General features: G+C 71.5%; 34 protein-coding genes, 2 rRNA genes and 4 pseudogenes (2 of these 40 cut by a window edge). 20 read left to right on the top strand and 20 right to left on the bottom strand.

From position 1 onward, the window contains the following. From CP984_RS25180 to CP984_RS25165, 4 genes are all read left to right on the top strand, one after another. A protein-coding gene (locus CP984_RS25180) for an ABC transporter substrate-binding protein (protein ID WP_078575620.1) crosses the window boundary here: on the top strand, positions 1–1,239 show its 3' portion. 198 nt of this gene lie to the left of the window's left edge; only the last 1,239 of its 1,437 coding nucleotides appear in the window; the start codon falls outside the window, past its left edge; its stop codon occupies positions 1,237–1,239. 100 nt (positions 1,240–1,339) lie between these two features. After that, positions 1,340–2,692 carry a carbohydrate ABC transporter permease gene (locus CP984_RS25175; RefSeq protein ID WP_030183308.1) on the top strand — a complete coding sequence of 451 codons (1,353 nt, stop codon included), beginning with the start codon at positions 1,340–1,342 and terminating at the stop codon, positions 2,690–2,692. Further along, entirely contained in the window at positions 2,689–3,570 is an 882-nt protein-coding gene (locus CP984_RS25170) for a carbohydrate ABC transporter permease (RefSeq protein WP_003987361.1), read from the top strand. Before CP984_RS25175 ends, CP984_RS25170 begins: the two co-directional genes overlap by 4 nt. A 150-nt stretch (positions 3,571–3,720) precedes the next feature. Continuing rightward, complete coding sequence (locus CP984_RS25165) at positions 3,721–4,689, top strand: class I SAM-dependent methyltransferase (protein WP_030183309.1); 969 nt, start codon at positions 3,721–3,723, stop codon at positions 4,687–4,689. A gap of 9 nt (positions 4,690–4,698) precedes the next feature. Here the strand turns inward: CP984_RS25165 and CP984_RS25160 are convergent, their stop codons facing one another. Further along, a complete protein-coding gene (locus CP984_RS25160; RefSeq protein WP_043979435.1) occupies positions 4,699–6,999 on the bottom strand; it encodes a bifunctional glycosyltransferase/CDP-glycerol:glycerophosphate glycerophosphotransferase in 2,301 nt (766 codons plus the stop codon). 318 nt (positions 7,000–7,317) lie between these two features. Between CP984_RS25160 and CP984_RS25155 the strand changes: the two genes are divergently transcribed. Further along, positions 7,318–8,964 carry a glycosyltransferase family 2 protein gene (locus CP984_RS25155; protein ID WP_078575621.1) on the top strand — a complete coding sequence of 549 codons (1,647 nt, stop codon included), beginning with the start codon at positions 7,318–7,320 and terminating at the stop codon, positions 8,962–8,964. Between the two features lie 165 nt (positions 8,965–9,129). After that, positions 9,130–10,112 (top strand): annotated as a pseudogene (galE, locus tag CP984_RS25150) (UDP-glucose 4-epimerase GalE). Positions 10,113–10,162: 50 nt separating this feature from the next. Here galE and CP984_RS25145 read toward each other — a convergent pair. From CP984_RS25145 to CP984_RS25135, 3 genes are all read right to left on the bottom strand, one after another. Continuing rightward, positions 10,163–11,251: a glycosyltransferase family 2 protein gene (locus CP984_RS25145; RefSeq protein ID WP_003982172.1), complete on the bottom strand. Its 1,089-nt coding sequence runs from the start codon at positions 11,249–11,251 to the stop codon at positions 10,163–10,165. A gap of 62 nt (positions 11,252–11,313) precedes the next feature. Beyond that, complete coding sequence (locus tag CP984_RS25140; RefSeq protein WP_003982173.1) at positions 11,314–12,468, bottom strand: glycosyltransferase; 1,155 nt, start codon at positions 12,466–12,468, stop codon at positions 11,314–11,316. After that, positions 12,465–15,431, bottom strand: coding sequence for a bifunctional glycosyltransferase/CDP-glycerol:glycerophosphate glycerophosphotransferase (locus CP984_RS25135; protein WP_078587057.1), 2,967 nt, complete (start codon positions 15,429–15,431; stop codon positions 12,465–12,467). Before CP984_RS25135 ends, CP984_RS25140 begins: the two co-directional genes overlap by 4 nt. Positions 15,432–15,678: 247 nt before the next feature. Here CP984_RS25135 and CP984_RS25130 point away from each other — a divergent pair, with 247 nt between their 5' ends. The 3 genes and pseudogenes from CP984_RS25130 to CP984_RS25120 all read left to right on the top strand — a co-directional run. Then, positions 15,679–18,543, top strand: a complete 2,865-nt coding sequence (locus CP984_RS25130; protein WP_100246569.1) for a YfhO family protein — start codon at positions 15,679–15,681, stop codon at positions 18,541–18,543. 133 nt (positions 18,544–18,676) lie between these two features. Continuing rightward, complete coding sequence (locus CP984_RS25125; RefSeq protein WP_003982176.1) at positions 18,677–19,648, top strand: glycosyltransferase family 2 protein; 972 nt, start codon at positions 18,677–18,679, stop codon at positions 19,646–19,648. Continuing rightward, positions 19,645–20,025 (top strand): annotated as a pseudogene (locus CP984_RS25120) (GtrA family protein); the annotation flags it as partial. The gene CP984_RS25125 and the pseudogene CP984_RS25120, both read left to right, overlap by 4 nt. Before the next feature lie 167 nt (positions 20,026–20,192). Here the strand turns inward: CP984_RS25120 and CP984_RS25115 are convergent. Together CP984_RS25115 and CP984_RS25110 are read right to left on the bottom strand one after the other, a co-directional pair. After that, positions 20,193–22,307 carry a PIG-L family deacetylase gene (locus tag CP984_RS25115; protein WP_003982178.1) on the bottom strand — a complete coding sequence of 705 codons (2,115 nt, stop codon included), beginning with the start codon at positions 22,305–22,307 and terminating at the stop codon, positions 20,193–20,195. 645 nt (positions 22,308–22,952) lie between these two features. After that, a complete protein-coding gene (locus CP984_RS25110; protein WP_030183330.1) occupies positions 22,953–23,576 on the bottom strand; it encodes a TetR/AcrR family transcriptional regulator in 624 nt (207 codons plus the stop codon). A 319-nt stretch (positions 23,577–23,895) separates the two neighbouring features. Between CP984_RS25110 and CP984_RS25105 the strand changes: the two genes are divergently transcribed. Together CP984_RS25105 and CP984_RS25100 are read left to right on the top strand one after the other, a co-directional pair. After that, positions 23,896–24,831, top strand: coding sequence for an ABC transporter permease (locus CP984_RS25105; protein ID WP_030183334.1), 936 nt, complete (start codon positions 23,896–23,898; stop codon positions 24,829–24,831). Beyond that, positions 24,824–25,663 carry an ABC transporter ATP-binding protein gene (locus CP984_RS25100; protein WP_003982181.1) on the top strand — a complete coding sequence of 280 codons (840 nt, stop codon included), beginning with the start codon at positions 24,824–24,826 and terminating at the stop codon, positions 25,661–25,663. The genes CP984_RS25105 and CP984_RS25100 overlap by 8 nt, the downstream gene beginning before the upstream one ends. Positions 25,664–25,757: 94 nt before the next feature. Here CP984_RS25100 and CP984_RS25095 read toward each other — a convergent pair whose 3' ends face one another. Then, positions 25,758–30,734: an NAD-glutamate dehydrogenase gene (locus tag CP984_RS25095; RefSeq protein WP_003982182.1), complete on the bottom strand. Its 4,977-nt coding sequence runs from the start codon at positions 30,732–30,734 to the stop codon at positions 25,758–25,760. 544 nt (positions 30,735–31,278) lie between these two features. On the opposite strand from CP984_RS25095, the gene CP984_RS25090 reads away from it, so the two are divergent. After that, positions 31,279–31,845 (top strand): DJ-1/PfpI family protein, encoded by a 567-nt coding sequence (locus CP984_RS25090; RefSeq protein WP_003982183.1) that lies wholly within the window; start codon positions 31,279–31,281, stop codon positions 31,843–31,845. Positions 31,846–31,904: 59 nt separating this feature from the next. Here CP984_RS25090 and CP984_RS25085 read toward each other — a convergent pair whose 3' ends face one another. Further along, positions 31,905–32,597: an HAD family hydrolase gene (locus tag CP984_RS25085; protein WP_003982184.1), complete on the bottom strand. Its 693-nt coding sequence runs from the start codon at positions 32,595–32,597 to the stop codon at positions 31,905–31,907. Positions 32,598–32,777: 180 nt separating this feature from the next. Then, positions 32,778–33,284 carry a DUF6912 family protein gene (locus tag CP984_RS25080; RefSeq protein WP_003982185.1) on the bottom strand — a complete coding sequence of 169 codons (507 nt, stop codon included), beginning with the start codon at positions 33,282–33,284 and terminating at the stop codon, positions 32,778–32,780. A 482-nt stretch (positions 33,285–33,766) separates the two neighbouring features. On the opposite strand from CP984_RS25080, the gene CP984_RS42195 reads away from it, so the two are divergent. Beyond that, entirely contained in the window at positions 33,767–34,288 is a 522-nt protein-coding gene (locus CP984_RS42195) for an Rv3235 family protein (RefSeq protein ID WP_003982186.1), read from the top strand. A gap of 91 nt (positions 34,289–34,379) precedes the next feature. Here the strand turns inward: CP984_RS42195 and secA are convergent, their stop codons facing one another. Further along, positions 34,380–37,208: a preprotein translocase subunit SecA gene (gene secA, locus CP984_RS25070; protein ID WP_003982187.1), complete on the bottom strand. Its 2,829-nt coding sequence runs from the start codon at positions 37,206–37,208 to the stop codon at positions 34,380–34,382. 433 nt (positions 37,209–37,641) lie between these two features. Here secA and CP984_RS41440 point away from each other — a divergent pair, with 433 nt between their 5' ends. Then, a complete protein-coding gene (locus CP984_RS41440) occupies positions 37,642–37,815 on the top strand; it encodes a hypothetical protein (protein ID WP_157849544.1) in 174 nt (57 codons plus the stop codon). 84 nt (positions 37,816–37,899) lie between these two features. Next, the gene (locus CP984_RS25065; RefSeq protein WP_043979432.1) at positions 37,900–39,111 is read left to right on the top strand and encodes a winged helix-turn-helix domain-containing protein; all 1,212 of its coding nucleotides are present in this window, start codon (positions 37,900–37,902) and stop codon (positions 39,109–39,111) included. Positions 39,112–39,523: 412 nt separating this feature from the next. On the opposite strand, the gene CP984_RS25060 is transcribed toward CP984_RS25065, so the two are convergent. The 8 genes and pseudogenes from CP984_RS25060 to mtnA all read right to left on the bottom strand — a co-directional run bounded on the left by CP984_RS25060 (position 39,524) and on the right by mtnA (position 49,403). Beyond that, a complete protein-coding gene (locus CP984_RS25060; RefSeq protein WP_003982190.1) occupies positions 39,524–40,279 on the bottom strand; it encodes a response regulator in 756 nt (251 codons plus the stop codon). Positions 40,280–40,515: 236 nt separating this feature from the next. Then, the gene (gene hpf / locus CP984_RS25055) at positions 40,516–41,208 is read right to left on the bottom strand and encodes a ribosome hibernation-promoting factor, HPF/YfiA family (protein WP_003982191.1); all 693 of its coding nucleotides are present in this window, start codon (positions 41,206–41,208) and stop codon (positions 40,516–40,518) included. Between the two features lie 318 nt (positions 41,209–41,526). Continuing rightward, a pseudogene (locus CP984_RS25045) lies at positions 41,527–41,922 on the bottom strand (ComF family protein); the annotation flags it as partial. A gap of 585 nt (positions 41,923–42,507) precedes the next feature. After that, positions 42,508–42,828, bottom strand: a pseudogene (locus CP984_RS43110) (hypothetical protein); the annotation flags it as partial. Positions 42,829–43,249: 421 nt separating this feature from the next. After that, positions 43,250–45,130, bottom strand: coding sequence for an LpqB family beta-propeller domain-containing protein (locus CP984_RS25035; protein WP_078587062.1), 1,881 nt, complete (start codon positions 45,128–45,130; stop codon positions 43,250–43,252). Between the two features lie 85 nt (positions 45,131–45,215). Further along, on the bottom strand, positions 45,216–47,267 hold the full coding sequence (gene mtrB, locus CP984_RS25030; RefSeq protein ID WP_003982194.1) for an MtrAB system histidine kinase MtrB: 2,052 nt from the start codon (positions 47,265–47,267) through the stop codon (positions 45,216–45,218). A 289-nt stretch (positions 47,268–47,556) separates the two neighbouring features. Then, positions 47,557–48,234, bottom strand: coding sequence for a two-component system response regulator MtrA (gene mtrA, locus CP984_RS25025; protein WP_003982195.1), 678 nt, complete (start codon positions 48,232–48,234; stop codon positions 47,557–47,559). Continuing rightward, on the bottom strand, positions 48,231–49,403 hold the full coding sequence (gene mtnA, locus CP984_RS25020; RefSeq protein WP_003982196.1) for an S-methyl-5-thioribose-1-phosphate isomerase: 1,173 nt from the start codon (positions 49,401–49,403) through the stop codon (positions 48,231–48,233). The genes mtrA and mtnA overlap by 4 nt, the downstream gene beginning before the upstream one ends. Positions 49,404–49,573: 170 nt before the next feature. Between mtnA and CP984_RS25015 the strand changes: the two genes are divergently transcribed. The 5 genes from CP984_RS25015 to CP984_RS24995 are packed head-to-tail and all read left to right on the top strand — an operon-like array spanning position 49,574 to position 55,222. Continuing rightward, positions 49,574–51,025: a DUF7544 domain-containing protein gene (locus CP984_RS25015; protein ID WP_003982197.1), complete on the top strand. Its 1,452-nt coding sequence runs from the start codon at positions 49,574–49,576 to the stop codon at positions 51,023–51,025. A gap of 28 nt (positions 51,026–51,053) precedes the next feature. Continuing rightward, positions 51,054–51,734 carry a DUF4129 domain-containing protein gene (locus CP984_RS25010; RefSeq protein ID WP_003982198.1) on the top strand — a complete coding sequence of 227 codons (681 nt, stop codon included), beginning with the start codon at positions 51,054–51,056 and terminating at the stop codon, positions 51,732–51,734. Next, positions 51,731–52,957 (top strand): DUF4350 domain-containing protein, encoded by a 1,227-nt coding sequence (locus tag CP984_RS25005; protein ID WP_003982199.1) that lies wholly within the window; start codon positions 51,731–51,733, stop codon positions 52,955–52,957. Before CP984_RS25010 ends, CP984_RS25005 begins: the two co-directional genes overlap by 4 nt. Continuing rightward, positions 52,938–53,903: an AAA family ATPase gene (locus CP984_RS25000; RefSeq protein ID WP_003982200.1), complete on the top strand. Its 966-nt coding sequence runs from the start codon at positions 52,938–52,940 to the stop codon at positions 53,901–53,903. Before CP984_RS25005 ends, CP984_RS25000 begins: the two co-directional genes overlap by 20 nt. An 8-nt stretch (positions 53,904–53,911) precedes the next feature. After that, positions 53,912–55,222 (top strand): DUF58 domain-containing protein, encoded by a 1,311-nt coding sequence (locus CP984_RS24995; protein ID WP_003982201.1) that lies wholly within the window; start codon positions 53,912–53,914, stop codon positions 55,220–55,222. Between the two features lie 447 nt (positions 55,223–55,669). On the opposite strand, the gene rrf is transcribed toward CP984_RS24995, so the two are convergent. Further along, positions 55,670–55,786: ribosomal RNA gene (rrf, locus tag CP984_RS24990) — 5S ribosomal RNA — on the bottom strand. A 74-nt stretch (positions 55,787–55,860) separates the two neighbouring features. Continuing rightward, positions 55,861–57,671, bottom strand: a 23S ribosomal RNA gene (locus CP984_RS24985); it runs 1,311 nt beyond the window's last position.

Below are 57,671 nucleotides of genomic sequence, written 5' to 3'. Positions count from 1 at the left end.
TCCAGCGGCGCGACCTCCGTCCAGCTCCCCAAGCTGGACGGCCAGAAGTTGCAGGTCGCGGCGGTGTGGACGGGTCCGGAGCGGGCGAGCTTCCTGAAGGTGCTCGACGAGTTCGAAAAGCGCACCGGCGCCACCGTCAGCTACGTTCCCACCGGCGACGACATGGCCGGTTTCATCGGCTCGAAGGTGGCCGGCGGCGGCCCGCCGGACGTCGCGTTCCCGCCGCAGGTCGGCGTGTTGCGGGAGTTCGCCCGCAAGGGCTGGCTCAAGCCCCTGGGGCCCGCCGCCAAGGAGCAGCTCGCCAAGAACTTTTCCCCGGGCTGGCGGGAGCTGGGCTCGTACAAGGGCACCGAGTACGGCGTGTATTACAAGGCCAGCAACAAGTCGCTGGTCTGGTACAACACCAAGGCGTTCGAGAACGCGGGGGTGGCCGAGCCGAAGGACTGGGCCGAGTTCCTCAAGACGGCGCAGACCATCGCGGACTCCGGGGTGGCGCCGGTGTCGGTGGGCGGCGCGGACGGGTGGACGCTGACCGACTGGTTCGAGAACGTCTATCTCTCCCAGGCGGGTCCGGAGAAGTACGACCTGCTGGCCCAGCACAAGATCAAGTGGACCGACCCGTCCGTCACCAAGGCACTGACCGCGCTCGCCCAGCTCTACGGCAAGCCCGGCCTGCTGACCGGCGGCAACAGCGGCGCGCTGCAGACGCAGTTCCCCACCTCGGTCACCCAGGTCTTCAGCGGCGGCGACCAGCCGAAGAGCGCCATGGTCTCCGCCGGGGACTTCGCCGCCACCAACATCCAGCAGACCAAGGCCAAGATCGGCGAGGACGCCAAGGTCTTCCCGTTCCCCGCGGTGGGCTCCCGGTCGCCGGTGGTGACCGGCGGCGACGCGGCGGTGGCCCTGAAGGACACCAAGGGCGCGCAGGCGCTGCTCACCTTCCTCGCGTCCACGGACGCCGCGAAGATCTGGGCGCAGGCCGGCGGGTACATCTCCCCCAACAAGGAGCTGGACAAGGCCGCGTACGTGAACGACACGATGCGCAAGATCGCCGAGGCGCTGCTCAAGGCGGGCGACGACTTCCGCTTCGACATGTCCGACCAGGCGCCGGCGAGCTTCGGCGGCAAGCCGGGACAGGGCGAGTGGAAGGACCTCCAGGACTTCCTGAAGAACCCGAAGGACATCGCGGGCACCCAGAAGAAGCTGGAGCAGGACGCCGCCAAGGCGTACGGCAGCTGACCCGGCGCCCTTCGTACGGCCGCGGGCCCCGCCGGCCCGCGGCCGCGCACCGCACGCGGCGGTGCGCACCGCCGCCCACCGCACCGACCGGGGGACCGACATGAACGCTGCGACCGCGGGCGGGCCGGCCGGCCCCGTCCGCCCGGGCACCGGCACGCTGCGCCGGGTCAAGAGTGTGGCGGGCACCCGCCCGTGGGTCGCCGCCGCCTTCCTGCTGCCCGCCCTGGTCCTGCTCGGGGCGCTGGTGGTCTACCCCATCGGCTTCTCGGTCTACCGGAGCCTGTTCGACGCCTCCGGCAACGGCTTCGTGGGGCTGGACAACTACGGCGAGCTGTTCACCGACGAGCGCATCCGGATCGCCCTGAAGAACAACGTCATCTGGGTCGTGGTGGCGCCCACCGTCGCCACCGCGCTGGGCCTGATCTTCGCAGTGCTCACCGAGCGGGTCCGCTGGGGCACCGCCTTCAAGCTGGTCGTCTTCATGCCGATGGCGATCTCCATGCTGGCCGCGGGCATCATCTTCCGGCTGGTGTACGACCAGGACCCGGAGCGCGGTGTGGCCAACGCCGTATGGGTCTCGATCCACGACACCTTCGCGGAGCCCGCGCCGTATCCGGGCGCCAAGCCGCGGCCCAACGCCGGGCTGACGGCGTCCGGCGGCGCGTACACCACCGGGAAGCCGGTGCGCGCGGGTGATCCGGCGAATCTGCCGCTGGTGGCCGTGCAGCCCGGTGACCTGGGCAAGGCGCGCCCGGCGACCGCCGCGCGCCCGGAGCCGGGCAAGGTCACCGGGACCGCCTGGCTGGACTTCACCCGCGGTGGCGGCGGCCACCCGAACATCATCGACCGCACCGAGAAGGGCCTGCCGGGCCTGACGGTCGAGGCGGTCAAGGACGGCCGGACCGTGGCGAGTACGACCACCGGGCCGGACGGGCGGTTCGCGCTGCCCGCCGCGGCGGACGGCGCGAAGCTGCGGCTGCCGGCCTCGAACTTCGCCGCCGCGTACAACGGCGTGAACTGGCTCGGCCCGGCCCTGGTGACCCCGTCCATCATCGGCTCGTACATCTGGATGTGGGCGGGCTTCGCGATGGTGCTGATCGCGGCGGGCCTGGCGAGCGTGCCGCGGGAGCTGCTGGAGGCGGCGCGGGTGGACGGCGCCAACGAGTGGCAGGTCTTCCGCCGGGTGACGGTGCCGCTGCTGGCGCCCGTCCTGGTCGTCGTCCTGGTCACGCTGATGATCAACGTGCTGAAGATCTTCGACCTCGTCTACATCATCGCGCCGGGGTCCAGTCTCAAGGACGCCAACGTGCTCGCGCTCCAGCTCTTCCAGTCGTCCTTCGGCACGGACGTGGACCAGGGCCTCGGCAGTGCCATCGCGGTGTTCCTGCTGCTGCTCGTGCTGCCGGTGATGTACGTCAATCTCCGGCGCCTACGGAAGGAGCGGAGCCGATGACGACCGCCGAGGGCGTCGTACGGGCCAGGCAGTCGCTGCCCGCGCGGATCGCGGCCCGCACCGGCGGCGGCGTGCTGCGCGTCGCGCTGGTCCTGATCGGGCTGTTCTGGCTGACGCCGACCATCGGGCTGCTGCTGTCCTCGCTGCGCTCGCCGCAGGACATCGCCGAGTCCGGCTGGTGGACGGTGTTCACCGAACCCGCCCAGCTCACCTGGGCGAGTTACAGCGCGCTGCTGGACAACGCCAAGGTGATGGACTCGCTGCTGACCACCGCGCTGATCACCGTCCCGGCGACGGTGCTGGTGGTCGTCATCGGGGCGCTGGCCGGGTACGCGTTCGCCTGGATGGACTTCCCCGGCCGCGACGGTTGGTTCATGGTCGTCGTCGGACTGCTGGTGGTGCCCGTACAGGTCGCGCTGATCCCCGTGGCGAAGCTGTTCGGCGCGATCGGCCTGTTCGAGACGACGCCCGGGGTGATCCTCTTCCACACCGCCTTCGGGCTGCCCTTCGCGGTGTTCCTGCTGCGCAACTTCTTCGCCGAGATTCCGCGCGAACTGCTGGAGGCGGCCCGGCTGGACGGCGCGAACGAGCTGCGGCTGTTCACCCGGGTGGTGCTGCCGCTGGGCGGTCCCGCCATCGCGTCGCTGGGCATCTTCCAGTTCCTGTGGGTGTGGAACGATCTGCTGGTGGCGCTGATCTTCGCGGACAGCGGCAAGCCGCCGATCACGGTCGCGCTCCAGCAGGAGGTACGGCAGTTCGGCAACAACATCGACGTGCTGGCGCCCGGCGCGTTCCTGTCGATGGTGATCCCGCTGGTGGTCTTCTTCGCCTTCCAGCGGCAGTTCGTCTCCGGGGTGATGGCGGGCGCGGTGAAGTGAGGGCCGCCCCGCGGAAGGGAAACGGCGTACGGCAACCGGCGCGGTGACGTAAGGGAACGCTGTGCCGTACGCCACTTTCCGTTCACGTTGCTGCTCCACGCTGGCGGCCACGCCGACGACGCCCCTCGACCGTCTGGAGACGGACCGCACATGCCTGCCCGTACCGCAGACCTCAGTGACGGAGAACTCCCGCGCCCCGAGCGGCTGTCCGACGTCAAGGGCTGGTTCTTCACCGCCGACCAGCTGCTGTTCGACTGGTTCCTGGCCCGCCAGGAGGAGCGGGCCGAGCCGGGTGACCTGCTCGAACTGGGCGCCTACATGGGCAAGAGCGCCATCTTCATGGGCGCGCGGCTGCGCCCCGGCGACCGCTTCACGGTCTGCGACCTGTTCGACTCGCCCGCCGAGGACGCGTCCAACTCCAAGGAGATGGCGAAGTCCTACTCCACGCTGACGCGGCGCGCCTTCGAGGCGAACTACCTGTCCTTCCACGAGGAGCTGCCCGAGATCGTGCAGGGGCTCAGTTCCAGCGTGGCGGACCATGTGAAGCCGGGCAGCTGCCGCTTCGCGCACATCGACGCCTCGCATCTGTACGAGCATGTGCACGGCGACATCGTCACGGTGCGCGAGCTGCTCACGCCGCAGGGCATCGTCGTCCTCGACGACTTCCGCGCCGAGCACTGCCCGGGGGTGGCCGCCGCGACCTGGCAGGCCGTCACCGGGCAGGCGCTGCGCCCGGTGTGCATCACCCCGACCAAGTTCTACGGCACATGGGGCGACCCGGCGCCCGTGCAGGCCGCGCTGCTGGCCTGGCTGACCGGCCGGGAGGGGATGTGGCACGAGGTGCAGGAGGTGAACGGCGCGCCGCTGATCCGGCTGAGCGCCAAGGGCGCCAAGGAGCCCGCGCACCCGGTCTCCCGCCACCGTCCGGCGGCCCGGCGCGGCGCGCCCCCGGCGGCCTCCGCCGCCCCGTCCTCCGCCCCGCGGGCCGCCCGCTCCGCCGCGACCCGCCCGGCAGGCCGCCCCCGCCGCAGCCCGGCCCGCCGCCTCGCGGTGAACGTCCTGCCGCCCTTCATCACCAAGGCCGTCGTCGCCGCCCGCCGCCGCTCCGCGGCCCGCTGAGCGGGCCGCTCAGCCGACGACGGCGCCGGGCCCCGTGAGGGTACGGGTCGCGCCGCACTCCTGGGCCAGGACCCGTTCGGCGGCGCGGGGCGACGGCGCGGTCCGGCGCTCTCCGGGCGGCAGCTGCGGCAGCAGGTCGTCCTCGCCGAGCAGGACCCGGCGCACCACCCGCTCAGCGGCCAGCCCGTCGTCGTACCGGCAGAAACGCTCGCGGAAGGCGGCCCGCAGCGAGGCCGCCGGCGGGCCGTCCCAGCGCCCGGAGTGGAAGGCCCCGGCGACGGCCGCCTCGTCCCGCGCGAGCACGCCCGGGGTGTCGCCGGGCTCGCCGGACAGCAGGTCCACGTAGGCGCCGCGGGTGAACCGGAAGGCGTCCCAGCCGGCGGTGTGCACGACGATCGGCCGGTCCAGGTTGGCGTAGTCGAACAGGACCGGGGAGAAGTCGCTCAGCAGCGCGTCGGCGGCCAGGCACAGATCCTCGATGTGCGGGTGCCCGGACACGTCCAGGACCGTGCCCGCTTTCACGAGGGCGGGCGGCCAGGGGTCGTGCGGGCGGGCGCGGACCAGGAGCTGGAAGCGCGGGCCGAGGGCCGCGGCGAGGCGGACCACGTCCAGGAGTGGGGCGGCATCGCCGGGCAGGTCGTGCCGGGCGGGCGCGTACAGGACCGCGGTCGCGCCGGGCCGGACGCCGAGCGCGGCCCGCACCGCGCGCACGTCGGCGGCGCTGGCGGTGGCGAACCGGTCGTTGCGCGGGAAGCCGCTGGCCAGCGTCTCGTACCCGCTGGGATGGGCGCGTTCCCAGATCTCCCCGGCGTACTGGTTGGCGGTCAGGCAGAAGTCCCACCGGTCGGCGTGCTCCAGGACGCGGCCGGGTCCCGGTCCGGCGGCCGGGAGGCGGTGGGTGTCCAGACCGGTGGCCGCCAGCGGTGTGCCGCGGTGCGTCTGGAGGAACAGCTGTCCGGGGCGCCGGGCCGCGCCGGGGAAGTCCCCGTCGGTGACCAGGTAGGTGGCGCGGGCCAGCAGCTCCCAGTAGCGGCGGGAGCCGACCGTGACGTGGTCCGCGCCCGCCGGGACGGCGTCCCGGGCGTCCTCGTGGACGGCCCAGACGCCGCGCAGCTGCGGCGCGATCTCCTGGGCCTTGCGGTGGACCGCGTACGGGTTGCCGGACACCGCGCGGTTGCCGTCCGCGCCGTACAGCACCAGGTCGGGGTCGAGGGAGGCGTGCCGCCGCAGGCCGTAGTAGCGCCGGCCGGCCGTGCGGGCGGCGGCCCCGCCGCGGTCCCGCAGTTCCTTGGCCAGCTCCCGCCGCAGGTCCCGGGCGCCGTGCAGCGACCGGTACGCGCGATACGAGCGCAGCCCGGCCGGGAGCGGCACCCCGGCCGGGCGGTGGCGCCGGATGCAGCGGCTCGCGGCGCGGAAGAAGGCGGCGCGGTCGGCGGGCAGGATGCGGTCGGGGTCGTCGAGCACGGCCAGCAGCCGTTCGGTCATACGGGCGTGCAACACGGTCAGCAGCGGCAGTCGGCCGTCCTCCTCCCCCGCCGCCCGCTCCTCGCCTTCGCCGTCGCCCGCCTCCGTCAGCAGCCCGTCCAGCCGGTCGAACAGCTCCTCGTAGCGCTCGACGGCGACCAGATGGTGGGGCCCCGGGGTGGTGGCGGCGCTGCCCCGCCGCCGCTCGCGCCAGGTGACGCAGACGCGGTCCAGCACCGCGACGCGCCGGGCGGTGAGCAGGCTCTCGTACGCGTACGGGATGTCCTCGTACGGTCCGTCGGCGAAGGCGAGGCCGCGGCCGGTCCAGTGGTCGCGGCGCACCGCGCGGTTCCACGCCGCGGGCTCCACGCCGAGCACGGCGGGCTGCCGCGCGACGTCGAAGACCGCGTCGCCCGCGGCCCGCAGGAGATCGCCGTCGCCACTGGGCCGCCGCCGCTCCCACACGTCCGTCCGCTCGTGGTCCCACAGCAGGACGTCCGGATCGCCGCACGCCCGCAGCCGGGCGTCGACGGCGGCCAGCGCGCCGGGGGCCAGCGTGTCGTCGCCGTCGAGGAAGAGCAGGTAGTCGCCGCGGGCGAGCGCGGCGCCGGCGTTGCGGGACGGGCCGGCGCCGCTCGGGCGGCGCAGGTGCAGGGCGGCCGGCCGCGGGTCGCGGCGGGCGTACTCGTCGATGATCGCGCCGGTGGCGTCCGCCGAGCAGTCGTCGACGGCGATCAGTTCCAGCAGGTCCCCGTCCTGGCGGTCCTGCTCCAGTACGGAGTCCAGGCAGGCACGCAGATATCCCTGGACGCCGCGGGCGGGAACGATGACGCTGAACCGGGGCATGGCTCTCCCAAGGTCGGGGCGCGCGGACCGACGTACGCGACGGCCGAACACAGAGCGTAATCAGAGCACTACTTACTGTCGAACCGGCCTGTCACCCGTTCAGCGCACCGCCGTGTCCCCCGGGTGCCCGGCGAGTTGAGCCGGGGCCCGTACCTGCGGGGAAGCCGGTAGCGGGGGCCCGCGCCCGGCCGCCGGGCGCGGGACGGCAAGATGGCCCGCAGCAGGGGCGCGCATGCAACCGTTCGGCCGACTTCCGGACTCCTTACCGGCGGGGCGGAGGCCACAGGCGTCCGCCGTCGATCACCACCGACACGAAATATGGATGTAGTGACTGTCAAGGAAGCAGACGAGCCGCGGCCGGTGCCTGCCGTCACACCGTCCGCGCAGGTCAGCGTCATCGTCATCGCCTACAACGACGCCGCGCTGGTCGGCGAGGCGGTGCGCTCGGCCCTCGCGCAGGGGGACGCGGTCGCCGAGGTGATCGCGGTCGACGACGCCTCCACCGACCGTACGGGGCCGGTCCTGGACGACCTCGCGCGCGAGCACGGGCGGCTGCGGGTGATCCACCGCGCGGACAACAGCGGCGGCTGCGGCACGCCCCGCAACGACGGACTGCGGGCCGCCACCGGCCGTTTCGTGATGTTCCTGGACAGCGACGACATCCTGCCCGACGGCGCGGTCGACGCGCTGCTGGGCGCCGCGCTGCGCCACGGCACCCCGGTGACGGCCGGCCTGTGCGTACGCCGTGAGCTGCCGGGACCGCGCGAGGTGCCCTGGCAGCCGGACCTCTACCGCGAGGCCGCCGTGCACACGCCGCTCGCCGCGCACCCGGAGCTGGTCGGCGACACCCTGTGCGTCAACAAGCTCTACGACCGTGCGTTCCTGCTCGACCACGGCATCCTCTTCCCCGACGGCCGCTTCACCTACGAGGACTTCGTCTTCACCTCCCGGGTGCTGGCCGCCGCGCCGAGCCTCGCGGTCGTCCCCGAACAGGTCTACATCTGGCACGTACGGCGCTCCGCCGCCAAGCAGTCGATCTCGCTGGACCGCCGCGACGTGGCCAACTGGGAGGCCCGTATCGAGGCGCACCGCACCAGCGTGCGCATCCTCGCCGACGCCGGGCACAAGCGGCTCGCGCACGCGGCGCGCACCAAGTTCCTCGACCACGACCTGCGGATGTACGTCCGCGAGCTGCACACCCGGAGCGCGGACTACCGGCAGGAGTGGTGGCGGCTGACCCGCTCGTACCTGGCGGGCTTCGAGGAGAGCGAACTGCTCGCCGCCACCGCGCCCGCCCGCTGGCTGGCGCGGGTGCTGCTGGCGAGCGAGGCGCCGGTGGACCCGGACCGGCTGACCCAGCTCGCCGCCCGCCCCGGCCGTCTGCTGCCGCCGTACGTACGCGACGGCGGGCGGCCCGTGTGGTCGCGCGAGCTGCCCGGGGTCGAGCTGGACGGCCTGGACACGCTGCCCGCCGCCGAGCTGCCGGTGACCATCGACGCCGAGCCGGTCCTCGGCACCCGCTGCGTGCTGCGGCTGCGCGTGCACGACCTGTACGGACGCGTGAAGGCCGCCGGGCCGACCGCCATCGAGGTGGAGCTGCGCCGCCGGGCGGACGGCCGGCCGGGCCCCGTACACACCGCCACGCTCACGCCCGGCCCCTCCGGGACGGTCTGGACGGCCGAGACGGCCCTCGACCTCGGCGCCCTGCTCGGACGCGGCGGCAAGGACGCCGCGACGCCCGTCCCGTGGGACCTGACCGCCCGTGTGCGCTGCGCGGACGGCTCCGTCCTGGAGGGCGGGCTGCGCGCCGTCGGCTCCGGGCTGCGCAGACACGCGCTGCCCAGTGGCCGGCACGGGCTGCTCCTGGTGCAGCCGTACGCGACGACCGGCGGCGCGCTGGCCCTGCGTATGGCGTCCGGCGTGCGTGCGGCCTGGCACATCGCGGCCCGCAAGCTCGGCCGTTAGTCGCATCACAGCGGCGCGGCCGACGGCGGCGGGCCCGGTCCCGGCGGCAGCACCGGGACTGCCCCGGTCAGCGCGCCGGTGGCCGCCGTACGGCCCCCGGGGCGGCGCCCTGCGGCGTCCGTCCCTGTTCCACCCGACGCAGAACGACCACCTTAGGATGGCGAGATGTCTTACTTGATCACGGGCGGCGCCGGCTACATCGGCGCCCACGTCGTACGGGCCATGACGCAGGCGGGCGAGCGGGTCGTGGTGCTCGACGACCTCTCCACGGGCGTGGCCGCCCGGGTCCCCGAGGGCGTCCCGCTGGTGGAGGGCTCCACCCTGGACCGCGCGCTGCTGGACCGCACGATCTCCGAGCACGGCGTCACCGGCGTGGTGCACCTGGCCGCGAAGAAGCAGGTCGGCGAGTCCGTCGAGATGCCGCTGCACTACTACCGCGAGAACGTGCACGGCCTGCAGACGCTGCTGGAGGCCATGGCGGCGGGGCGGGCGGCGTCGGCCGGTTCGTCTTCTCGTCCTCCGCGGCCGTCTACGGCATGCCGGACGTGGACCTGGTCACCGAGGACACCCCCTGCTCGCCGATCAACCCGTACGGCGAGACCAAGCTGGTCGGCGAGTGGATGGCGCGCGCCGCCGGCAAGGCGCACGGCATCAACACCGCGTGCCTGCGCTACTTCAACGTGGCCGGTACCGCGACCCCCGAACTGGCCGACATCGGCGTCTTCAACATCGTGCCGATGGTCTTCGAGAAGCTCACCGAGGGCGCGGCGCCGCGGATCTTCGGTGACGACTACCCGACCCCGGACGGCACCTGCATCCGCGACTACATCCACGTCGCGGACCTCGCGGACGCCCACCTGGCCGCCGCCCGCAAGCTGGCCGAGCCCGGCCCGGTGCGCGACCTGACGCTGAACATCGGCCGCGGCGAGGGTGTCTCCGTCAAGGAGATGATCGACCTGATCAACGAGATCACCGGTCACCCGGACGCCACCCCGGAGGTCACCCCGCGCCGCGCCGGCGACCCGGCCCGGGTGGTCGCGGCCGCCGACCGGATCGCCGACGAGCTGGGCTGGAAGGCGCGCTACAACGTGCGCGACATGATCACCTCGGCCTGGCAGGGCTGGCAGCACCACCGCCCGAGCGCCTGATCCGAGAACGCTCCCCGCACGCCCCCGGTCCGCCGGGGGCGTGCGGTGTTTCAGGCGCGGCCGTCCGCACCGTCCGGCGGCGGGCCCGGATCGCCCTCGGTTTCCGCCCGTACGGTCCCGGTCGGCCCGCCCTCGATGTCCGCCCGTACGACCTCGGTCAGCTCATCCACCGCGCCCCTTTGCAGACACTGCGCGCGCAGCCGCAGGCGGGGCGGCAGGGCGGCCAGCACACGGTCGGTGAGGTAGGCGTCGACCAGAGGGCGGGCGGCCTTGGCCATGGCGCGGCGGCCCTCGGCGTCGCGGGCGAGGTAGGGCTCGGCGAACTGGGCGAGGATCTCGCCGTGGAAGTGGCGGACCATGAGCGTGTCGCGGTCCGGGCCCGGCGGCACCAGGTCGGCGACCTCTTCCAGCACGGTGCCGATGTAGCCGAGGTGCTCGACCCAGTCGAGGTCCTGGCGGCTGGCGTTGCTGTCGTCGTCGCGGCCCTGGAGGTAGTAGCAGTCGTAGTCGCCCAGGACCGAGACGGTCCCGGCGCCGAGCAGGGCCCGGATGCCGAAGGGCAGGTCCTCGGCCCGCAGCCGCCCCTCGACGAAGCGCAGCCCGCGCTCCTGGACGTAGGCGCGGCGGAAGAGCTTGTAGGCGGCCAGCGTCCAGTAGACGGGCGAGTCGAAGGGTGTGACGCGCGGGCTGGTGGTGTGCAGGTCGACGGGGGCGCCGCGTCCGCCCGCGCCGACTATGCGCCCGTAGACGATGTCCGAGCCGTAGGTGTCGGCCAGCGCGGTGAGCCGTTCCAGCGCCTCGGTGCCGAGGTGGTCGTCGGAGTCGAGGAAGAAGAGATAGCGGCCGCGGGCGCGGTCCATGCCGACGTTGCGGGGCCGGCCGGGGCCGCCGGAGGGCGGCTGGTGGACCACCGTGAGGTTCGGGTGCGTACGGGCCGCCTCGTCCAGCCAGGCGCCGCTGCCGTCGTCGGACCCGTCGTCCACGGCGATCACCTCGACCGCGTCCGGGCCGAGACTCTGGGCGAAGACGGAGCCCAGGCTGCGTTCCAGGTAGCGGCGGGTGTTGTGCACCGGCACGACGACCGAGACGGCCGGGCCGGTCCCCTGGCCGTCGGAGGCGGGCGGACGGTCTGCTGCCACGGTGTGCCTCTTCCGTCGTCCGGTACGGACCGGCCCCGCGCGCGGGGCCGGTCCGGCGGGCCTCAGCGCTCCAGCAGAGCGAAGAGGTCCTCCCAGCGCTTGACGATGCGGTCGGTGGAGTACCGCTGTACGTTCTCCCGCGCCGCCGTGCCGAGCCGGTCGCGCAGCTCCTTGTCGGAGATCAGCGCGTCGATGTGCCGGGCCAGTTCGGCGGTGTTCCCGACCACGGCCAGCAGGCCGTCCTCGCCGTCCCGGATGATCTCGTGGACACCGGGCGCGCAGTCGAACGCCGCGCACGGCACGCCGCTGGCCATCGCCTCCATGAGCGAGAGCGGGAAGCCCTCGGCCCGGGAGGACTGGGCGAAGACGGAGGCGCCGCGCAGCGCGCCCGCCACGTCGTCGGTGCGGCCCATGAACTCCACGGAGTCCGCGAGCCCCAGCGTGTCGGCCTGCTTCTTCAGGATCTCCTCGTCCTCGCCGGAGCCGTAGATCTTCAGCGTCCAGTCGGGGTGGCCCGGCGCGACCGTCGCCCAGGTGTCCAGGAGCAGGTCGACGCCCTTCTCGTCGGAGAGCCGGCCGATGCTGGCGACGACCTTGGCGGTGCGGTCGGAGGGCACCTCGGGCGTCACCGGCAGCGGGTTGGGCATGAAGTCCGCGTTGTCCATGCCCTGCCGGATCCACAGGTCGGCGTCCTCACGGGTGAGGGCGAGCAACCGGTCCACGTCCTTGTAGTACTTCTTGACCCGGTTGAAGCGCGAGGACTTGCGGCACGCGTCGAAGGACTCGTGGGTCATGCCGACCACCGGCAGCCCCGCGGTGTCCGCGAGCGCCACCCACTCCATGGCCCACACCTGCGTGACGATGACCATGCCGCCCGGCCGCGCGGCCCGGAACAGCGCGCTGAGCTTGGCGGCCTGCTCCTCCATGCCGGCCTGGCGGGCGGCCCGGCGGCGCTGCTCGGCGATGTTCAGGCGCCCCTTGATGCCGCGGGCGGCCGGTACGGCCTTGGGCGGGTGCTCGTCGTACAGGGTCGTCGTCTTGTACGGCAGGTCGGCGCCGAGGTCGGCGCGCAGCTCCTCAGGGGCCGGTACGACGCCGATGACGTGCACGCGGTGGCCGCGCTCGGCGAAGAGCCGGGCCATCTGGTGCGACCAGGTGGTCACCCCGCCCATCTCGTCGACGTTGTTGGAGACGAAGAAGATGTCACGCCCGGTCATCGGGCCTCCCCCTTCACGGAAGCGCCGCTCGGCGCGGAGCCGGTGATGACGGTGGGGCCGGGCAGGGCGCCGCCCCGCACCGTGCCGCGGTCCGCGCCCGCGGGCGCGCCGCCGAAGAACCGCTCGACGATCATGCGGGCCGCGTCGCCCTGGTCGTACTCGCCGAACTCGGCGGTGAAGCGGCGCCGGGCCTCGCGGTGCCCGTCGTCCGCCGCCTTCAGGTTCTCGATCGCCTCGAACAGCTCCTCGGCGGTGCCCAGCACCGGGCCCGGCGCCTTCTCCTTGAGGTCGAAGTAGGTGCCGCGGGCCTCGTTGGCGTACTCGTCGTAGTCGTACGCGAAGAACAGCATCGGCCGGTCGAGCAGGGCGTAGTCGAACATCACGGAGGAGTAGTCCGTGATCATCGCGTCGGCCAGCTGGAGCAGCGGGGTGATGTCGTGCTGCCCGGTGACGTCGATGACCTTGCCGCGTACGGACGGCGGCAGCACCACGTTGTTCAGGTAGTGCGAGCGCATCAGCAGCACGAAGCGGTCGCCGAAGCGCTCGGCGAACTCGTCCACGTCGAAGGGCGGCTCGAAGCCGCGGACCGAGCCGTTGGGGTTGGCGCGGAAGGTCGGCGCGTACAGCAGCACCGTCTTGTCGGCGCCGATGCCCAGCTCCTCGGCCAGCGGGCCGCGCTCGCGCACACCGCTCGTCTCCTCGGCGACCCGCGCGGCGACCAGCGCGTCGTTGCGCGGGTAGCCGCTGCGCAGCAGCACCTCGTCGCGCAGGCGGAAGGCGCGGGCCAGGGTCCGTACGTCGTGCTCGGAGCGGACCAGGAAGTGGTCGAAGCGGTCCAGGACCTTCTGGAACTCCTCCTTGGCGGCCCGCGTCTTGAGCTTCATGCGCGGCTCGTCGAAGCCCATGCGCTTGAGCGCGGAGCCGTGCCAGGTCTGGATGTAGGTGGTCTCCGGGCGCTTGTTCAGGCGCAGCGGGAAGCCCTGGTTGTCGATCCAGAACTCGGCCTGGGCGAGGGCGCGCAGATACGGCCAGCTCCAGCGCTTGACGAGGGTGGCGTCCTTGGGGAAGCCGTCCGGCTTCTTGCCGTCGTAGGCCCACACCGCCTCGAAGTCGACGCCCTGGCGGCGCATCTCCTCGTAGATGGCGCGGGGGCTGTCGCTGTACTGCTTGCCGAGGTGGCTCTCGAAGACGACCAGTCCCTTGTGGACGGGCAGCTTGCTGAAGACCTCGTTGTAGACGCGCAGCTTGGTCTCGCCGGAGTTCAGGTCGCGCTTGGCCTTGCGGGCCTTGCGCACGCTGCTCTTGGCGAGGTCGGCGGCGGGGCTGCGCAGCGCCTGCCGCAGCACCTGGTTGGTGCGCTTGGCCGCCTTGCCCTGGGCGTCCAGGACGAAGGTGAGGTGGCCGCGCTTGGAGGTGGCGGGCTCGACGCGGTCGGAGACCAGCCGGGTGAGGCGGGGGCGGACCCGCAGCGCGTGGGCGCTGTCCAGGTCGACGCCGCCGACGGTCAGGCGGGTACGGGTGGTGACGCCGTCCACGTCCAGGATCAGCCGGACGTCCCAGACGGCGTCGATGACGCCGAGCGGGCGCAGCCGGCGGGCCAGGTCCAGTTCGGCGTCCCAGTGCAGGCCGTCGTCCGCGATGCGCAGCGAGGTCAGCGGGAAGGAGAACGCCTGGAGGCTCTTGCGGCGGGCCTTGAGCTCCAGCCGGCCGCGCAGCGGGGTGCCGGGGGTGACCTTGCCGAGCGGGTTGACGACCGTGCCGGCCAGCCGGACCGTGCCGCGCCCGTCGTCCTCGTAGGAGGTGAGCTGGTTGCGCAGGAACAGCTTGCCGACCGAGCGGGTGTGGTAGCCGGCGTCGGTGACGTCCAGGACGCGGCGGCCCTCGGGGTCGTCGAGGTGTTCGGCGCACCAGTAGATGCGGCCGTCGCGCTCGGCGAGCGGGGAGGAGAGCTTGTCGCGGTTGATCAGGGTGTCCACCGCGGGCATCAGGTTGTGCCAGTCCTCCTGGGCAAGGAGGTAGGCGCAGATGGCCTGGATGGGCTGGACCCGCTCGTACGCCTCCGGGGAGATGCCGGCGAGGTAGCCGTTGGCCATCGCCGCGAACTCGCGGCGGTAGTCCTCGTCCAGCAGAGGAAGATCACGCAGATGCAGCACGAGGTCGTGCTTGAGGAACTTGACGTCCTTGTGGAACTTCAGCTCGGCCAGGCCCTCGCGCTCCAGCAGTTCGTCCACCCGGCGGTGGATCTCCATGCGGTGCGCGAAGTTGGCGATCTCGTGGCGCCGGTTGCTGATCGACTTCGTGGCCGCCTTCTCGAAGACGTTCCAGAAGTAGACGTGGTTGGGGATCAGCGTGATGCGCTTGGCGGCCACGTACGCCTGCGCGGAGAAGAGCAGGTCCTCGTAGTGGATGCCGACCGGGAAGACCAGTCCGGACTCCAGCAGGAACTCGCGCCGGTAGCACTTGTTCGTCGAGAGCGTGTCGAAGACCAGCAGGTCGGGCAGCTCGGAGATGGACTCGATGGTGCGGGTGCGGGAGTAGATCCAGGGGTACCACTCGGTCTGCTTCTGGTTGCGCGAGTCGACGTTGACCCGTACGCACATACCGGAGACCAGGTCGGCGCCGGTCCGCTCGGCCGCCTCCAGCATGTTGCGGCAGGCGTTCGGCTCCAGGACGTCGTCGCTGTCCAGGAACATCACGTACGAGCCGGCCGCGTGCTGGACGCCGTGGTTGCGGGGGGCGCCGCAGCCGCCGCTGTTCTCGGGCAGCTGGAGCGCCCGGATCCGGTCCGGGTGGGCGGCGGCGAGCTGCTGGGCCACCTCGAAGGATCTGTCCGTGCTGCAGTCGTCGACGATCAGAACTTCGACTCCGTGGAGCGTCTGGTCCAGTACGGACCGGACGGCCGTCGGTAGCCGGTCGGCGTCGTTGTAGACGATCACGACTACGGAGACGTCAGGCACGGGCACCCCAATCCTCTTTTCATAGCGCTGCGAGAACCCAAAGCTACCTTGGTCCGCGACCGGCCCGGCACGCCGCCGACCGGCGCACGAGCGCACGTTCGCCGCCGAGCCTTCCTCTTGTCAAACCGCATTATTGCGGACATTTGGCTTACCGTAGGACTCTCGACCCGGGGACGATCACCCGCATCGGGAACCGGGTTACGGCATTTCCGACATAGGGAACCCATCGCCTGAAAGCGGCATCTACTCGTTCATGACGCAGGTGAGCAGGGAAGCGCGGCGCCCCGTGAATGTGACCATCAAGACGCTGACCGCACCCCGGTTCGCGCCGCCTTTCGCGGCATTGCTGGCCATGGGCGCCTATTGCCTCGGTATGACGATGCTGGGCAGCTATCCGTTCGGTACCCGTTCCCGTGCCGTCAATGACCTCGGAAACCAGTTCGTCCCCTTCCACGTCCATCTGTGGGACCTGATGCACGGCACCTCCACCGGTGACCTGGCCTTCAACTGGAACAGCGGCTACGGCGTCCCCTTCCTGGCCGATTTCCTCACCTATCTGATGAATCCCTTCTCCTGGCTCGTCGGGCTGTTCCCGCGCGAGCTGGCCGAGCTGCCGGTGTTTCTGGTCACGCTCGGCTGCATCGGGCTCGGCACGGCGCTGATGACGGTCTTCCTCGGGCGGCTGCACCCCGGCTCCGCCTGGCTGCGCGCGCTGCTCGCGGTGGGGTACGGCACCTGCGCCTGGGTGGTGAGCGACGGCGCCGCCGACCCCATGTGGATGTGGGGCCTGGTCTCCCTGCCGCTGATCGGCATCGCCGCCGACTGGTGCCTGCACCGGCGCCGCTGGGTGGCGGGCACTTTGCTGGTCGGCGTGGCCTGGGCCGGGAACTTCTACACCGCGGCGATGGCCACCCTCGCCATGGCGCTGGTGCTCGCCGTACGCCTGCTGCTCGCCACGGACCTCCCCGTACGGCACCGGCTGCGCGCCCTGGCCCGGGCCGCCACCATGGCGCTGACCGGCGTCCTCCTGGCGGCGCCCGCCGTCACCGTCACCCTCCGGGCCAGCAAGGCGTCCCGGCCCGCCCCGGAGGCCGTCTACCGGGGCCGCCCGCCGACGCTGGACGTCCTCGCGGAGCTGCTGCCCGGCGGGCGCGGCTCGGTGCCCGCGCCGCACCTGTTCATCGGGATGCTGGGCCTGCTGCTGGTGGCGGCCTTCCCGTTCGTCCGCGCCATTCCGGTACGCGTCCGCGTCGCCTGGTACGCGCTGGCCGCCTGCGTCGCGGTCTCCTTCGTGTGGAAGCCGACGCTGCTGCTCTGGCACGGGCTGGCGGTCCCCAACGGGAGCCCGTACCGGGCCTCCTTCGTACTCAGCGCACTGCTCGTGATCATCTCCTGGCTGGCGCTGGCGCACCGGCCGCGGCCGCGTGAGCTGGCGGCCGGCGCGGTGCTGGTGGCCCTGCTCGCCGCGCTGTGCCACGGGCGCAGCGCGGTCGGCCCGGCCACCTGGGTCCTGGTGCCGGGGTGCGGCGCGGTGGTGCTGGCCGCGCTGCTGGTGCTGGCGCGGCACCGGGCTCGCCGCGCCGCACGGATCGTCGTCGCCGCCGCGCTGACCTGCGCGGTCTTCCTCGGCTCCGCGTATGCGGCGTTCTCCGTGACGGCCGCCCGGGACAAGATCGAATGGTGGGGGCCGAAGATCACGCTGAACGAGCGGGCCCTGGCCGCACACCGGGGCATCCAGCAGCGCGCGGACTGGCCGCGCTCCCGCACCGACCCCGGACCACACGAGTTCGCCAACAACGACCCGCTGCTGCTGGGCGGCGAGGGCGGCGCGTACTACAGCAGCTACCTGCCGGAGCAGACCGCGCGCACGCTGCGCGAGCTGGGCGGCGGCTGGTACATCCAGGGACGCCACACGCGCAGCCTGGAGGCCCCCGTAAGCCGCGCGATCATGGGCGTGAGCAGCTTCCAGACCGGCCCGCAGGCCGGCCCCGTCGACGTGGGCCGGGCCGCCGCCGCGCCGCTGCTGACCGTACGTCCCGGCCTGAAGGCGGACGACCTCGACCAGCGGCGGCGCGGGGCCGCCGCGCGGGGCATCGACGTGCGCGACGATCCGCGGGTCGGCGGCGGCACGGTCTTCGCCCGCCAGGAACGGCTGCTGGGCGCGCGCGTGTACGAGGTACCGACGCTGCGCCTGACGGGTGACGGGGGCGGCGGCTCGGGAGGCGGTCCGGCGGCGGGAGGGCATTCGGTGTCGGGGCCGGGGGGCCCTCAGGGGGGCTGGCCCGCGGCGCCGGGGGCTGCCGTGCCCGGCCCTGTCGGTAGCGCTCCCGGTCCCGCCCTTCCCGGTCCTTTCGCTCCCGGACCTACCGTTCCCGGACCCACCGTTCCCGGACCCACCGCCGTGTCCGTGCGGCCGGTGCCGCGCCTGGTGGACGGGGAGTGGCGGCTGCCGGCCACCCGCAGGGGCGGGGCCGCCGTCTTCACGGTCCAGTGCGCGCCCGGGTCGGACGTCTTCTGGTACGCGCCCTGGTACCACGGCAAGGTGCGGGCGGTCGGCCATACCTCCCCCGGGTTCGGCAGCCGGGAGACGACCGCCAATCCGATCCGGGGGCTGGGCAGGGTCCCCGCCGACGGGCGGCTGACGGTCTCCTTCAGCAACCCGAAGGCCCAGCGCATCCCGGAACACCCGCTCGGCTGCCTGGCCCCGGAGAAGCTCGCCGCCGCCGTGGCGAAGCTGCGAGCGCAGGCCCCGGTGCGGCTCTCGGCGAGCGGGCACGGGCTGTCCGCCGAGCTGCCCGCGCACAGCACCGGTACCGCCGTCCTGGCCGTACCTGCCGTCACCGGCTGGAGCTGCCGGGTGGACGGCGGCCCGTCCCGCGCCCCGCGCACGTTCGGCGGCCTGATCGCCGTACCGCTGGGGTCGGGCGCCTCGCGGCTGGACTGCTCGTACCGCCCGCCGGGGCTGCTGCCGGGCCTGGCGGCGAGCGGTGGCGCCGTGCTGGCACTGGCCGCCGTGGCTGTCACGTGTGGCGTACGGGGGCGGCGGGGCCGGGGTCAGGGCCGGAGCCGGGATCGGTACCGGAACTGGGACCGGGCGCCGCGGTGGGGCGGGGACTGAGCGTGCCGCCGGGCCGGGCATCCCGCCCGACCCGTTCGCCCAAATCGTGACATCTCATCTCATTAGTAGAATTGCTGCTTGGGGCGTGGTGGTCTCACCGTGCCGCGCTCCGCCCCGGCGAAAGGGCCCCTTCATGAAGCTCTCGGTCGTCGTCCCCTGTTACAACGAAGAGGAAGTCATCGGCCGCTTCGACGAGGAGATCCGCCAGGTGCTCGGAGAACTCGCCGTCGAGTACGAGCTGTGCTACGTGGACGACGGCAGCTCGGACGGCACGCTGCACCGGATACGCACCCTCGCCCAGCGCTACCGGCCGACCACCCGCTACCTCTCCTTCAGCCGGAACTTCGGCAAGGAGTCCGCCATGCTCGCGGGCCTGAAGGAGGCCACCGGCGACGCCGTCATCCTCATGGACGCCGACCTCCAGCACCCGCCCCGGCTGATCGAGAAGATGCTCGACCTCTACCAGCTCGGCCACGACCAGGTCATCGCCAAGCGCAGCCGGGACGGCGACGCGCCGCTGCGCAGCGTGTGCAGCAGGCTGTACTACCGGGCGATCAACAAGTGGGTGGACGTGGAACTGACCGACGGCGTCGGCGACTTCCGGCTGCTGTCGCGCACCGCCGTGGACGCGCTGGTCTCGCTGCCCGAGTACAACCGCTTCTCCAAGGGGCTGTTCTCCTGGATAGGCTTCGACACCGTCACCTTCGACTACCGCAACGCCCGGCGCGAGGGCGGCGAGACCAAGTGGCGCTTCGGCTCCCTGGTCAACTACGGCATCGACGGCATGATCTCGTTCAACAGCCGCCCGCTGCGGGTGGCGATCTACACGGGCCTGAGCCTGGCCGCGCTGGCCGCCGCGTACGCCCTGTGGATCATCGGCGCGGCGGTCGTCGGCGGGATCACAGCGCCCGGCTATGTCACCCTCGTGGCGATCATCGTGGGCCTGGGCGGCCTCCAGATGGTGATGCTCGGCCTGATCGGCGAGTACATCGGCCGCATCTACTACGAGACGAAGCGGCGCCCGCACTTCCTGGTCAAGGAGACCAACGGGACCACCCCCGCCCACACCCCGACGGCCCGGGTCGCGGGCCGGGCCCGCCGATGAGCCGGCTCACCCGGCCGGCCCGGCTGGCCCGGCTGCTGCGCTTCGCCGTCGTCGGCGGCGTCAACACCCTCACGTTCTACGCGTGCTACCTGGCCCTCCACCCCTGGCTGCCGTACTTCGCCGCCTACACGATCGCGTTCCTCTTCAGCATGGTGGGCTCGTTCTTCCTGAACACCTACTTCACCTACCGCACCCGCCCCAGCTGGAAGAAGTTCCTCCTCTTCCCGCTGACCCAGGTCACCAACTACGTGGTGCAGAGCGCGGGCCTGGTGGTGCTGGTGAACTGGTGCGGCCTGGACACCCGCATCGCGCCGCTGCTCGCGGCGGTACTGGCGATCCCGTTCACCTATGTGGTGTCGACGCGCATTTTGGTGCCGGGGGGCGGGGTTTCCACGGCTGTGGGGGGTGTGGAAGGGGGGACGGGGGGCGGCCGTACGGGTGACGACGGCCGTGCAGGTGATGCCTCCCGTCGGACCGGTGAGGACGGGGGCCATACGGGTGACGACGGCCATACGGGCGATGACGGCCGTACGGGTGACGAGACTCAGCCGGTGCGGTCCGGCGGGCCGGTCTGACCCCGCCTCGGCTTCTGGACCGTCCACTCCTGGAACGGGCCGTCCGTGCCGGTGTCCCGCTGCCGCACCGCGTGCAGCCGCGCGTCGTTGCCGAGGACGGCCAGGACGGCGCGCCCGTCGGGGTCCTGTCCGATGGCCGCCGCACCCGAATGCGGCACCTTTCCGGTCTGCCAGCGCCCCGCCCCGTCCTGGTCCGCGTCGTTGAGCACGTACCGCAGCTCCCCCGCCCCGTCCCGGACCGCGAGCACGACCGTACGGGCAGGCTTGCCGACGGCCGCCGCCGCCACCCGCCCGTACCCGCCGACCGGCTCGTACCGGGCCGCGAGCCGCCAGGACGCGGCCCCCTGCCGCTCGGCGAGCAGGACCCGCGCGGTGGCGCTCTGCCGGTAGGCCAGGCGCACCGCGCCGTCGCCCAGCGGGACCAGGCTCAGCGGCCCGGCAGGCTCGGGCAGGCTCGTACCGCCGGTCGGCTCGGGCAGCTCCCCCGGCTCCTTCGAGACCCAGTGGTGCACCTCCTTGTCGCCCGGCGCCACGACGTGCACCAGCCCCTCGGAGTCCACGCACGCGTCCAGCCCGTCGACGACGCCCGGCACCCGGCCCGCCGGGCCGCCGGAGGCCGTCGGCGGTGCCAGCCGCCGCCACAGGGACCAGTCCGTGCCACGTGCGCCGCTGCGGTAGCCGATGCCGCCCTGCCAGTCGCGGGCGAAGACGTGCACCGTGCCCTCCTGGTCGACGGTGGCGGCCGGGAAGCCCGTCTCCAGCGACCTGACCGGCGCGGCGTCCGGGACGCTCAGCGACTCCCACGCGCCGAAGGTCGGCACGCCGTCGCGGGCGGTGCCGTTCTGGAGAGCGGTCAGCAGCTCGCGGCGGTGCGCCTGATGACGGGTCGGCAGGACCGTACGGGAAGCGAAGAGCTGGAGGGCGCCGCCGGGGTGGCTGACGGCGTGGATCTGGCCCTGGAACATCCGGCCGCCGAGCAGGTGCGGGCCGCTGAACGTACCGTTGCCCGGCGCGGTCTCGGCCCAGCACACCGCGGCGCCGTCCAGGACGGCGAAGGCCGCGAGCCGGCCGTCCTTCAGGGGGCGCAGCCAGCTGTTGGAGCCGGGGGCGCGCAGCCGGGTGCTGCGCGTCCAGTTACGGGACCAGCCGTCCAGCGCCGAACCGCCCACCTTGCGGTCGCCGCAGCCCGCCCGGTCGCCGCAGTCACGGCCGTCGGCCCAGCCGTAGACGGACAGCAGGCGGGCCTTGCGCCGGGCTGTCGGCAGGTCGAGGTTGTTGGGCAGCACGTCCGTCTCGTACCCGAGGTAGCTCTCCACGACGGTGGGACGGTTGTGCTCGCGCCCCCAGTAGCCCGCGAGCGCCGCCTGCGCGAAGTACGCCGAGGCCGTGTGGTCCTGGTGGTCGTAGTAGAAGAGGCCGCGCAGTCTGGGGTCGTCGGTGCGCGGCGCCGGGTGCGGGGCGTGCACCGCGTTCGGGTCGAGGGTGCGGACCACGGTCGGTCGGACCCGCTCCAGGAGCGCGATCAGCGAGTCGACGACCTGGTCGCGGGTGTACTCGAAGGTGCGCTGTACGGGGGTGGCCTCGGGGCGCAGCGTGGACAGCGTGCCGGTGGCGCCCAGCCACAGGCCGCGCAGGCTGTGCGCGCGGGGCTCGGAGACGGTACGCGCCTCGACCAGCTCCATGAAGACCAACTGGTTGTGCGGCGCGGCCCGCAGGGTCTGCACCTCGACCTGGAAGCCGGGCAGCAGCGAGATGGCCTCCACGTCCCAGGGGCTGAGCGGGTCGCCGGTGGCCATCACCGCGTGCGCGGCCCGCAGCCCGTTGGTGCGGGCCCGTGCGAAGGCGGCGCGGTCGCGCGGCGGCAGCCGGTCCCCGCGCCCGTGCTCGGCGGTGTTCCGGCCGTCCGACTCACCACCGGTCAGACACACCGTCACCGAACGGGCGCCGCTGCGCACCGACTGCTCCAGGGCCGGGTTCATGAAGTACAGGGAGTCGTCGGCGTGCGCGATGACGTGCAGGAACGCCTGCTCCGCACCGGACGCGGCAGCCTCCCGCTCCAGCGCCGGTGCGGCGACCTGCGACAACGGCGCCCGAGGTCCGACCCAGGCCCACACCCCGGCCCCCGCCGTAACCGCGACCGCTCCCCCACCGGTCACCTGAAGCAGACGCCGACGAGACATACGAGGCGAATGCGTCGGCACAGCGCTACTCCTCCATGACACCCAAGACCCACCAAACCCACCCATAACAGGATGCGACACCCTGTTAGATGGACCCCCTCAGTATTCGGTTGCGGGGGTGGTGGGGGTGTGTGTGGCGGGGGCGTGTTGGGGTGGGGGTGGGCGGGGCTCACGTGGCTGGTGAGCGCATGGGTGGGCTGAGGGTCTGCCGTAGGGCGAGCTGGGTGCGGGCCCTGGTGGGGTGGGGACGGTCTGCGGAGGGTGGGGGTGGCCGGACGGGGTCCGCCGCGCTGGCGGGGCGCCCGTTCCCTGGCTGGCTGGGGCGCGCTCTGCAGCGGGCGGGGCAACCATCCTCCAGCTGGCCGGGGCGCGCCCCTACGAGGGACGCGACCCGTATCCCGCGAGCGACCGGGGCCCGCTCTGCGGCGGGTAAAGCCCCGTCCCCGACCGACCGGGCCACGCCCCATGGGCACGGGACCTACATACCCCGATCGGCCGAGTCCAGCTCCACAGCGGGCGCCCCATCCCCCGACTGGCCGCGCCCCACCCTCACGCCTCCAAGGCCGACGCCACCGCCAGGGCCAGCTCGTCCAGGTAGCCCTTCGGGAGTTCGTCGCGTACGACCAGCAGGCGCCAGTACAGCGGGCCGGTCATCAGGTCCAGGGCCAGGCGCGCATCTACGCCGGGCCGCAGTTCGCCGCGTTCCACCGCGCGCGCCACCATCGCCGCCGCGACGCCCTGCTGACTGTCGAGCAGGGCGGTCCGCAGCGCCTCGGCGATCTCCGGGCTGCGCGCCGCCTCGGCCAGCAGGTCCGGAATGATCTGCGCGGCCATCGGGTGCCGCAGCGCGCGGGCCGCGACCTCCAGCAGCATGCGGATGTCGCCGCGCAGCGAACCGGTGTCCGGCGACGGCAAGCCCTCGGCGGCCACTGCCGAGACGACGTCCAGCACCAGGTGCAGCTTCGAGCGCCACCGCCGGTAGACGGCGGTTTTGCCGACGCCGGCCCGCTTGGCGATGCCCTCGATGGACATCCGCGCGAACCCCACCGCCGCCAGCTCCTCGAAGACCGCGGCGCGGATCGCCTCGGTCTTCTCCTCGCGCAGCACGGCGGCCCCGGCCGGCGCCCGCCGCCCGCCCGTCGCCCTGGTCACTTCACTCCCGTCCTTTGCCATGCCTTGATCCTAACGTCGCGACGCAACGGTTGCGTTTCGACGTCGGGCGGTCGTAGGCTCGGCAGCGTCACGACGAAACGGTACCGTTCCATCGTTGGGTTGGGCGGTACACGTAGCGACGCAACGGGCCCGTTCCGCCGTGAGTCGGCCCCCGAACCAGACGGGCGCGTAACGACGCGACGGGCCCGTTCCGACGCCCTGCGCCTCCAGTACGAAGGCCAAGCACTCGGCACGTCGCACCCCGAAGCCCCCGACCACCTCCCCAGCCCCTCCCTCCCCCCTCACCCCGCCTCCCGCCTCCCGGAAGCGACCAACCCCCATGCCCCAAACCCTCGCCCCACCGCCCCCGCCCTCAACGGCACCGTCCGTGATCCCGACCGCCCTCTCGCCCGACCCCCACCTACGCGCACTGGCCGAGCGCCACGGGCTGACCGTCAGCGGCGCGCGGCCACCGCTGCGGGAGTACACCCGCCGTCTGTGGGCGCGTCGGCACTTCATCGCGGCCTTCGCCACGGCGCGGCTGACCGCCACGTACACCACGGCGCGCCTGGGGCAGCTCTGGCAGGTGGTGACCCCGCTGCTCAACGCGGGCGTCTACTACTTGATCTTCGGCGTGCTGCTGCACACCAGCCGCGGCATTCCGAACTTCATCCCGTTCCTGTGCACCGGCATCTTCGTCTTCACCTTCACCCAGTCCACGGTCCTGGCCGGCACCCGTGCCGTCTCCGGCAGTCTCGGCCTGGTCCGTGCCCTGCACTTCCCGCGGGCCGCGCTGCCGATCGCGTACACCCTCGTCCAGCTCCAGCAACTCCTGTTCTCGATGGGGGTGCTGGCGGCCATCGTGCTGATCTGCGGCGTGCCGCTGACGTGGCACTGGCTGCTGATGGTCCCCGCGCTGCTGCTCCAGTCGGTCTTCAACACCGGGCTGTCCCTGGTCATGGCCCGGATCGGCGCGAAGACCACGGACACCGCACAGCTGATGCCGTTCGTGCTGCGTACCTGGATGTACGTCTCCGGCGTCTTCTACAACCTCTCCACGTTCACCAGTAGCGCGCCGCACATCGTCTCGGTCGCCCTGAACTGCAATCCCGCCCTGATCTACATCGACCTGATGCGCTACGCCCTGATCGACACGGTGCGCGCGCAGGACCTGCCGCCGCACGTGTGGCCGCTGGCCCTGGGCTGGGCCCTGCTGGCGGGCGTCGCCGGTTACGTCTTCTTCTGGAAGGCGGAGGAGGAATACGGCCGTGGCTGAGACCACCGTGAAGCACCCGCCCGCCCCCGCGTCCGAACCCGCGCCTTCCCCCGTACCCGAATACGGCACCGCCGACGACCGCACCCCCACCGTCATCTGCGACAACGTCCACATCGTCTACAAGGTGCACGGCGGCGGCAGCGGCAAGGGCGGCGCCACCGCGGCCCTGCAGCGCATCGTCCGCCGCAAGCCCTCCGCCGGGGTGCGCGAGGTGCACGCCGTCAAAGGCGTCACCTTCGTCGCCCACAAGGGGGAGGCGATCGGCCTGATCGGTTCCAACGGCTCCGGAAAGTCCACGCTGCTGCGCGCCGTGGCCGGGCTGCTCCCGCCCGCCGCGGGCCGGGTCTACACCCACGGCCAGCCGTCCCTGCTGGGCGTGAACGCCGCCCTGATGAACGACCTGACCGGCGAGCGCAACGTCGTCCTCGGCGGGCTCGCCATGGGCATGTCCCGCCAGGAGGTCCGCGACCGCTACCCGGGCATCGTCGAGTTCTCCGGCATCAACGAGAAGGGCGATTTCGTCTCGTTGCCGATGCGTACGTACTCCTCCGGCATGGCGGCCCGGCTGCGCTTCTCCATCGCCGCGGCGAAGAGCCACGACGTGCTGATGATCGACGAGGCGCTGGCGACGGGCGACCGCGCCTTCCAGAAGCGTTCCGAGGCCCGTATCCGCGAACTCCGCGCGGAAGCCGGCACGGTCTTCCTGGTCAGCCACAACAACACGGCGATCCGCGACACCTGCGACCGGGTGCTGTGGCTGGAGAAGGGCGAACTGGTCATGGACGGCCCGACGGACGAGGTCGTCACGGCGTACGAGAAGTCCGCCAAGTAGGGCGCCGGGAGCGGCCCGGCGCACCAACCGGGGAAACGACGGCGGCGCGGCCCGGCGGAAACCGGGCCGCGCCGCCGTCACGGCATGGTGCGCGTCAGCTGTGCGTACGCAGCAGTGTCCGCATCGTCCGCATGGCGACCGAGAGGTTCGCCAGGTCGAAGCCCTCCGACCCGTGGATCTCCTCCAGTGTCGTGCGCGCGCGTCCGAGGATGGCCGCGTTCTTCTCCTCCCACGCCTTGAACCGTTCCTCCGGCGTGGCGGAGTCGCTGCCCACCGACAGGACGTCGCTGGTCAGCGCCGCGTGCGCGGCGAAGAGGTCCTCGCGGATGGAGGCGCGGGCCATCGACTGCCAGCGGTCGTTGCGCGGCAGCTCCAGGATGCGGTCCAGGAGCTGGTTGATGCGCAGCCGGTCACCGAGGTCGTAGTAGACCTCGGCGACGGCCAGCGGCTCCTTGCCCGTACGGTCCGCGATGGCCACGATGTCCAGCGCCGGGAAGACCGACGAGAACCCGGCGACCCGGGTGGCCAGCTCCATCGGCACGCCGGCCTCGGTCAGCTCGTCCAGGATGCGCTGGTGCCACTCCAGGTCGCCGCCGCGCAGCAGCTTCGGCAGTTCGGCCCAGACGTCGGCCACCCGGTCCGCGAAGAAGTCGATGGTCTCGGACAGCTCCAGCGGCTGCGGGCGGTTGTTGAGCAGCCAGCGGGTGCCGCGCTCCACCAGCCGCCGCGAGTGCAGACGGATACGGGTCTGCACGTCGGCGGCGACGATGTTGTCCAGCGCCTCGACGTCGTCCCAGACCTTCCCGAGCCCGAAGATCGCGCGGGCCGCGGTGTGTGCCCGTACGACCTCTTCGAGCGAGGCGCCGGTCTCTTCCCGCATGCGGTGCAGGAAGCTCGTGCCGCCGGAGTTGACGGTGTCGTTGACCAGCACCGTCGTGACGATCTCGCGGCGCAGCGCGTGGGCGTCGATCTGCTCGGCGAACTTCTCGCGCAGGGCGCTGGGGAAGTAGGCGTGCAGCAGGTGCTGGAGGTACGGGTCGTCCGGCAGCCCGGTCTGGATCAGCGCGTCGGAAACCGTGATCTTCGTGTACGCGAGGAGTACGGCGGTCTCGGGCTGGGTCAGGCCCCGCCCGGCGTTCAGCCGCTCCTTGATCTGCTGGTTGCTGGGCAGGAACTCCAGCGCCCGGTCCAGGTGCCCGTCGCGCTCCAGGCGGCGGATGAAGCGCGCCTGGGCGGGGAGCATGCTGGCGCACTGCGCCTGGGCGAGCGCGAGGGCGGTGTTCTGCGCGTAGTTGTTGCGCAGCACCAGCGAGCCGACCTCGTCGGTCATGTCGGCCAGCAGCTTGTTGCGCTGCTTGACCGTCAGGTCACCGTCGGTGACGACCGAGTTGAGCAGGATCTTGATGTTCACCTCGTGGTCGGAGGTGTCCACACCGGCGCTGTTGTCGATCGCGTCGGTATTGATCTTGCCGCCGTTGCGGTCGAACTCGATCCGGCCGAGCTGGGTCAGCCCCAGGTTGCCGCCCTCGCCGACGACCTTCACCCGCAGGTCCTCGCCGTTGACGCGGATGGCGTCGTTGGACTTGTCGCCCACGTCCGCGTGCGACTCGGCCGACGACTTCACGTACGTACCGATGCCGCCGTTCCACAGCAGGTCCACCGGCGCCTGGAGGATGGCGCGCATCAGGTCGGCGGGAGTCATCTTCTTGACACCCGCCTCCAGGTCGAGGGCGGCCCGGACCTGCGCGTTGATCGGGATGGACTTGGCGGTACGGGGGTGGACGCCGCCGCCCTGCGACAGCAGGCTCGTGTCGTAGTCCGCCCACGAGGAGCGCGGCAGCTCGAACAGCCGGCGGCGCTCGGCGTACGAGGTGGCCGCGTCCGGGTTCGGGTCCAGGAAGATGTGCCGGTGGTCGAACGCGGCGACCAGCCGGATGTGCTCGCTGAGCAGCATGCCGTTGCCGAACACGTCACCGGACATGTCGCCGACACCCACGACGGTGAAGTCCTCGGTCTGGGTGTTGACGCCCAGCTCGCGGAAGTGCCGCTTGACCGACTCCCAGGCGCCGCGGGCGGTGATGCCCATGCCCTTGTGGTCGTAGCCGGCGCTGCCGCCGGACGCGAACGCGTCGCCGAGCCAGAAGCCGTACGACTCGGCCACCTCGTTGGCGATGTCGGAGAACGTCGCGGTGCCCTTGTCGGCCGCGACGACGAGGTACGTGTCGTCCTCGTCGTGCCGTACGACGTCCGCCGGGTGCACGACCTCGCCGCCGACCAGGTTGTCGGTGATGTCCAGCAGACCGGAGATGAACGTCTTGTAGCAGGCGATGCCCTCGGCCAGCCACGCGTCGCGGTCCACCGACGGGTCCGGCAGCCGCTTGCCGACGAAGCCGCCCTTGGCGCCCACCGGCACGATGACGGTGTTCTTGACCATCTGCGCCTTGACCAGGCCGAGCACCTCCGTACGGAAGTCCTCCCGCCGGTCCGACCAGCGCAGACCACCGCGCGCGACCTTGCCGAAGCGCAGGTGGACACCCTCGTCGCGCGGCGAGTACACCCAGATCTCGTACGCCGGGCGCGGCGCCGGCAGGTCCGGGATGGCCTGCGGGTCGAGCTTGATCGACAGGTAGGTGTGCGGCTCGCCGTCGCTGTTCTTCTGGTAGTGGTTCGTGCGCAGCGTCGCCTTGATGACGGTCAGGAACGAGCGCAGGATGCGGTCCTCGTCCAGGCTCGCGACCTGGTCCAGCGCGCCGTCCAGCTCCTCCAGCAGCCCGTCGGTCAGCTCGGTGCCGGCCCGCTGCCGCTCCGGCGACATCCGCGCCTCGAAGAGGCTGACCAGCAGCCGGGTGGTGTGGACGTTGTTGGAGAGAGTGTCCTCCATGTACGTCTGGCTGAACGTCGAACCGGCCTGCCGCAGGTACTTGGCGTACGCGCGGAGCACCATGGCCTGGCGCCAGTTCAGGCCGGCCCGCAGCACCAGCTTGTTGAAGTTGTCGCTCTCCGCGCGGCCGGTCCACACCGCCGTGAAGGTGTCCTGGAACCGCTCGCGCGCGTCGTCGCCGTTCATCCGCTCGGGGATGCGCAGCCCGAAGTCGTAGATCCAGGCGGTGGTGCCGTCGGTGCAGCGCAGCTCGTGCGGGCGCTCGTCGACGACCTCGACGCCGAGACGGTTCAGCAGCGGCAGGACCTTGGACAGCGAGACCGGCTCACCGGTGCGGTAGATCTTGAAGCGGCGCTCGTCGGGGCCCGCGCCGACCGGCTCGTACAGGCTGACCTCGAAGTCCTTGCCGGCGGCCGGGTCCAGCTTCTCCAGGTGCTGGAGGTCGGCGACCGCGCTGCGCGGCGGGTTGTCGGCCTTGTAGCCCTCGGGGAAGGCGTGGTTGTAGCGGCGCAGCAGCTCGGCGGCGCGCTCCTCGCCGACCTCGGCGGTCAGCGCCTCCGCGAAGCCGTCGGCCCAGGACCGGGCCGCCTCGACCAGACGCGCCTCGATGCGCTCGGCGTCCGCGTCGGTGAGGTCCGGCAGCGTCGCGCCGGGCTGGACGCGGACGACGAAGTGCAGCCGGGAGAGGATCGACTCGGTGTTCCAGGCGGTGAAGTCGACGCTGATGCCGCCCAGTTCCTCCTTGAGGATGTCGATCAGCCGCAGCCGTACGCCGGTGGTGTAGCGGTCGCGCGGCAGGTAGACCAGCGCCGAGTAGTAGCGCCCGTACTCGTCCTGGCGCAGGTACAGCCGCAGCCGGCGGCGCTCCTGGAGGTACAGGACGCTGGTGACGATGGACTGCAGCCGGTCGACGGGCGTCTGGAACAGCTCGTCGCGCGGGTACGTCTCCAGGATCTGCAGCAGGTCGCGGCCGTCGTGGCTGTTCGCGGTGAAGCCCGCCGCGTCCAGGACCTCGGCGACCTTGCGGCGGATGACCGGCACCCGGCGTACGGACTCGGTGTACGCGGCCGAGGAGAACAGGCCCAGGAACCGGCGCTCGCCGATGACGTTGCCGTCCGCGTCGAACTTCTTCACGCCCACGTAGTCGAGGTACGAGGGGCGGTGCACGGTGGAGCGGCTGTTGGCCTTGGTCAGGATCAGCAGCCGGTGCTCGCGGGCCTTGGCGCGCGCGTCCTTGGGGAGCCGGTTGAAGGACGGGGAGACGGGGTGGCCGTCGTCGCCGTCGCTGTGCGCGGGGTCGGAGCGCAGGATGCCCAGGCCGGTCCCGGCCACGGCGGTCAGCACGTCCTCCTCGTCGCCGGACTCGCCGGGGGCCGAGGTCAGCTCGTACTCGCGGTAACCGAGGAACGTGAAGTGGTCGGCGGCCAGCCAGCGCAGCAGCTCGCGGGCCTCGTCGACCTCCTGGTCCCGCAGGTCGTCGGCGGTCGGCTCGGTGGGCAGCTCATCGGCGATGCGCAGCGCGGCGTCGCGCATCTTCTCCCAGTCCTCGACGGCCTCGCGCACATCGGACAGGACGCGCAGCAGATCCTTGGTGATCTGCTTGAGGTCGGCACGGTCGGTCTCCCGGTCGATCTCGACGTGGATCCACGACTCGATCAGCGCGTCGTGCGGCAGGTCCTTGCCCTTGCCCTTGCCCGACTTGTCCTTGCCGGTCGTGCCGTGCGCGTCGCACGAGTTGTCGAGGACCTCGATCAGCTTGCCGGTCACGTCACGGCGGACGATGACCTGCGGGTGGATCACGACGTGGATGCCGCGGCCCTGACGCGACAGCTCGTTGGTGACCGAGTCGACGAGGAAGGGCATGTCGTCGGTGACGACCTCGACGACGGAGTGGCTGCACGTCCAGCCGTTCTCCTCGACCGTCGGGGTGTGCACCCGGACGTTCGCGGTGCCCTGGGGACGATTCTCGGCCAGCCGGTAGTGGGAGAGCGCGGCGCCGAAGACGTCCACCGGATCACGGCCGGTGAGGTCCTCCGGCGCGGTGTGCAGGTAGTAGCGCTGGAGGTATCCCAGGAGGGTGTCCGGGTCGAGGCCCTGTACCGGTGCCTGTCCCCCGGCCGGGCTGCTCTCAGCGACCCGGGCGGCCCGCGCGAGCAGCTCGGTCTTGGCTTCGTCCAGCTTGGTCTGCATGTCCTCTGGCTCCTGTCGCGCGCCGTTGCGTGACGTCGTGGATGAGATCCGTGGAAGCTGCACAGCACCGGAGCGACCGGTGAGGGTTCCCCCGCCACAACGCGGGGAAGAGTCCGGTCGAAGACGACACTGTGCCGCGATGAGCGATGACCCGGCCGTGGGGCGCGGCTCCACAGGGAGCCGGCGTACGGCCGCGGTCGCAACGATCAGCGGTCGCCCGGCCGCCTTGCTGTTCCGGGCGCAGGGCGAGGGCTTCGATGCCCCCGCGGGTTATCGCGCTGATCACGATGCAAGGCTATCGCTCTCGGTACGGGTGCCGTCATGGTCCAGCTGTGTACAAAACCACTAGCCGAAATTTGACGATCCGGACAGCGACGCGATGCGGCGGCGCCACCCCTGGAATCCCACGGTATCCCGCGGGGGCTTGGCAAGCACGGCGATCCGGAGGACGTTGAGCGGGACACCGAGGAGCGGACGATCCGCGCGCGAATGTGATGAAGAGCACGCCCGCGCGGGTCACGCAACCCCAGCGGAGGTGGACGGCATGGCCGCCAAGATCCTGATCGTGACCGGCGACGCGGCGGAGTCCCTGGAGGTCCTCTACCCCTACCAGCGGCTGCGCGAGGAGGGCTACGACGTGCACATCGCGGCGCCCGCCCGCAAGACGCTGCGCCTGGTCGTACACGACTTCGAACCGGGATTCGACACCTACACCGAGAAGCCCGGCTACACCTGGCCCGCCGACCTGGCCTTCTCCGAGGTGGACCCGGGGCAGTACGCGGCCCTCGTGGTGCCCGGCGGGCGGGCGCCCGAATATCTGCGCAACGACCCCGAGCTGCGCAAGCTGGTGAAGTCCTTCTTCGACGCGGACAAACCGGTCGCCCAGATCTGCCACGGCCCCCTGCTGACCGCCGCCATCGGCGGCCTCAACGGGCGCCGCGTCACCGCCTACCCCGCCCTCGAAATGGACATGCAGGGCGCGGGCGCCACCTTCCGCGACGCCGAGGTCGTCGTCGACGGCACGCTGGTCTCCTCCCGCGCCTGGCCGGACCACTCCGGCTGGATGCGCGAGTTCATCGCGGTGCTGCGGACGAAGGCGCCGGTCACGTAGGGGTACGGGGCCAGTCCGGCCGGGACTGGCCACGGCCCCGGCCGGCGTACGGCCGCCCGCTACGCGGCGATGTCCTGGGCCGCCTCCACCGCCTCCGCAAGGGTGTCCACCACCGGCACCCCCGCGGCCGCCAGGCTGGCACGGCTGTGCGAACCGCCCGTGTAGAGCACCGCGTGCGCCCCGGCGTGGCGGGCCGCGACGGCGTCGTCGACCGCGTCACCGATCACGACCGTACGCGCCGGGTCTATTCGGCCCGTACCGTCCGGCGCGGCGGGCCCGGCAGTCAGGGCCGCGAGGTGGCGCACCATGTGCTCGCTCTTGCTGCCACCGGAGGGGCCCGTACGGCCGTCCACACGCACGAAGTGCGACTCGATGCCGAAGCCGCGCACCAGCGGCATCAGCTCGTCGTGTCCGTACATGCTCAGGATCGACTGGCTGCGGCCCGCCCGCTGCCAGCTCTCCAGCAGCCGCTCCGCGCCCTCGGCGAGCCCGCAGGCGGGCCGGTGGGTGGCGTAGTGCCGGTGGAACGCCTCATCCATGACCAGCCACTCGTCCTCCGTCGGAAGCCGGCCCATCAGCCGCTCGTAGAACCGCGGCACCGGGACGCAGTACAGCTCCCGGTAGCGTTCGAGGGTGATCGGGGGCAGCCCGAGCTCGGTGAAGGCGGCGTTGGTCGCGCCCATCACCGCGTCGGTGTCGTGAAAGAGCGTGCCGTTCCAGTCCCAGACGATGTGCGTCACGTTCGACCCCATGCCAAAACCGTACCCGGGACCACTGACAGGCCAGTCGTGGGCGGTGGGGGGAGGGGTTCGCGGGGCGTTGGGGGGCCGTGGGCCTGCGGGCTGTCAGGGATCCGACGGGTCCGCGGGCCGTCAGGTGACCCCACGGGTCCGCGGGCCTCCGAGCGAACCCACGGGCGGACCCGCCGACCGTCAGGCGATCAGGTTGGGGATCTCCTGCACGCCGAACCACATCAGCTCGTGGTCCTCGGCGCCGTCCACCGTGAACCGCGCGTCGTCGTCGCCGAGGTCGGCGGCTCCCAGCGCGTCGGCGGCCGCCGCGACGTCCTCGGCCGCGTCGTCGGAGTCCACGTGCACCGCGGCGGCCTTGGCCATCGGCACCGGCCCCGCGATCCGTACCTCGCCCAGCGCCGCCTGGTCCAGGCCGCGGTCGGGGTCGGCGACGGCCGCGCCGTCCGGTACGTCCACGGCCACCACGACCCGGCGCCGCGGGGCCTGCGGGTCGGCCGCGAGCCGGCGCAGCGAGCCCTGGGCGGCCCGGTTGAGCGCCGCGTACTCCAGTTCCTCGATGTCGTCGGAGACGTACCACTCGCGCAGCGCGGGGGTGACGGCGTAGGCGTCCAGCGGGCCGGGGCCCAGCTCCCCGGCTTCGTGCGCCGCCGCGAGTCCGGGCAGGGTCAGGGGGACATACACGCGCATGGCTGCCGCTTCCGCTCACTTCGCCGGTCCTGGAAAAAACTGCCCGGCCAGCATACGGGCGCGCGTCCCCCGCCGTGCTCCGGCGCCTTCCACCCCGGCGCCGCCCGACAATATGCGCGGGCCACCGTGCGCCCCTTGCCTCAAGGGCGCGGAGGACGCCCACCGTTGTCGGGCACTCCCCGGCACACCCGGTACCGGCCAGACCCTCCGCTTTGCGATCAGCTCGGCTTTCAAGAGACGGATCGAAGCGCCGAGGCGGAGCGCAGCGCGGTGCACCGGACGACGCACGGCCCACCCTCCGGGCGAACGACGGGACTTCGCGGACACGCCTTAGCACCCACCGCCACCCCCCAACGGGTGAATCCGCGGACCGGTACGCGGCCCGGCCGCGGGCGCTTGCCGCTGCCGTCGCGCCGTCGGTAGAAGAACCCCACCGAAGCTACTGCCCGGTATCCACCGGGCCGGCCGAACGGGGGCCCACCATGACCGTCACCACCGAGTCCGACACCCGCACACCCACCCGCACCCGCTCCCTCAGGGGCGCGTCCACAGGACCGGGCCGCCCCCGTACCGGCCCACCAGGGCGCCGCGACTCCCGGCGCCCGGCCGGGCCCCGTGCCGCCCCGGCCTCCGCCGGCCGGTTCCGGGCTTCCCCGCCCGCGCCACACGAGTGGTTCGCCGAGCAGCTGCTGCTCACCCTCAGTGGCCGGCGCCCGGTGCATGCCCTACTGGGCCACGCGCTGCCCGCCGCGTACGACCGCCTCGTGGAGCTGGCACCGCAGGCGCCGCTGCGGCCCACCGCCTCCGGAGCGGGCCGCCGCGCACCGGCCCCGGCGGTCCGCCACTGCGGCCTGTGCCGGCCGCGTCCGGACGTCATCGAGGCGTTCGCCCGTATCGCCTCCGGCGAGCGGCTGCGCGCTCTGGCCTTCCGGCTGGAGCGGGGCGGCGACGCCCGGTGGCGCTGCGCCGCCCTCGACATCGGCCCGTCCAGCCCGGTCTGGTGAGCCTACGGGCGCCACAGCACACAGGCCGGGGCGCCGCGGCTCGATGCCACGGCGCCCCGGCCTCACGCGCTCCGTAGAGCGCCGGTTCACGTCACTTCTTGCGGCGACGCCCGCCGCTCTTCTGGGCCTTACGGCGCTCGGCGCGCGTCAGGCCGTCCGACTCCGAGCGGGCCGGGGCCGCGTCGTCGCTGGTGAAGTCGCCCTCGACGACACCGCCCTCGCCGTCCACGGTCGGCGCGGAGAAGTGCAGCCGGTCCGGGCGCTGCGGGGCCTCCAGGCCCTTGGCGTGGATCTCCGGGCGGCCGGCGCCGGCGGGCACCGCGTCCTGCGCGTCCTTGTCCAGCGAGGTGCGCTCCTCGGCGTCCGCCACCGGAACCTCCTCGACCTGCTGCTCGACCTGGACCTCCAGGTTGAACAGGTAGCCGACGGACTCCTCCTTGATGCCCTCCATCATGGCGGTGAACATGTCGAAGCCCTCGCGCTGGTACTCGACCAGCGGGTCCTTCTGGGCCATCGCCCGCAGGCCGATGCCCTCCTGGAGGTAGTCCATCTCGTAGAGGTGCTCACGCCACTTGCGGTCCAGTACGGACAGCACCACGCGGCGCTCCAGCTCGCGCATGATGTCGGAGCCGAGCTGCTCCTCACGGGCCGCGTACTGGAGGTGGATGTCCTCCTTGACGGCCTCGGCGATGAAGTCGGCGGTGATCCCGGCGCGGTCGCCGGCCTCCTCCTCCAGCTCCTCGATCGTCACCTTGACCGGGTAGAGCTGCTTGAACGCGCCCCACAGGCGGTCCAGGTCCCACTCCTCCGCGAAGCCCTCGACCGTCTCCGCCTGGATGTAGGCGTCGATCGTGTCGTCCATGAAGTGCTTGATCTGCTCCTGGAGGTCCTCGCCCTCCAGGACGCGGCGGCGCTCGCCGTAGATGACCTCGCGCTGCCGGTTGAGGACCTCGTCGTACTTCAGGACGTTCTTACGGGTCTCGAAGTTCTGCTGCTCGACCTGCGACTGGGCGGAGGCGATGGCGCGCGTCACCATCTTGTTCTCGATCGGCACGTCGTCGGGGACGTTGGCCATGGCCATGACCCGCTCGACCATCTGGGCCTTGAACAGGCGCATCAGGTCGTCGCCGAGGGAGAGGTAGAAGCGGGACTCGCCGGGGTCGCCCTGACGGCCGGAGCGGCCGCGCAACTGGTTGTCGATACGGCGCGACTCGTGGCGCTCGGTACCGAGCACGTACAGCCCGCCGAGCTCCTTGACCTCCTCGAACTCCGCCTGGACCACGGCCTCGGCCTTCTCCAGGGCGGCGGGCAGCGCGGCCGCCCACTCCTCGACGTGCTCGACCGGGTCCAGGCCCTGGGCGCGCAGCTCGGCCTCGGCGAGGTCGTCCGGGTTGCCGCCGAGCTTGATGTCCGTACCGCGGCCCGCCATGTTCGTGGCGACCGTAACGGCGCCCTTGCGGCCGGCCTGCGCGACGATCGACGCCTCCCGCTCGTGCTGCTTGGCGTTGAGCACCCGGTGCGGGACGCCGCGCTTGTCGAGCTGCTGGGAGAGGTACTCGGACTTCTCCACGGAGGTGGTGCCGACCAGGATCGGCTGGCCCTTCTCGTGCTTCTCGACGATGTCCTCGACGACCGCGGCGAACTTGGCGACCTCGGTGCGGTAGATCAGGTCCGCCTGGTCCTTGCGGATCATCGGCCGGTTCGTCGGAATCGGCACGACGCCCAGCTTGTAGATCTGGTGGAACTCGGCGGCCTCGGTCATGGCCGTACCGGTCATACCGGACAGCTTGTCGTAGAGGCGGGCGAAGTTCTGGAGGGTGATCGTGGCGAGCGTCTGGTTCTCGTCCTTGATCTCCACCCCTTCCTTCGCCTCGATGGCCTGGTGCATGCCCTCGTTGTAGCGGCGGCCGGCGAGGATACGGCCGGTGTGCTCGTCGACGATCATGACCTCGCCGTCGATGACGACGTAGTCCTTGTCGAGCTTGAACAGCTCCTTGGCCTTGATCGCGTTGTTCAGGTATCCGACGAGCGGCGTGTTGACCGATTCGTACAGATTGTCGATACCCAGCCAGTCCTCGACCTTGGTCACACCGGACTCATGGATGCCGACCGTGCGCTTCTTCTCGTCGACGTCGTAGTCGCCGGTCTCCTCGATGCCGCGCTGCGGGTTGGCGGGCTCGCCCTTCTTCAGACGCTGCACCAACTTGGCGAAGTCGCCGTACCACTTGGTGGCGGAGTCCGCGGGACCGGAGATGATCAGCGGGGTACGGGCCTCGTCGACCAGGATCGAGTCGACCTCGTCGACGATCGCGAAGTTGTGGCCGCGCTGTACCAGCTCGTCCTTCGACCAGGCCATGTTGTCGCGCAGGTAGTCGAAGCCGAACTCGTTGTTCGTGCCGTACGTGATGTCGCGGGCGTACTGCTCGCGGCGCTCGGCCGGCGACATGTTGGCCAGGATGCAACCGACCGTGAGACCGAGGAACTTGTGGACCCGGCCCATCATCTCGGAGTCGCGCTCGGCCAGGTAGTCGTTGACCGTGATCAGGTGCACGCCCTTGCCGGAGAGCGCGTTCAGGTACGCCGGGAGCGTACCGACCAGGGTCTTGCCCTCACCGGTCTTCATCTCGGCGACGTACCCCAGGTGCAGGGCCGCGCCGCCCATCAGCTGGACGTCGTAGTGGCGCTGGCCGAGCACGCGCTTGGCGGCCTCACGGACGGTCGCGAACGCCTCGGGCAGCAGGTCGTCCAGCGTCTCGCCGTCGGCGAACCGTTCCTTGTACTCATCGGTGAGCGCCCGCAGCTCTGCGTCGGAGAGGGCCGCGAAGTCCTCCTCGATGGAGTTGACCTGGCCCGCGATGCGGTGCAGTTTGCGCAGGATCTTTCCTTCGCCTGCACGCATGAGCTTGTTGAAGACGGACACTTGGGCTGGTCTCCTTGCCGGTCGGGCCTGGCGCTGGGGGTACCCCCCGCCGCAGGCAGGGGGAGGGTGCGCGGGCGCGGCATTTTTCCAAGGGGCAGGCCCCGCCGCAACGGCCATCGTAAAGGAGGACCCCATCCGGCCGGGAGGTCCACCGCCGCGAAGCACACCGCTCCCCGGTGCACAGCTTCCGCAAAGGTGAACGCGCGAGGGGGGCGGAAGGTGCCGGGCGGGGGTGTGGGGGTGCTGGGTGGGGGGCTGGAGGTGCCGGGTAAGGGGCCCGAAGGTGCCGGGCAGGGGGCGGCAGAGCGGGCGGATCGGCGGGGCGCCGTCCGGGGGCGGGAAAAGGATTCGTCACTGGCACTGCGACCTCCGGTCACTCTCTGATATGGGCCCTGTCACGCTGAGCACCGAGGGGCTTGTCCTGCGTCCTTTCGTGAGCGCCGACGCTTCCGGAGCAGCAGACCGGGATCAGCTGACGGACGGCGGAGGAGCAGCGCGGTCGGGGCGCACCACCGGGGCCGTACGGGAGGTCGGCCGGGCCGGCTCGCTGCTCCCCGCCGGTCCGGGGCCGACCTCCGGGACGCCCCATATCCCGTACACCGGCTGACCAGTTCGGGCGCGCGGCCCGGCGAACTGTCGGCGGCCCCGTCGGCACCGGCCGTTGTCAGTGGTGGCTCCTACGCTGTGCTTCATGACAGCTGCCACGCCTGCCAAGTCCGTGACACCGAAGTCCGCGACGCCGAAGCCCGTGACGTCCCTGTCCGCCGACGACGCCCGGCGCATAGCCCTGCGAGCCCAGGGCTTCCTCGGCGCGCCGGACCGCCGCGCGGGCGTACGGGGCGTGCTGCGGCGGCTGGGCGCGGTGCAGCTCGACACGATCTCGGTACTGGCCCGCTCGCACGAGCTGATCCCGTACGCCCGGCTCGGCGCCGTCGGGCGCCCCGCGGTCGAGTCCGCCTACTGGTCCGGCGGGCACAGCTTCGAGTACTGGTCGCACGCCGCCTGCATCCTGCCGGTCGAGGAGTGGCCGCACTTCGCCTTCCGCCGCCGGGCGATGCGCGCCAAGGGGTACCGCTGGCATCTGATGGAGGACCGCGAGGGCTCCTGCGCCGCCGTACTGGACCGGCTCAAGGCCGATGGCCCGCTGACCACCTCCGACCTGGGCGGGGGCCGCAAGGGCGGCGAGTGGTGGGACTGGTCCGAGACCAAGATCGCGGTGGAGTGGCTGCTGGACACCGGCGAGGTGGTGTGCACCGAGCGCCGCGGCTGGAAGCGGGTGTACGACCTCGCCGAGCGCGCCATCCCCGATGACCTGCTGCACGACGATCTGGACGACGCCGAATGCATGCGCCGCCTGGTCGCCCAGGCCGGCGCCGCGCTGGGCGTGGCCACCCGTGCGGACCTCGCCGACTACCACCGCCTCAAGAACGACCAGGTGGACGCCGTCATCGCGGACTCCGGCCTGGTCCCGGTCGAGGTTGCGGGCTGGGGCAGGCCCGCCTGGGCGGACCCCGCCGCCCTGGCCGACGCGCCGCGCGGCCGACACCGTACGACTCTCCTCTCGCCCTTCGACTCGCTCATCTGGGACCGCCCGCGTACGGCCCGGATCTTCGACTTCACCCACCGCCTGGAGGCGTACGTCCCGCGCGCCAAGCGGATACACGGCTATTTCGCGATGCCGCTGCTGACCGGCGGCCGGCTCGCCGGGCGGGTGGACCCGGCCCGCGAGGGCAGCACGCTCATCGCCCGCCAGGTGTCGATGCGCGACGCCAAGGCCGTACGCCCGATGGCCCAGGCGCTGGCGGAGGCCGCCCGGTGGGTCGGCTGCGACACCGTACGAATCGAGCGCTGCGACGACGCCAAGCTGAGGGCGGGGTTGGTGGCGGAGCTTTCGGAGGTGTGAGGAGGGGAGGACGGGGCGGCGTTTGTGTCACCTGAATGAGTGGATGTGGGGGTGAGAGCGGGGGCAGGTCGGGGGGCCGCCGCTGAAGCGTTCGGATGCTGAGGCGCCTGAGGCATCCGAGGGGCCTGGGGGGCCTGAGGGGTGGTCCCTGAGGGGGTGAGCTGCGGAAGGGGGGAGCTGCCCGGGGCGCGGGTGCTGAGAGATCCGCTCAGCGGTCAGCCGCAGAGCGGTCAGCCGCTGAGAAACGTGCTGAGGCAGTTCGCGGCCGGGGTGCCGCTGAGGGGCCCGCTGCCCAGGGTCCCGCCGAGGGGCCCGCTGTCATGGGTCCCCGCCGGAGGCTCGCTGCCATGGGTTCCGTCGAGCGATCCGCTGCCCGGGGTCCCGCCGAGCGATCCGGCCGGCCGGTGTCCGCTCAGCGGATCTCCAGGATCTTCTCCCGCATCGCGTACACCACCGCTTCCATCCGGGAGTGCAGCTGGAGCTTCTCCAGGATGTTGCGGACGTGGTTCTTGACGGTGTTCTCGGAGATGAACAGTTCCTTGGCGATGTCCCGGTTGTTCATGCCCGTGGCCACCAGCTTGAGGACCTCCAGCTCACGGTCGGTGAGCCGGGGCGCCGGCACGAGGCGTCGCTCGTCCGTGCGCTGGATCATCGACTTGAACTCGGTCAGCAGCTTGGACGCCATCGACGGGCTGATCTGGGACTGGCCGTCCGCGACCGCGCGGATCGCCGTGGCCACCTCGTCCGTGGAGATCTCCTTGAGGAGGTAGCCGGTGGCCCCGGCCTTGATCGCGTCGTAGAGGTCGGCCTCCTCGTCGCTGATCGTCAGCATGATGATCTTCGCGCTGGGGGCCACCTCCTTGATGGAGGTGCACGCCTCGATGCCGCCGCGCCGGGGCATCCGTACGTCCATCAGCACGATGTCGGGCAGCAGGTCGGCCGCCTTGTCCACCGCCTCGGCGCCGTCCCCGGCCTCGCCGACGACCTGGATGTCCTCTTCATGGGCGAGCACGATCTCCAGGCCCCTGCGGAAGAGCGCGTGGTCGTCGACGACCAGGACCCTGATCGGCTCCTTGCGCGACATGCTCGCGTCCATGCCGGAATCGTCGCCGACGCCGAATCCTTCGTCGTCCGCTCCGCCGCGCACGGGCCCGAAGCTGTCCCCCATCGTTCCCTCCCGTCAACTACTCGGCCGGTGAAGGCCAGAGTTTGGATGTAAGGCTGGTTGACAACAGCCCCCTGCGGCCAGCCCGAACAACGCCATACAACCGTCTCCCCGGCATGTCGCCATTTCGTGCTCACAAGCTCCCTGGCTGGCACAAACACTATACGGCCTCAACTCCTGCCCCCCGCAGGCGCAATGGTGCCCCCGGGCGTACGCCGGGGGCACCACTTCAGCGGCCGTCAGCCGCCGAGCGCCCCTCCGGCGCCACCGGGCTCCTCTCCTCCGAACGAGTCGGGGTTCAGGTGGATGACGCCGTAGTCGTAGGCGTGCCGCCGGTAGACGACACTCGGCTGCTTGGTCTCGGCGTCGACGAAGAGGTAGAAGTCATGGCCGACCAACTCCATTTCGTACAGCGCCTGGTTGAGGGTCATCGGTGCCGCGGAGTGGGTCTTCTCGCGGACGACCAGCGGCCCTTCGCCCTGGATCTCCAGCGAGCCCATCTTCGTCGTCGGCACCTCGTCCCGCGGCTCGCCGTCCACGGTCAGCCGGCCGCTCTCGTCCAGCGAGGCCGCGTCCGGCACGCTGACCGCGACGTCACTCGCCGGGATGCGTCCGTTGCCGCGCCGCGAGTGGCGCTTGTCGTGCTGCTTGCGCAGCCGCGCTTCCAGCTTGGCCGTGGCCAGATCGAGCGCGGCGTAGGGATCGGCGGCGGCCGCCTCGGCCCGTACGACCGGGCCTCGGGAGCGGAGCGTGATCTCCACTCGGTCGGAACGGTCGGCCTGCCGGGGGTTGGGCTCCTTGGACACCTCGACGTCCAGGCTGATCACCTTGCCGTCGAGCTTCTGGACCTTGTCCAGCTTCAGCTTCTCGGCCACGTGCTTGCGGAACCGCTCGGGCACCTCGGTCTTGCGGCCCTTGACGACGATGTCCACGCAGAACTCCGTTCCCGGATCGCCCCGCTCGGCGCGCGGAGCGATTCCTTCTTGCACCAGGCTCCGGTAAGTGCCGAAGCCTCGGACTTGGCGACTTTCACCTCCTCCTCCCCCGTGAGCAGGGTCCCCACTCCCGTGTCTTCAGAGTCCCCGCAAAGACCCGTTAAACGCACCTATCCGGCATCTGAGGCAAAGCGTCTGCCAAGTCCTCACAACCGAACATAGCTCTCTCGGGCGGGTGACGGCACCCCCTGGCTGGTACTAGCTCCGTTTGGATGCCTTTTCGCGCTTGTTACCTGCAACGATGAATTTTGGCGGTCAGTTCCAGTTGATTTCGAAAGCACTCCGCGGCGCCGCCACCACACCCGCGCCCACCACCCTCCCGCCGGCCGCCCGGACCGCCCGCGCCGCCTCCGCCAGCGAAGCCCCGGTGGTCATCAGATCGTCCACCAGCACCACCGGGGCCGCCGCCAGCAGCCGCCCGGCTCCGGTGACGACGATCAGGGCCCCGGAGACGTTGGCCAGGCGCTGGCGGGCACTGAGGCCCGCCTGGTCAACCACCGTACGCCGTTGCTTCAGCACATTGAGTACCCGAACGGGCACCCCTTCCCGGCGAAGGTCCCGCGCCGCCGCCAGCGCCATCCGCCGCACCGGATCATGCCCCCGCCCCGCCACGGCGCGCGGGGCGGAGGGGATGGGGATCAGGAGAAGGGGGACGGATGGGGTACTGGAGGGGCGGGGGCGGCTGGAGGGTGTGTGGGGCTGAGGAGGGGGCAGGGGTCTGGTGAGGTTCGGGTGGCGGTCGGCTCTGGGGGCCGGCGCTTCGGGCCGGCTGGCCGGAGGGCTGCTACCAGCGGTGAGGCTCGACGCTCCGCTGGAGGTGGGGGTCGGCGGGTCGGCCGAGGGGCGTGGGCCTCGGGGCGAGCCCGTGTGGCCGGAGTCCGCGTCCGGGCTTGATCGGGGATCGGGAGGTTGCGGCGCCGTGCCGGCTGGGGGTGGGCACTCCGTCCGAGCGGTGCTCGTCAGGTCACCGAGCGGCGGAATCCAGCGTCCGGTCGTAGGATGCGCGGCCTGCGGACGGTACGGAGCACCGCCAGGGGAGCCTGAGCGGCCCGTCTTCGCTTCAGTGGCTCCGGGCGGTTGAGTGCTCCTGCCGTACGGGGGCTGCTCGCCGCGCGGGATCCTCCCGTCGTACGGGGCCCTCCCGCCGTACGGAAGTCTCCCGACGTCCGGGATCCTCCCACCGTACGGGTGGCTACCGCCGTACGGATGCAGCGGCCCGCCCCACGCCCACAGCCCGCGCACCGCCCCCGCCAACGCCAGCCCCAGCGGACCGGCCAGCCGCAGCGCACCCCGCTCCTTGTGGGCGAGCAGCACGGCCCGTACCTCATCGGCGTAGGGGGCCGCCGCGTAAGTCGGCGGCAAGCCGGGTGGGGCGGGGCTTGGGCGCACTCTTCGGGGGCCTTGGGGGCCTCCCCCGCCCCCGCCCCCACCCCTCCCCCTCACCCCCCGGATCAGCGCCCGTCGGCATTCCTCGCACAGTTCCGTACGAGGACGGCCGCACCCTGCGCAGTCCACCGGTAGTACCAGGCCGGTGATTTCCCGCCATACGCCCCGCATGGATCTACTGTCCCGCGGGGCGGGCAGGGCTGCCACCCCCTGTGGATAACTCGGGTGACGGAGTTGTCCCGACGCGCACTCACACCGCGACTGACCAGGCCATACGGGCAGGCCGACACCCGCCGCGCCCCCAACTCAAGCCGTACGGGCAAGCCAGCACCCACCCGCACACCCAGTCCAAGCCGTACCGGCAGATCAACGCCCGCCCGCACACCCAGTCCAAGCCGTACGGGCAGATCAACGCGCACCCGCACACCCAGTCCAAGCCATACGGACAGGTCAACACCCACCCGCACCGCTCCACCCCAGCGTCAGTTACCCACCCTCACAAGCCCTCACCAACCCCAACCACCTTTTTTCCCCCCCCAAGCCCCGAACCAGCCCCCCACAGCCCCTCACACCCCAAGCCCCGAACCACCCCTCACCCCGGATAAACCGGCGCCTTCCCCTCCTTGGCCACCGTCTTCCAATTCGCGTCCTGCGGCAGCCGCACTATCCCCTCGGCACCGTCGGCGATCAGCGGCCTCGCCTCGTCCTCCGAAGCGGTCACCGCCTTGACCCCGTTGACGCCGGGCAGGGTCTGCGCGCTCGATGCCGAGCCGTCCGTCTCCATGTACTGCATCTGCTGCACCCCGCCGGACTGCCTGCCGACGACCACGAGCCGGCTGCCACCCGCCCAGGACGCCGCCATCACGTCCTCCAACTGCGGGGCGACCGGACGCAGTTCCTCCACCGACAGCACCGGGTGCTGCGCCGTCCCGCCGCGCTCGACCCGGCCGAGCTGCAGCGTCGTACGCCCCTTGTCCTCGACCAGTACCGCGATCCGGATGCCGTCGGACGCCACCTTGATCGACTTGATTCGCCGCTCACCGAGGCCGGGCACCATCACCTCGTCCGGCACCCCCTTGCCCCCGCGCAGCCGCAGCAGGCGCGACCCCTTGTCGCTTCGGTCCGCTATCCACAGGTCCCCCAGACCGTCCCAACTAGGTGCGGAGAATCCGTTGTTGGCGGTGCTGTTCAGCAAAGCCGGACCACGTTCGGTGCCGTACTCCAGCGGCACCACGTACAGCGACCGGCCGTCGGCCGAGACGCCCGCGGCGGTCTCCTCGTCGCGCGAGATCGCGATCGAACTCAGCGGGGTCTTTCCGCTGCCGAACGGCCCCGGCACCGGCTGCGGTTCCGTGGTCGTGTCCGGCATCCTGACCACCTTCTGGTCAGCGGCGATGAAGTACTCCTGGGCGGTCCGCCCGGCGTGCTTGCGTGGCGCGAACTCGCTGTTGGCCCGATCCTGCGTCAGGACGCACAGCCGGCCGCCCCGCTCGTCCCGCAGTTCCACCTCGCTGATCTTCGAGGCCCGGGTGATGTCCTGGACGGTGAAGAACAGCTGCGCCGCCATCCGCCGGCACTGCGCCGGTCCCGCGGCGGCCGCCCGCTTGCTGAGGTTCACCCGCAGCGCGTTGGAGTCGTCGAGCGCCAGACCGCTGCTCTTGAGGGTGGTGCCCGTCGGGAACGCCGAGGCGGTGACCTGGTTCAGCCAGTTCGTGGGCCCCTCCAGCAGCGCGGCCACGCTCGCGGTGACCGGGTCTATCCGCTGCCGCAGGTAGACGGGGTCGGCGACCAGTACGTTGTGGCCCGCCTTGGCCGACTGCGCCTCCGACTTGTAGTCGGCGAAGTAGTACTTGTTGACGGACCGGTAGATGCGCTGGAAGTCGGACTGCCCGAGCACCAGCCCGTTCGGCAGCCGGTCGATGCGCCACTGCCCGTCTTCCTTGGTCAGGTGGATGGTCTGCTTGTACCCCTTTTCCTCCGGGGTGTACGCGTGGTTACGGTCGACGGTGGCGACCTGACTGCCGGACAGCGTGATCGTGTAGCCGTTCGGGTCCTCGCGGTTGGCCTGGCCCACGGGCTCGGCCGCCGGGCGCTGCTGGAGCACATTCGTCGCCGAGAACGGCTGCCACGTCTTCTTCGCCGACTTGGCCAGGTACTGCACGGCCGTACTGAAATCCACCTCGTCGCTCGTCGTCGCGTCGAGGAAGCCACTGACGATCTCGGTCGGCTGCGCCCCGTCCTGCGGCGGCACACCGTAGACGCGTACCTGCGAGTCGGCCTCCGCGCGCGGCGACTGGTCGACCGCCTGCATGTCCCCGCTGTCGGGCATCGACGCGCACCCGGCCAGCAGCAACGCGCCACAACCGAGCACCGCACCTGTACGTACGCGCACACCCTTGCCGCCGGCGGCGCCGCGCAGCCCGAGGCGCACCCGGGAACCGCCCCGCGCCCGCGCCACATCCCCGGCGCGCATCTCGGCACCCACCCCGGCGCGCGCCTCCTCGCGCACCTCGGCACGGGCCTCGATACACGCCTCAGCACCCGCTCCCGGGCCTGTTTCAGCGCCCACGAACCTCGTCCTCCCGCTCCGCGCCCGCTCCGTTCCCGGCCTCCCGGCTCAGCCCACGCCCAGCACCGTCACCCGACACGCCGCCGCCCGACACTCCGTCGCCCGAACCAGCCGCTCGCCCACGCACGCCGTTCCCCCGCACGTCAGCCTCCCGCGCACCCCCATCACCATCAGCCCCATCAGCCACGCCAGCGCCCGCCTCAGCCGTCCTCTGCCCCTCAGTCCGCGACTCCAGAGGCCACGGTTCCGCCAGCCGCTGCTGCGGCGGGATGGCGGCCGTAGCGGTCCGCACCGCTGCCGCGCCGCGTGGCAGTCCCGAGCCGGCCGCCTCCAGGTTGCGCCGGGAGTCCTCCGGCTCCAGCGATATCGGGGAGCCGCGCAGCGCCTCTCCTGCCGTACGCGGCAGCGTCAGCCGGAACTGCGAGCCGCCGCCCGGCTCGCCCCACGCCTGTAGCCAGCCGCCGTGCAGCCGCGCGTCCTCGACCGCGATCGACAGGCCCAGCCCCGTACCGCCGGTCGTACGGGCCCGTGCCGGGTCCGCGCGCCAGAAGCGGTTGAAGACGCGCGCTGCTTCTCCCGGCTTCAGGCCCACGCCGTAGTCGCGTACGGCGACGGCCACCGCGCCGCCGTTCTTGCCGCCGACCGCGGCCAGCCGCACCACGACGTCCCGGCCTTCGCCGTGCTCCACCGCGTTGACGACCAGGTTGCGCAGCACCCGCTCGACGCGGCGGGCATCCGCCTCCGCGATCACCGGCCGCTCGGCCCCGCGCACCACGAACCGGGTGCCCTTGCGCTCCGCCAGCGGCTCGGCGCCCTCCAGGACCCGGTTCACCACGTCCCGCAGGTCGATCGGCTCGGCCTCCAGGGCGGCGGCGCCGGCGTCGAAACGGCTGATCTCCAGCAGCTCGGCGAGCAGCGACTCGAAGCGGTCGAGCTGCCCGCGCAGCAGCTCGGCGGAGCGCGCGGTCACCGGATCGAAGTCCTCGCGCGCGTCGTGGATGACGTCGGCGGCCATCCGTACGGTCGTCAGCGGCGTCCGCAGCTCGTGCGACACGTCGGAGACGAACCGCCGCTGCATCCGGGACAGCTCCTCCAGCTGCTGGATCTTGACCTGGAGGTTCTGCGCCATCTTGTTGAAGGACTCGCCGAGCCGGGCGATGTCGTCCTCGCCGGTGACCTTCATTCGTTCCTGGAGCAGCCCGGCGGCCAGCCGCTCGGAGATGCCCGCGGCCATCCGTACGGGGGTGACGACCTGCCGGACCACCAGCCAGGCGATCGCGCCGAGCAGCACCACGACGAACACCCCGGCCGTCGCCAGGGTCCCCTTCACCAGGCTGAGCGACTTCTCCTCCTGGCTGAACGGGAAGAGGTAGTACAGCTGGTACGGGTTGCTGTTCACGTCGTTGAGCCGCTTGCCGATGATGATCGCCGGCTCGCCCTCTTCCGACCCGACCCGCTTGATCTGCGTGGACTGGCGGAAGGTGCCGGTCTTGGTGTCCAGCATCCGGCGCATCTCGGCGGGCACGCTGCGTTCGGGGTCGACGTCCCCGGAGGCGCGCGGACCGCGGGTGTCCGGGTTGCTGTCGCCGAAGGGCTCCTCGACGGCCGATCCGGAGCTGAGCGCCACCACGGAGAAGACGCCCTGGCCACCGCTGGCGAGCTGTTCGACCAGGCTGGTCAGCCAGGTCGCGGAGTCCTGCGAGCCGCGGTTGCCGGACCGTACGGGGTCGTCGCCGCGGCTGTCGGTGGCGCCGTCGGCCAGTTTCTGCGCCACCGCGAACCCGCCGGCCGCCTGGCTCTGCGCGGCCTGCCGCTTGGCCTCCAGCAGCCCGTTGCGGACCTGTCCGATGACCACGACGCCGAGCAGCAGCACCACGCCCAGCGACATCAGCAGGGTCGTGGCGACCACGCGGAGCTGGATGTTGCGGCGCCAGAGGCGCAGCGCGGGCAGCAGCGGACGGCGAATCCAGCGGCCGAAGAGGCGCAGCATGGGGTGGACCGGACCGGCGGTGGCACCGTCGGACAGCAGGCGCGCGGGCATCGCCCGGAGCCGGTCCCCGGGCCGCTCCGACCGTCCCGGCCGGGCGGCGGGCCGCGCCGCACCACTTGCGGGACGCTCAGCCGCCCGCACGGCGCGTATGCGGTCCTCCGACCGCTCCGAACGCTCCGGCTTCTCGCCTTTCGCGCCCTGCCCGGACGCCGTCCCGTTGGCCTGCCCGTTCGTCCCCCCGGTCAGCCGCGCACGAAAAAGCTGGAAAAGCGACATATCGCCTGCCGTACGGACGGTCCGCCCCTGCTCGTCCGCCGGGGCCGAACCGTCCCGGGACATGTCAGCTGGGCCCGGCCTTATAGCCGACGCCGCGCACCGTCACCACGATCTCCGGGCGCTCCGGGTCCTTCTCGACCTTGGAGCGCAGCCGCTGTACGTGCACGTTCACCAGCCGGGTGTCGGCGGCGTGCCGGTAGCCCCAGACCTGTTCGAGCAGCACCTCGCGGGTGAACACCTGCCACGGCTTGCGGGCGAGCGCCACCAGCAGGTCGAACTCCAGCGGCGTCAGCGCTATCGACTGGCCGTTGCGCTTGACCGAGTGGCCCGCCACGTCGATGACGAGGTCACCGATGGCCAGCTGCTCGGGCGCCGGCTCCTCCGAGCGGCGCAGCCGGGCCCGGATGCGGGCCACCAGCTCCTTGGGCTTGAACGGCTTGACGATGTAGTCGTCCGCCCCCGACTCCAGGCCGACCACCACGTCGACCGTGTCACTCTTCGCGGTCAGCATGACGATCGGTACACCGGACTCGGCCCGGATCAGCCGGCACACCTCTATGCCGTCCCTCCCGGGCAGCATGAGGTCGAGCAGCACGAGGTCCGGCTTGGTCTCCCGGAAGGCGGCAAGCGCCTTGTCCCCGTCGGAGACGAACGACGGTTCAAAGCCTTCGCCGCGCAGCACGATGCCGAGCATCTCTGCCAGTGCGGTGTCGTCGTCGACGACCAGGACGCGTCCCTTCATTCGGCCATCATCCCATTACCTGATCGTGACTTACCCAATCGTGACGTGGAACACAGCTCCGCGAGGCCACCCGGAGTGACCGGCGAGGCCACTCCGGCCTCCGTGACGATGGCCGTCACCAGGTCGGCCGGCGTCACGTCGAAGGCCGGGTTGTAGGCCAGCGCGCCCAGCGGAGCCACCGGCACCCCGGTGCCGGCCTCCGTCCCGGCGCCGGGCACGTACGGTGCCGCGATTTCCGTCACCTCGTGCCCGGGCCGCTGCTCGACCTCTATGAGCGCGCCGTCCGCCGTCGCCAGGTCCACCGTGCTCGTCGGCGCCACCACGATGAACGGTACGTGGTGGTAGCGGGCCAGCACGGCCAGCGGGTAGCTCCCCACCTTGTTGGCGACCGAGCCGTCCGCCGTGATCCGGTCCGCGCCGATCAGTACGGCATCCACCTCCCCCGCCGCGAAGAGCGATCCGGCCGCCCCGTCCGCGAGCAGTGTGTACGGCATGCCCGTACGCGCCGCCTCGTACGCGGTCAGCCGCGCGCCTTGCAGGAGCGGCCGCGTCTCGTCGACCCACAGCCGCCGCAGCTCGCCGGCCCGGTGCGCCGCCAGCGCCACCGCCAGGGCGGTCCCCTCGCCACCGGACACCAGGGCTCCGGTGTTGCAGTGGGTGAGTATGCGGTGTCCGCCACCGGGCAGCAGCTCGCCCAGCAGCGCCAGTCCGTGCGCGGCCATCTTGGTGCTGGCTTCGGCGTCCTCCGCGTGGACGGCCCGCGCCTCGGCCAGTGCCGCGGCGGCGGCCAGTTCGCGGTCCGCCCCGCCCTCGACCGCGGTCCGGTACGCGTCGGCGGCCCTGCGCACGCCGTATCCGAGGTTGACCGCCGTCGGGCGGGCGTGCGCCAGGGTGTCGGCCGCGTCGGCCACGTCGAATCCCCGTGCCGCGGCGAGGGCGACTCCGTACGCCCCGGCGATGCCCAGCAGCGGAGCGCCGCGCACAGCCAGCGTGCGGATCGCCTGCACCAGCGCCGGAACGTCCGTACACACCAGTTCGATCTCTTCGGTCGGCAACCGTGTCTGATCGAGGAGGACCAGTACGGGTCCCTCGGGAAGCTCCTCCCAACGCAGTGACGGAACCACGGGAGCGTCGGCGCCCGCCTCGGACTTCTCGTAGCGATCGGCCATCCGCCCAGTCTGCCGCCGACGACGGGCGGAGCAGAAGGGTTCCCCCGTGCAAGGGCGCCCCTCCGGACAAGGGCCCGGGGACGCGCGCTCCCGTGCCATGACACGATGACAGGCACTGCGGACGTCGGACCCCGGCCGTTCGAACGGGCGGGAATCAAGAAGGAGCGACGATGAACAACTCTCCGGGCTGGGCCTCGCCCGGATCCTCCCCTTCCGACGAGCCGGACCGCACCGCGCAGGACCGGCCCGCCGCCGACCAGGCCGGAGCGGACGCCCCGGCCGCACCGGCCGGCTCCACCGGTACGGCAGGCCCTGCGGAACCCGCGGGCCCGGCCGGCGCCGGCGCGTCCGGCGACTCCTCGGTCCCGCCGCAGTGGTCCAAGGAGCAGCCTCCCGCCGGCCAGTGGTCCGCGCCCGCCGGCGGCACCGGCCGCGGCGGGCAGGGCGGGCCCGGCGGACAAGGCGGCTGGGGCGGACAGCAGCCCGGCTGGGGTGGCCACCCCGGCGGGGGCGGTCAGCCGGGCTGGGGAGGAAGGCCGGGCTGGGGTGCTCCCTGGGCGCCGCCGCCCGCCGCGAAGCCGGGTGTGATCCCGCTCCGCCCGCTGGGCGTCGGCGAGATCCTCGACGGCGCGGTCTCCACCATGCGCGCCCACTGGCGCACCGTCCTCGGCATCTCGCTGGTCGTGGCAGTCATCGCGCAGGCCACGAACACGATCGTCACCGGCCTCTGGTTGCGCGGCGCCGGGGACTTCTCCGCGCTGGACAACAACCCCGACGCCTCCCTGCGCGAGGCCCTGGACGCGGTCGACAACACCCTCATCGGCAGCGCCGTCACCTCGCTCATCGGGCTGCTCGGCACGATCATCGTCACCGCGCTGCTCACCATCGTCGTCAGCCGGGCCGTCCTGGGACGTTCGGTGTCGACGGGCGAAGCCTGGCGGGACGCGCGGGGCCGGCTGCCGCGGCTGCTCGGGCTGCTGCTCCTGCTGCCCCTGGTCTTCTCGGTCGTCGTCCTCCTGGGCATGGTGCCCGGCATCATCGTCACCGCGGTGGGCCCGGCCGCCGTCGGTGTCCCGCTCACCCTGCTCGGCGGGCTGGGCGCGCTCGTCGTGGGCGTCTGGCTGTGGGTCCGCTTCAGCCTCGCCGCCCCGGCGCTGATGCTGGAGAAGCAGGGCGTCATCGCCTCCATGCGGCGCTCGGCCAAGCTGGTGCGGGGCGCGTGGTGGCGAGTCCTGGGCGTGCAGCTCCTGACGTACGTGCTGATCGCCCTCGTGGGGATGATCGTCCAGATTCCGGCCACGATCGTCGCCGTTCTCGTCAGCGGCGAGAGCCTGACGGCGTGGACCCAGGGCACGGGCGGCACCAGCTGGACGTTCCTGATCGTGCTGGGCATCGGTTCGGTGATCACTTCCGCGGTCACCTACCCCATCAGCGCGGGAGTCACGGCGCTCCTCTACATGGACCAGCGGATCCGCCGCGAGGCCCTCGACCTGGAACTCGCCCGCGCCGCCGGCCTGCCCGGCTACGGTGCGGACGTCCCCGGGCAGCAGGCTCCCGGCCCGCACGGCACCGGGCCGGACAGCGCCGGCCAGGGCCCCGCCGGCTCCACACCGGGAAGCTGATGCGGTGACGGTTGGGGGGAGGACTGCCGTGCTCGCCCGTCTGATGACGGGCTCCGGCGATGACGGACCGGTGACGATCCCGCGTGGGCCCGCCCGTGAGGCGGCCGAGCGCGAGCTTTCCGATCCGCGGTACCACCAGAACGACCCGAATCTGCTCCAGCGTGCCCTGAACTGGTTCTGGGAGCGCATCGGCGATCTCTTCGACGCCGCTGCCGGAGCCACGCCGGGCGGCTGGGCCGGGCTCATCGCCGTCGTCCTCGTCGTCGTGCTGCTCGCCGTCGCCCTGCGGCTCCGGCTGGGCGCTCTGCGCCGTACCCCCACGTCCGGAGGCGGCGCACTCTTCGGGGACCGTCCCCGTACGGCCGCGGAACACCGTGCCGCCGCCGAACAGCACGCTGCCGACAGCCGCTGGACCGAGGCCGTGCAGGAGCGGATGCGGGGCCTCGTCCTCGCCCTGGAGGAACGGGCCCTGCTCGCCCCGGGGCCCGGGCGTACCGCGGACGAGGCCGCGACGGAGGCGGGCCGGATGCTGCCGGCCCACGCCGAGCGCCTGCGCGCGGCGGCCAGGACCTTCGACGACGTCACGTACGGCGGGCGTCCCGGTACGGAACGGGAGTACGCCCTGCTGAGCAGCCTCGACACCGACCTGCAGCACAGCAAGCCCCAGCCGGCCAGTGCCGCGACCGCCCTCGACGGGAGCGGCACATGAGCGCCACCACGACTGCCACGACCTCTCTCGCGCCCACCGGGCGCCGCCTGTGGACCCGCTCGCGCGGGCTGCTCGCCGGTCTTCTCGTCCTCGTCCTGGGCGGGGTCGGTCTCGCGCTCCTGCGCTCCGGGGACCAGCACGGACGCCTCGACCCCCGGTCGGTGGACCGCTACGGCAGCGGCGCCGTCGCCACGCTCCTCGCCGACCGCGGTGTCGACACCCGCGTCGTGACCACCACGGACGAGGCGGCCGCCGCGGCCGGGCCCGACACCACCGTCCTGGTCGCCGATCCCGATCTGCTGACCCGCGGTCAGCTGGGCACCCTCCACCAGGCCACCGGACGCGCGGCCGGCCGCACCGTCCTGCTCTCCCCCAGCTCGCCCGCACTGGACGTCTTCGCTCCCGGTACCGAGGCCGGAGCGCCCGCCGAGGTGCGGCCGCTCGATCCGAACTGTGCGCTGCCCGCCGCCCGGAGCGCCGGCGACGCGGAACTCGGCGGCCTGCGCTACTCGACCTCCGCCACCGGCGCCGACCGCTGCTACCCCAGCAGCGGCAAGGCCACCCTGCTGCGTCTGCCGACCGAGGCCGGCGGCGACACCGTGCTTCTCGGCGCCCCCGACATCCTCTACAACCACCGTCTCGCCGAGCGCGGCAACGCCTCGCTCGCCCTGCAACTGCTCGGTTCGCACAAGCATCTGGTCTGGTACCTCCCCTCCGTCAGCGACCCTTCGTCCACGCAGGACGGCCGGCGCAGCTTCTTCGACCTCATCCCCGCCGGCTGGAACTGGGCGCTGCTCCAGCTCCTGATCGCCGCCGCGCTCGCCGGCGTCTGGCGGGCCCGCCGGCTCGGCCCGCTCGTCCCCGAGCGCCTGCCGGTCACCGTCCCCGCCGCCGAGACCACGGAGGGGCACGCCCGCCTCTACGAGCAGACCGGCGCCCGCGACCGGGCAGCCGCCGTCCTACGGGCCGCCGCCCGCACCCGGCTCGCACCCCTCACCGGCGTGTCTCCCACCCACGCCCACACCCCCGACATCCTCCTTCCGGCCGTCGCCGCGCGGCTGCCCGCGGACGCGGCATCCGGCACGGCCCTGCACTCCCTCCTCTTCGGCCCGCCGCCCGCCGACGACAAGGCCCTGGTCACCCTGGCCGACCAGCTCGACAACCTGGAACATTCCATCCTGTCCCCAGAGAGGCACGACCCCCGTGAGCACCCCGACAGCTGACAGCGCCCGAGCCTCCCTGGAGGCCGTACGCACCGAGATCGCCAAGGCCGTCGTCGGCCAGGACCCGACCGTCACCGGCCTGGTCGTCGCGCTGCTCTGCCGCGGTCACGTCCTCCTCGAAGGCGTCCCCGGCGTCGCCAAGACCCTGCTCGTACGCGCGCTTTCGGCGACCCTGGAACTCGACACCAAGCGCGTTCAGTTCACCCCCGATCTGATGCCGAGCGACGTCACCGGCTCGCTCGTCTACGACTCGCGCAGCTCGGAGTTCTCCTTCCAGCCCGGCCCGGTCTACACCAATCTGCTGCTCGCCGACGAGATCAACCGCACCCCGCCGAAGACCCAGGCGTCCCTGCTCGAAGCCATGGAGGAGCGCCAGGTCACCGTTGACGGGACGCCTCGCGCCCTGCCCGAGCCGTTCCTCGTCGCCGCCACGCAGAACCCCGTCGAGTACGAGGGCACCTATCCGCTGCCCGAGGCCCAACTCGACCGATTCCTGCTCAAGCTGACGGTGCCGCTGCCCGCCCGCCAGGACGAGATCGACATCCTGTCCCGGCACGCGCAGGGCTTCAGCCCGCGCGACCTGGACGCGGCCGGCCTGCGTCCTGTCGCGGGCCCCGCCGATCTCGAAGCGGCCCGGGCCGCGGTGGCCAAGACCGCCGTATCCCCCGAGGTCACCGGTTACATCGTCGATATCTGCCGTGCCACGCGCGAATCCCCCTCGCTCTCCCTCGGCGTCTCTCCCCGAGGCGCCACTGCGCTGCTCTCCACCTCACGGGCCTGGGCCTGGCTCACCGGCCGCGACTACGTCATCCCCGATGACGTGAAGGCCCTTGCCCTGCCCACACTCCGGCACCGCGTCCAGCTCCGCCCGGAGGCCGAGATGGAAGGAGTCACCGCCGACTCCGTCATCAACTCCGTCCTCGCCCACCTTCCCGTCCCCCGCTGAGACCAGCCGTGGCCCTGACCGGACGCACCGCACTCGTCTCCGCCCTCGGAGCTCTCTTCGTCGGCCTCCTGCTGCCCAGCTGGACCGGCATCCTCACCGTCCAACTCGCCCTGCTGCTAGCAATTTTGTGCGACCTGGCGCTCGCCGCGCCAGTGCGGAAGCTCCAGTTCACCCGAACCGGTGACACATCCGTTCGACTGGGTCAGGCGGCACAGACGCACCTGACCATCAGCAATCCGGACCGCCGCCTGCTGCGCGCCCAGCTCCGCGACGCATGGCCGCCCAGCTCCTTCCGCCCCGGCACGGAGGCCCCGGCCTCCCGCCACCGCCTGCGCATCCCCGGCGCCGAGCGCCGCCGCGTCACGACGGCGCTCCACCCCACCCGCCGCGGCGACCACCACGCCGTCCGTGTCACGGTCCGCTCCTACGGCCCGCTCGGTCTGGCCGCCCGCCAAGGCAGCCACCACGTCCCGTGGACCATCCGCGCCCTGCCGCCCTTCACCAGCCGCAAGCACCTGCCCGGCAAGCTGGCCCGGCTGCGCGAACTGGACGGCCGGACGAGCATCCTGACGCGCGGCGAGGGCACCGAATTCGACAGCCTCCGCGACTACACGCCCGGCGACGACACCCGCTCCATCGACTGGCGCGCCACCGCGCGCCGCCAGACCGTGGCGGTCCGCACCTGGCGCCCGGAACGCGACCGGCGCATCCTCCTGGCCCTCGAGACCGGCCGCACCTCGGCCGGCCGGGTCGGCGACACGCCGCGGCTGGACGCTTCCATGGACGCGGCACTGCTGCTCGCCGCCCTCGCCTCCCGTGCCGGCGACCGCGTCGACCTCCTCGCGTACGACCGCCGGGTACGGGCCTCCGTCCAGGGCCGCGCGGCCGGTGACCTCCTGCCCGCGCTGACCGAGGCCCTCGCGCCCCTCGAACCCGAACTCGTCGAGGCGGACGCCCGTGGCCTGGCCGCGGCGATCCACCGCAGTACGCCGCGCCGTTCCCTGATCGTCCTCTTCACCGGCCTCGACACGGCCCCGGTGGAGGAAGGACTGCTGCCCGTGCTCCCCGGCCTCACCCAGCGCAACGAGGTCATCGTCGCCGCGGTGGCGGACCCCCGCATAGAAGAGATGGCCGCTTCCCGGCACACGCCCCAGGCCGTGTACGCCGCAGCAGCTGCCGAACAGACCCGCGCGGCCCGCCGCCGCAGCGCCGACCGTCTGCGCAGCCATGGCGTCACGGTCATCGACTCCACGCCCGCGCGTCTCGCTCCCGACCTGGCGGACGCATATCTCTCCCTGAAGGCCGCCGGTCGGCTGTAAGGGCACCAGGGCTGGGCTGAAAGAAGCCTGCTGTGGACGGTCCGCGTCAATGCTCGCGGTCGTGTGCAGCAGGCTTCTTTGCGTATGCCTGCTTGCGTCCGCCTCTGGCGTCAACGTGTGCCCGTGTGCGTGTGCCCGTGTCCGGGCGTAGGGCCGGGGAGAAGCAGTCGGGGCGAGCGTCCGGGCTTGTGGCAGGCCGGGGCGGCGACCGGCAGGCGGTGCTGGGAGCTGCTGGCAGGCCCAGACGGCGGTGGGGTAGCTCAGGCGTAGAAATGGGCGGCTGAGAGCGTTCTGATGGCCCGCTCTTCGGCCTGTTCCCTCTGCCCCGTCCCTTGAACGCAACATGCCCCGCACCGAGTGGTGCGGGGCATGTTCTCCATGATTGGAGAGAAAATAAAAAAGCTCCGGTCCCCGAACCTCTGGTTCGGGGACCGGAGCTGAATAATTGTTCGGCGGCGTCCTACTCTCCCACAGGGTCCCCCCTGCAGTACCATCGGCGCTGAAAGGCTTAGCTTCCGGGTTCGAAATGTAACCGGGCGTTTCCCTAACGCTATGACCACCGAAACACTATGAAGATGAACTCCAGCCAGCAAGGCGAGTTCGTTACTTCAGAACAAACACAGTGGACGCGAGCAACTGAGGACAAGCCCTCGGCCTATTAGTACCAGTCAACTCCAACCGTTACCGGTCTTCCATATCTGGCCTATCAACCCAGTCGTCTACTGGGAGCCTTACCCCATCAAGTGGGAGGGAGCCCTCATCTCGAAGCAGGCTTCCCGCTTAGATGCTTTCAGCGGTTATCCTTTCCGAACGTAGCCAACCAGCCATGCCCTTGGCAGAACAACTGGCACACCAGAGGTTCGTCCGTCCCGGTCCTCTCGTACTAGGGACAGCCCTTCTCAAGACTCCTACGCGCACAGCGGATAGGGACCGAACTGTCTCACGACGTTCTAAACCCAGCTCGCGTACCGCTTTAATGGGCGAACAGCCCAACCCTTGGGACCGACTCCAGCCCCAGGATGCGACGAGCCGACATCGAGGTGCCAAACCATCCCGTCGATATGGACTCTTGGGGAAGATCAGCCTGTTATCCCCGGGGTACCTTTTATCCGTTGAGCGACGGCGCTTCCACAAGCCACCGCCGGATCACTAGTCCCTACTTTCGTACCTGCTCGACCCGTCAGTCTCACAGTCAAGCTCCCTTGTGCACTTACACTCAACACCTGATTGCCAACCAGGCTGAGGGAACCTTTGGGCGCCTCCGTTACCCTTTAGGAGGCAACCGCCCCAGTTAAACTACCCACCAGACACTGTCCCTGATCCGGATCACGGACCCAGGTTAGACATCCAGCACGACCAGAGTGGTATTTCAACAACGACTCCACCATGACTGGCGTCACGGCTTCACAGTCTCCCACCTATCCTACACAAGCCGAACCAAACACCAATATCAAGCTATAGTAAAGGTCCCGGGGTCTTTCCGTCCTGCTGCGCGAAACGAGCATCTTTACTCGTAGTGCAATTTCACCGGGCCTATGGTTGAGACAGTCGAGAAGTCGTTACGCCATTCGTGCAGGTCGGAACTTACCCGACAAGGAATTTCGCTACCTTAGGATGGTTATAGTTACCACCGCCGTTTACTGGCGCTTAAGTTCTCAGCTTCGCCCCACCGAAATGGAGCTAACCGGTCCCCTTAACGTTCCAGCACCGGGCAGGCGTCAGTCCGTATACATCGCCTTACGGCTTCGCACGGACCTGTGTTTTTAGTAAACAGTCGCTTCTCGCTGGTCTCTGCGGCCACCACCAGCTCACACCGCAAGGGTGATCACCAGCCGTGGCCCCCCTTCTCCCGAAGTTACGGGGGCATTTTGCCGAGTTCCTTAACCATAGTTCACCCGAACGCCTCGGTATTCTCTACCTGACCACCTGAGTCGGTTTAGGGTACGGGCCGCCATGAAACTCGCTAGAGGCTTTTCTCGACAGCATAGGATCATCCACTTCACCACAATCGGCTCGGCATCAGGTCTCAGACTTCATGCACGACGGATTTGCCTACCGTGCGTCCTACACCCTTACCCCGGGACAACCACCGCCCGGGCTGGACTACCTTCCTGCGTCACCCCATCACTCACCTACTACCACCTTGGATCAGCGGCTCCACCACTCCCCTTTGTCCGAAGACTCCAGGGCGGCTTCACGGCCTTAGCATCAGAGGATTCGATGTTTGGCGCTTCAAAGCGGGTACCGGAATATCAACCGGTTGTCCATCGACTACGCCTGTCGGCCTCGCCTTAGGTCCCGACTTACCCTGGGCAGATCAGCTTGACCCAGGAACCCTTAGTCAATCGGCGCACACGTTTCCCACGTGTGTATCGCTACTCATGCCTGCATTCTCACTCGTGAACCGTCCACAACTACCTTCCGGCGCTGCTTCACCCGGCACACGACG

It is taken from the genome of Streptomyces rimosus (assembly GCF_008704655.1).
In the GTDB taxonomy this organism is placed as follows: Bacteria; Actinomycetota; Actinomycetes; order Streptomycetales; family Streptomycetaceae; genus Streptomyces; species Streptomyces rimosus.
This window is presented reverse-complemented; position numbering and strand designations above follow the sequence as displayed.

Bases quoted from the DNA above. Each gene is read 5' to 3' on its own strand.
- CP984_RS25175 (WP_030183308.1), top strand. From the start codon at position 1,340: ATGAACGCTGCGACCGCGGGCGGGCCGGCCGGCCCCGTCCGCCCGGGC.
- CP984_RS25170 (WP_003987361.1), top strand. From the start codon at position 2,689: ATGACGACCGCCGAGGGCGTCGTACGGGCCAGGCAGTCGCTGCCCGCG.
- CP984_RS25165 (WP_030183309.1), top strand. From the start codon at position 3,721: ATGCCTGCCCGTACCGCAGACCTCAGTGACGGAGAACTCCCGCGCCCC.
- CP984_RS25160 (WP_043979435.1), bottom strand. From the start codon at position 6,999: ATGCCCCGGTTCAGCGTCATCGTTCCCGCCCGCGGCGTCCAGGGATAT.
- CP984_RS25155 (WP_078575621.1), top strand. From the start codon at position 7,318: ATGGATGTAGTGACTGTCAAGGAAGCAGACGAGCCGCGGCCGGTGCCT.
- CP984_RS25140 (WP_003982173.1), bottom strand. From the start codon at position 12,468: ATGACCGGGCGTGACATCTTCTTCGTCTCCAACAACGTCGACGAGATG.
- CP984_RS25130 (WP_100246569.1), top strand. From the start codon at position 15,679: ATGACGCAGGTGAGCAGGGAAGCGCGGCGCCCCGTGAATGTGACCATC.
- CP984_RS25125 (WP_003982176.1), top strand. From the start codon at position 18,677: ATGAAGCTCTCGGTCGTCGTCCCCTGTTACAACGAAGAGGAAGTCATC.
- CP984_RS25110 (WP_030183330.1), bottom strand. From the start codon at position 23,576: ATGGCAAAGGACGGGAGTGAAGTGACCAGGGCGACGGGCGGGCGGCGG.
- CP984_RS25105 (WP_030183334.1), top strand. From the start codon at position 23,896: ATGCCCCAAACCCTCGCCCCACCGCCCCCGCCCTCAACGGCACCGTCC.
- CP984_RS25095 (WP_003982182.1), bottom strand. From the start codon at position 30,734: ATGCAGACCAAGCTGGACGAAGCCAAGACCGAGCTGCTCGCGCGGGCC.
- CP984_RS25090 (WP_003982183.1), top strand. From the start codon at position 31,279: ATGGCCGCCAAGATCCTGATCGTGACCGGCGACGCGGCGGAGTCCCTG.
- CP984_RS25085 (WP_003982184.1), bottom strand. From the start codon at position 32,597: ATGGGGTCGAACGTGACGCACATCGTCTGGGACTGGAACGGCACGCTC.
- CP984_RS25080 (WP_003982185.1), bottom strand. From the start codon at position 33,284: ATGCGCGTGTATGTCCCCCTGACCCTGCCCGGACTCGCGGCGGCGCAC.
- CP984_RS42195 (WP_003982186.1), top strand. From the start codon at position 33,767: ATGACCGTCACCACCGAGTCCGACACCCGCACACCCACCCGCACCCGC.
- CP984_RS25065 (WP_043979432.1), top strand. From the start codon at position 37,900: ATGACAGCTGCCACGCCTGCCAAGTCCGTGACACCGAAGTCCGCGACG.
- CP984_RS25060 (WP_003982190.1), bottom strand. From the start codon at position 40,279: ATGGGGGACAGCTTCGGGCCCGTGCGCGGCGGAGCGGACGACGAAGGA.
- CP984_RS25035 (WP_078587062.1), bottom strand. From the start codon at position 45,130: ATGCGCGCCGGGGATGTGGCGCGGGCGCGGGGCGGTTCCCGGGTGCGC.
- mtrB (WP_003982194.1), bottom strand. From the start codon at position 47,267: ATGCCCGCGCGCCTGCTGTCCGACGGTGCCACCGCCGGTCCGGTCCAC.
- mtrA (WP_003982195.1), bottom strand. From the start codon at position 48,234: ATGAAGGGACGCGTCCTGGTCGTCGACGACGACACCGCACTGGCAGAG.
- mtnA (WP_003982196.1), bottom strand. From the start codon at position 49,403: ATGGCCGATCGCTACGAGAAGTCCGAGGCGGGCGCCGACGCTCCCGTG.
- CP984_RS25015 (WP_003982197.1), top strand. From the start codon at position 49,574: ATGAACAACTCTCCGGGCTGGGCCTCGCCCGGATCCTCCCCTTCCGAC.
- CP984_RS25005 (WP_003982199.1), top strand. From the start codon at position 51,731: ATGAGCGCCACCACGACTGCCACGACCTCTCTCGCGCCCACCGGGCGC.